Here is a 41403-nt window from a genome sequence, read left to right as displayed (position 1 = left end):
CGCGTAGTCAATGAGCAGGTCAAGGCGGAGATGAAAAAGATCCTGGGCGAGATCCAGTCTGGTGAATTCGCCAAGGAGTGGATGGACGAGGCTGCGTCCGGTGGCAAGCGTTTCCCCGAGCTGCGGGCGAAGGCTGGCGAGCATCAGATCGAGAAGGTTGGTGCCCAGCTGCGCGAAATGATGCCCTGGATTCGGGCCAATCAGATTGTCGATACCACAAAGAACTGATTGCGGGCCTGTTGGCCAGATTCAGATCGCCCAAGGTGCATCGAAATGCCGGCGCGAAGACAACCCATAATCGCCCCGGAGGGCTGGATTGATATCCTGATCCTCCTCACGGCGTCGGCGACGCTGACCTATTTCTTTGGCTGGTTGTGGGCGGCGCCCATGTGGCTGCTATTCGTGTTCGTCACCCAGTTCTTTCGCGATCCGGTCCGCGACATCCCCGCGGAGCCCAGGGCGGTGATCTGTCCCGCGGACGGCCGGGTGGTCGCCGTCGACGTGGTCCGCGATCCCTACCTTGAACGCGAGGCACGCCGTATCAGCATCTTTATGAATGTCTTCAACGTTCATTCCAATCGCAGTCCTGTGGACGGCAAGATTCGCGAGATCTGGTATCAGCGGGGGAGTTTTCTCAATGCCGCTCTCGACAAGGCATCGAAGGAGAACGAGCGCAATGCGCTGTGGATCCGGACCGACGCGGGCGACGACGTGGTCGTGGTTCAGGTCGCCGGTTTGATCGCGCGCCGTATCCGCTGCTATCGCCAACCGGGGGACCGGGTCGGACATGGAGAGCGCTTCGGCTTCATTCGCTATGGATCGCGCGTCGACGTCTACCTTCCTGATACGGCGACGCCGCGGGTGGCGTTGGGCGACCGGGTGAAGTCCGGACGCGATATCATTGCGGTCCTTGCGCGAGCGGAAACTCCGGGAGTGGACCATGGCGAAGACTGAAGAAGAGAAGAACGAGCAAAGCGGAGAGAAGCGACGCCGGCCGGGGCGCAAGGATATCTTCTTTCTGCCGAGTTTGTTCACGACCGCGGGACTCTTTGCGGGGTTCTTCGCCATCGTTCAGGCCATGAGCGGCAACTTCCAGCTCGCATCCATGGCGATTTTCATTGCCATGATTGCCGACGGCCTCGACGGGCGGGTGGCTCGCTGGACCAATACGCAGAGTGAGTTCGGCGCCGAATACGACAGTATCGTCGATATGGTTGCCTTCGGTGTCGCGCCGTCCCTGGTTATGTACGAATGGGCATTGTCCGGCATGGGCAAGCTCGGTTGGCTGGCGGCCTTTATCTATACCGCGGGCGCCGGTTTGCGTCTGGCCCGCTTCAATGTGCGCGTGGACACTACCGACAAGGCCTATTTTTACGGTCTGCCCAGTCCCACCGCGGCGGCGCTGCTGGCCGGTTTTGTCTGGGTACTCTACAGCTACGGGGTTCCCGGCCGGGCCATCTCCATCCTCGCGTTGGTCGTCACCGTGGCGGCGGGCGTGCTCATGGTCAGTAATATCCGCTATCGGAGCTTCAAGGACCTGGATCTCAAGGGCAAGATCCCCTTTGTCGCCCTGCTGGCGCTGCCCCTGCTGTACGTTCTGATCACCCTGGACCCGCCCCGGGTGCTGTTCGGTGCGGCGGTCCTGTATACCCTGCTGGGCCCGGTCACCGCCGTACGCAGGCTCTTCCGCCGCGGGCGGCGTTCGGGGCGGTCCCGGGAAGGGAAGAAGGAAAAGGGCTGACAGGTTTTGAAATTTGCGGAAGGAGCCGCTATATTGACAATATGAACACGGCGAACACAAACCGGATTATGACCCGCGGGGCCAATCGATCCATGATTTCGGCCGGCGATGCCCATCGCCGTGCGGCTGTTCGCCAGTTCTCCCTGCTGCTGTCCCTGCGACTGCTGCGCCGCCAGGCGCACTAATCGAACCCCACATGTCCCGTAAGGGGACAAACCTGAACCCAGATTTTGACACGGCGATGCCTTAGCGCCGCCGTTTGCCTGCATCGCAGATGAGGACATCATGACGGACCAATTGATCATATTCGATACGACCTTGCGTGACGGGGAGCAGAGCCCCGGCGCGTCCATGACCCGCGACGAAAAGGTTCGGATCGCCAAGCTGCTGGAGAAGATGCGGGTCGATATCATCGAGGCCGGCTTTCCCATTGCCAGCCATGGGGACTTTGAATCCGTGCGCGCAGTGGCCGAAGTCGTACGCGACAGCGTCGTGTGTGGTTTGGCGCGTGCCGTCCCCGGCGATATTGAGCGGGCCGCAGAGGCCATCAAACCGGCCAATGCGGGTCGAATTCACACGTTTATTGCCACCTCACCCATCCACATGAGAGAGAAGCTCCGCATGGAGCCGGACCAGGTCGTGGAGCAGGCGGTCAAGGCGGTGAAGCAGGCCCGCAATCATACGGACGACGTGGAGTTTTCCGCCGAGGATGCCGGCCGATCCGAGCCGGATTTCCTGTGCCGCGTGGTGGAGGCCGCAATCGATGCCGGGGCCGGTACCATCAACATACCGGACACGGTGGGCTACAGCATCCCCGGGTATTTCGGGGCCCTGATCAAGGACCTGATCGAACGAGTTCCCAACTCCGACAAGGCCGTGTTTTCCGTCCACTGCCACAACGATCTCGGGTTGGCCGTCGCTAACTCGCTCGCCGCCGTCATAAACGGCGCACGACAAGTCGAGTGCACGATCAATGGCCTGGGCGAGCGGGCAGGCAATGCATCGCTTGAAGAGATCGTCATGGCGGTTCGCACCCGCCAGGACGTATTCTCTTGCGATACGCGTCTCGACACGACGCAGATCGTTCCTGCCAGCCGCCTCGTGGCGAACATTACAGGCTTTGCCGTGCAGCCCAACAAGGCGATTGTCGGTGCCAATGCCTTCGCCCATGAGTCCGGGATTCATCAGGACGGCGTCATCAAGGCGCGCGAGACCTACGAAATCATGCGCGCCGAGGATGTGGGCTGGTCGGCCAACCGGATTGTGCTCGGGAAGCACTCCGGTCGCAATGCGTTCCGCACCCGCCTCAACGAGCTCGGTTTCGAGTTCAAGTCCGAAGACGAGTTGAACTCCGCGTTTGCACGCTTCAAGGAGCTCGCCGACAAGAAGCACGAAATTTTCGATGAGGATCTCCAGGCCCTGGTCACGGAAGAGGGAACCGAAGCAGAGAATGAACACTACCGTCTCGTTTCACTCAAGGTCTGTTCACAAACGGGTGAAACCCCGGAGGCCGAGATGGTGTTGTCCATTGATGGCCAGGAAGCGCCGGCGACCGCGAGTGGCAGTGGCCCGGTGGATGCCGCCTTCAAGGCGATTGAATCCGTGGTGAACAGTGGTTCCGAGCTTCTGCTCTATTCCGTCAATAACATCACCAGCGGAACGGATTCCCAGGGCGAGGTAACGGTAAGACTGGAAAAAGGTGGTCGCATCGTCAACGGCCAGGGAGCTGACACCGATATCGTGATCGCTTCAGCCAAGGCGTACACGAATGCCCTGAATAAACTGATCAGCCCGGCCGAGCGGGCACACCCGCAGGCCGACCAGGCGATCTAGATCCGGGAACGGCGGAGAAGGAGTCTGTTTATTGCTCCAGCTTCTTCTTCGCCGGCTCCGTGGCCTCATGGATGGTCTCGCGCGCGCCTTCCAGGGCCTTCTCTGCTTTTTCCTTGACCTGTGATTTGACCGCACGCTTGGCAAAGGGGTTGCTGAACAGGTTTTGACACGGCCGTCTGTCAGGTGGAAACCGGATGAAAATAATAGCGATTCCCGGGCCGGTCGGCCAGTGTTCCGGTGAAGACTCTGGTACAGCTTTGTAAATGGACCGAAAGCGGCATGCAATCCCTGCAAGCGCCTGGTCTGTCGGTGCCGGTTCCAGGCCGGGGATCAGGTATCTCCCCGCGAATCCTGATTTTGTTTTCCGCGGTTCCGTCGTTATGCTTGCATCATGACACAGGATCTTACCCGTCATCAGTATCTTCAGGCCATGGGCATCCAGACCTGGGTCGCTCGTGGGGAGAATTTCGCTGCTGTATCCGGCCCCCCCGCCGTTCCGGTTCCTGATCCTGGCGGCGTCGTTTCGGATATGGGCTGGGAGGAGTTGCAGCAGACCGTAAGTCGCTGCACTCGCTGCAGTCTGCATGAGACCCGGACCCAGACCGTGTTCGGGGTGGGAGATCGCAAGGCCAAATGGGTGTTTGTCGGCGAGGCACCAGGGGCGGACGAGGACCGCCAGGGGGAACCCTTTGTCGGTAGAGCGGGGCAACTGCTGAATGCAATGTTGAAGGCGATCGGATTGGAACGGGAGCAGGTCTATATCGCAAATGTGCTCAAGTGCCGACCACCCAATAACCGCGATCCCCGACCGGAAGAAGTGGAGCAGTGCGAACCCTACCTGCTGCGACAGATTGAATTGCTTCAGCCGGCGATCCTGGTAGCGCTTGGACGTCACGCCGCCCACAGTTTGCTCAAGACGGATCAGGCCCTGGGCCGTCTTCGCGGAACAAGACACGATTATCACGGAATTCCGCTCGTGACCACCTATCATCCTGCCTATCTGTTGCGTAGTCCGGCGGACAAGCGCAAGGCCTGGGATGATCTGAAGCTGGCGCGCGAGATCGTGGAGGGTGCATGAGTGCCGTAATCAAACCGGCCAGGCCCCACATACGCCCCATGGAGATTGCCGATCTTCGGGCCGTGATCGAGGTCGAAAACGCTGCGTACGATTACCCGTGGAGCGAGAACATTTTCCGCGATTGTCTGCGCGTCGGATACTATTGCTGCGTGCTGGAGACTGCCGACGGTGTGGTCGGACACGGCATCATGTCGTACGCCATCGGCGAGTGCCATTTGCTGAATGTCTGCATACATCCCGATTTCCAGAAACGGGGGCTCGGACGCAAGATGGTGCTCCATCTCCTGCAAGTGGCGCGTCGAAACCGCTCGCGCGTCGCGTTTCTGGAAGTGCGCATGTCGAATGACGCGGCCTATCGGCTGTATCAGGATCTGGGGTTCAGCGAGGTGGGTATCCGCAAGGACTACTATCCTGCGACCCATGGCCGTGAAGACGCCATGATTCTCGCACTCGACCTTGACGAGGCTTCGTAGGGTTTCGGCCGTCCGGCACAGCTAGCGGACAAAGATAATGCCGATACCAAACCGGGTATTGCGCCGGTTGTAGTCGATCAGGCTCTCGTCATATCCCGAAAAGACATGGAATAGATAGTAGTAGCTGTTCGGTGGCCCGGGCATGCTGAAGTTCATGCTAAAGGCCCCTTTTTCCGTGGCCGGATTGATGCGCAACATCATGTGAACGAACTGCCCACCGGCGAATCGATATCTATAGTGCAACTCTCCCCAGCCGGTGTAGTCAGTGATGTCCGGATTGTCATCGCTGCTGGCACGCTCGGGAATCCGGGCCCAGAGTTTCCAGTACAGCAGAGACCTCTTCCTTGGCAGGTAGGGAGCGAAGTACACGCGATTCCAGCTCCGCGACGACGCGCCTGACTGGCCGTTGGACTCGTGTTCGGCACCCACGTCGAGACCCCACGTGCCAAACAGCTTGCCGGGCTCAGTACGATAGAACAGTTCAGGGTTGTAGTTTGTCTCCCGGAATGGGGAAGAGTTGGGTGTGTTGTAGGCCTGCCAGAAGGACTTCTGGGTATACGCGAAATAGAACGGCAGGTGGGTGATCTGCTGCTTGAAACTGATCTGGAACTCGATCTCCGATTCGCCACCGTAGTACAGATCGCTCCACGTGATTGGCAGGATATAGGTCTCCTTGTGTACCGAGAGACCATTGGTGACCTGCACCCGCGCAAATTCCGGTTCATTGGAAGCGGGATTCGTCCTGGACAGATTCGCCCCGTTGTCATCGGATGCCGCCTTTGCCGCGAGGCTATGCGGGCCAGTTCCCAGCGCCAGGATTGCGAGAACCGGCATCACTGCGCGACCTGGTCTTCTATTGGGTTTTGAACTGCGGCGTCGAGTCCCGGACATGGTCGATTTCCCTGTATTTTTCTCCACGCGGCAACCACTTTGGCAACGCCACGAGTGTAACGAGTCCCGCGACGAACACAAAACCATCCGCGACTTCGGCGACAGGGTTTCCTTTGCCGGGGTCCTGGATCATGACTATGATGCTTTTGCATTGGTTCCGGCGCAAAGCCGGGGAGGGCCTCGCGGATGGAGTCCGCCACAATGAAGACAAATTCTGCAATCAGGCTTTCCCGGTTTTATGGCTGGCGCGCGACCCTGGCCATGATGGTCGTCCTGATGCTGAGCGCATGTGCGGGACGGCCGGTGCAGGTCTCGGTCGGGGAGCTGCAGCAGAAATCCATCGTGGTGGGACGGATCGACTGGGTTGACTGGCGTGGGGCGTCGGATGACTTGCCGGCCGAGGCCGATCTGAGGATCAGCGGCCGCCTGTACCGGGGAGTTGTGCATCACGGATACATTGTCATTGCCCTGCCGCCGGGTAGCTACACGCTGGACTCAATGGTCTACACCGATGGCATCCGGACCTACACCAAGGCCCTGGGTGAGACATTCCATGTCTCCACCGGCAAGAATCTCAATCATGGGCTGCTCGTTCTCTGGTTTGGGCGCGAGGCCACCAGGAGCGGCTACCATATCGTGCCGATCGACAATACCAGGCAGATGATTCGCCATCTCCGCCATGTCGAACCCGATGTCTGGGCGGTCGTACGGGAGCGGCCGTTTGAGCGTCCGCGATACACCTTCCTCGATCCGCGCAAGCTTGAAGCTCTTCGCAAGGAAATTGCAATTCGCACCTTTGTAATGCGGCAGTTTCCGTGGAACCGCGTAGCGGGGAACCTGGGGACCGTGGCCCGGGTGGATCGGGCGAAGTCACCCTCGGCGCGGTTCACAGTCATCCCGAGTGATACGTTTTCCGATTTCCGCAGCTGTTTTCACGCACGGCGGTACATCAATTGCGTGGCGCGAGAGGCCGACAACACTTACCGCTTGCTGAATTTCGATGGCAAGCACATCGTCTATCATCCCATTCCTCCGGGATTCACCCCGGTGCGGGTATTCCGTTCCCGGAGCGACACGATCTATCTGCTTGACAGTGCGATGCGCATCCGCTCACTGGCAAAGGGCAGCACGACCTGGAAGGGGTTCGATCCCAAGGGGTTCCCGGGTCTGAAATCCAATCTGTCGGGTTACGCGCATTTCCTGGATTCGGACAACGGGCTGTTTATCAATGCCGCCATGGAAAACGGGGCAATTTTGTACCGTGACCGGGCTACGGGCGACTATTCCTATATCCCGAATCCCGATCGGGAAGCGAAGTACTGGAACCTGCTCGACAGGCCCGAAGGGCTGTATCTCGGCGGACATCGCGAATTGGGAGGGGGTACGTTCCTGTACTTCAGGCCGTCCGGATCGGGTGTGTGGCAACGACAGCGGATTCCCTTTGACGACTGCATACACCGGATCGAAATACGAAACCCGCATGATCCGAAATCCGGGATCCTGGTCCGTTGCGGCAAGCATCTGTACGTTACCACGGACAGGGGCGGGCACTGGACAGAATTGGAGCCGGGCCGGAAGCGTGGCCGCTAGAGTGACCGAGCGGTTTCCCGCGCCGGCATTGGCCGGCGCGGGGTGCGACTACCGGTAGATTGGCCTCGAATCGCTGCCGTTGTCGTCCTCTTTCTGCTTCTTCCCGTTTTTGTCTTGCTTGGTTCCTTTCTGGTACCCGCTCTTTTGTTTGCCACTCTGGACATTCTTGCCGTTCTTGCGACCGCGCTGCGGTTTGACGCTTCCGCGGGATTTCTCGCCGTTGCGTTGGTATCGCCCGGCCTTGTTGTCTCCGGAACGCGGTTGGCTGCGTTGCACCCCCGAGCCGTTTCGATGCTGTCCCTGGGAATCGGGACCGGGCATACGATCGGGCCGGCCGTTGTGGTTTCCACGCCCATCACGGCCCTGATTGCCATTTGGATACCCATCGTCGTTCCCATTTCGACCCCGGTCGCGACCCTGGTCCCGACCCGGGTACGGCCCTGGATATCCGTTGTGATTCCTCACCCGACCCCTTTCGTCGTGGGGCTGCGGGCGATAGATTCGCCTGTGCTCGCGGTGATGTTCGTAGGGCCGGCGCCTTGGCGCATGGACGCGAACCCGATACCGCGGGTTCAGATGGTAGTGGCGGGGCAGGGTGTGTACGCGCAGCCATACACCGCCCGACAGGTAGTAGTAATAACCGGTGGAAATGCTGTAGTACACATCCGCGTCGGGATAGTAGTAGTAGTCGTATTGGACAGCGACGCCAGCGGCGGGACGAGCAGGCGCGACCACGCAACCGGAAATGGCGAGCATCAGGGCCGAAAAGATGGCCACTAGGCCAATGCGGCGCAACTGGACGGGAATCATTCTCACTCTCCTCCTTGTCTCCTTTTGGGTTTGCTGTGCAGCAGGACTTCGCTTTCTTCACACATTTTCTACTCTAGCTGAAAATTGCCCGTCATGGGTAGATTGCCCCGGATTCGGATGAATGCCGGGCCCGGGCGAGTCTGACATTCTCCCGAAGATTGCAGGCCAGGTTCACCAATCCGGCTGGCTGTTGAGGGTGTTTTGAACCCCATGGTGAACACTGCGTAAAATGGGTTCGGGCTCATTCCGGAAACGAACCTCATGCGCCGAATCATGGTACTCAACGCGAAGGGTGGGTCGGGCAAGACCATGCTCGCCACCAATCTGGCGAGCTATTTCGCCACCCAGCACAAGTCCGTCGCACTGGCGGATCTGGATCCACAGCAATCCAGCCTGGGGTGGCTGGCGGCGAGGTCGGACAAGTATCGCCCCATTCACGGACTGGACGGTCTGGCGGGGTCGATTCGGCCACCGAAATACACGGATGTGCTTATTCTGGACACGCCGGCCTCGGTGTACGGCAAGGATCTGACCGCCCTGGTTCGGCGGGCCGAGACGGTACTCATCCCGGTACAACCTTCCGCCACCGATATGCGGGCGGCAGGCAAGTTCATCGACGAGTTGCTTGGCGTGGGAAAGATATCGCGCAAGGAAGTGAAGCTCGCCCTGGTGGCCAATCGTATGCGTGAGGCCAATCGGGTGGCGGGTGCGATGGAGCGGCTGCTACGCGCGGTCCGGATCCCGTTTTCCACCGTCAGCAGCGACATCAACCACACCCTCGAAGATTTCCTGAAGGGCCTGAAAATTCCCTTGTTGGCGGAAATCCATGACAGCGAGAACTATCTGCGCGCCGACGCCCAGGGAATCGGCATCTTCGAACTCGAGGATGCGGAGCACGACCGGGAAACCTGGCAGCCGCTGCTGGACTGGATCAACAGCCGGCGCAGTATCCCGCGGGTGCGCAAGAAGTCCTGACGGTCCGGCCGGGGAGCAGGCCTCTTATTTGTCTTCCGGTTTCTCTGCAGAGGCCTCCGCTTCTTTCAGGCTTTCCAGATGCCGTGCAGCGGCCTCGGCGTCGCGGGTGAGGCGGTCGATCTCTTTTTCGATCTTGTCGAGTTCCGCCCCGGACGACTCTTTTCGTTTGGCGTCCAGTTCCTCGATTTGCTTCAGCAGCTGCTCATGCTCGTAGCGCAGGGTCTCGAGTCGCTCGGCCTGTTCCGCCTTGTCGAACATGATCGCTTCCGGTGCCTCTTCGACGACGGGCGGCCCCGGTTCCGGGATTTTCTTCGGGGGAATGAATTTCCGTGCTTCCGATAGCTGACGCTGATTCATGAACGTCGGCGATACGATCTCGATACCGGCTTCGTGCAAGGCATCCAGCATTTGTTTGCGCAGGTTGGAACGGGCGGTTAGCAACTGTTTCACGTCGGAGAGGAAACCGGCGATCCGGTAGATTACGGAGAAATCACCCAGCTCCCGCACCTGGACAAAAGGGTCTTCCAGAGTCGCCTGTTCCGCGGCTTGCTTCAGCAGGGTTTCCACCTGTTCCCGCGGCACGTCGTATCCCAGCGACACCATGGCCGAGATGATGGTGCCGGAAGTGCGAACCACGGTAACGGGGTGGGTGACAATGAACAGATTCGGAATGGTGGTCAGATCCCGGTCTTCCGTCTGGATCTCGGTATGGAACAGCCCGCGTTCCGTCACCCTGCCAACCAGTTCATTGATGCGAATAAAATCGCCGGGCCGGAAGCTTTTGATGAGCCGCAGCATTAATCCGGCCATGGCATTCGATACGAAGGTCGTGGACGACAGGGCGATCACAGCCGTCAGGACAATACCAAGCAGGCTGAGGATCTGCCCCTGGGTAGTATCCGACATGGGAATGAGGAGGATCAGAACCAACAGCGCGGCGAGGAACAGAAGGAACATCAGCAGTTGCCGCGGCAGACGCTGTTCCGCGCCCATTTCTGGGTTGCGCCGCAACAACCACCAGTTCGCAGCCCACAGGACCAGGGCGATGAGGACAAGACCCACGAGTGCCGGGGCGTGCGAAAGAATTCCCGAGTACAGCTCTTTCCAGGCGTTGGATGCGTTCATGTGCTTTCGGCTCGTTGACCGGGGAAAAGCCTAGCGAATTCGGCGTGCCGTGGCCATGAAGACCTGATCTGGCCGTTGTGTCTACGCCTGCCTGGAGATCCGGTTGAAGCGGATTGGCTGGTATATATTGACTGGGTAGTCAATCAAAAGTAGAATTTAAAACTATGCCAAGAAATCAGGCGCAAAACGAGCAAGTGCGGGCCAACCGCCGGGCGCAAATCCTCGAGGCAGCACGTGGGGTGTTTGCGCAACACGGGTACCATGCGGCAAATGTCTCGGACGTGGCTGCCGCCGCCCGGGTGAGCCAGGGAACGGTTTATCACTACTTCGAAAGCAAGGAAGAGCTCCTAATGGCGGTGTACGAGGAGTGGGAGACGACCAACCTCGACCGTGAAATCGGCGCAGCCCTGGCGGCCGCGCCGACATTCGCCGGAAAGCTTGCCGCACTCGCCCGCAGCGCTGCCAAGCGAGTCGAAGGTTCGGGCGAGTTGCTCAATGCCCAGGTTGAGTTCTGGAGTCATATTCCGCGGCACGAGGCCATCCGCGAGCGATTCAGGATCCTGTTTACGAGCCTGGGCGCAGAGCTGGCACAGCTGATCCGGGCGGGCATGACAGCCGGGGAGTTTCGCAGGGTCGACCCGGACAGCCTGGCGCGTGTGCTGATCGCCGCCTACGACGGTCTCATCGTCCAGTGGCTTGCCGACCCCGCAAGCGTGGACTGGGAGACCAGTGCCGACACCCTGATCGCAGTCGTCTTGCATGGCCTGGTGCGGGCAGATGCGGCCCATCGTTAAGGAGACACGGACATGGAGAACACCGAACAACTGAAACGCAGCTTCTCTGCCGAGAAGCTGAAAAAGGAATACGCGCATGTGGCCTGGTTCTACGATACCTGGGGCCGATTGACCGAAGACAAGGCCCTGCGCCGGTTGCTGCAGCTTGCTTCCGTCCGGAACGGGAGCCGCGTCCTCGATGTGGGCGTCGGCACCGGACGCCTGCTCAGTTCCCTATTGGCGCAAAATCCTGATGGCGAAAACATCGGCCTGGATCTTTCGCCCGCCATGTTGGCCCATGCCCGCAAACGACTCGCGCGTATCGGGGAGCTAGAACACTGGCGACTGGAAGAGGGCAGCGCCTACGATCTGCCTTTCGCCGACAACGGTTTTGATTTCCTGTTCAGTACCTTCATGCTCGACCTTCTGCCGGAAGAGGACTACCCCAAACTGCTGGACGGCTTTCGGCGCGCGCTCAAACCCGGCGGTACCCTGGGGGTTGCGGCGTTTTCCTTTGGCACCCGACCGGTCCATCGGTTCTGGTACTGGCTGGCAAAGCAGTTCCCGTCCCTGCTGACCGAGTGCCGGCCCGTGCGCCTGGGGCCGGCCCTGGTCACCGCTGGCTTTGAGGTCCTGCAACGTGAGGAGATCAGCCAGTTCACCTTCCCCTCGGCGGTCATCCTGGCAAAGGCACCCGGTGCCGGGGAGGGTGGGTGATCGACCGGGATTCGGGCAGTCGCGCGGTCAGGCGTTGGCGCGATAGCCGACGGCCTTGAGAAACAGTTCGATCAGCTGATCGACCAGGGCGTCGAGCTCGAAGGACTGATATCGCTCGTTGCGATGGATGCGTTTGACATACAGCGCCTCGCGGATCATTCCCTGGAACATGAGGCTGGCCGTTCTGGGATCGACCGGATCGGCGCGCCCCTCGGCCGTCAGTTCCCGCAGACTGAATTCGATATAGTCGGCAAAGGAACGCCAGCGATTTTCGAAGAAATGTTGTGCCGCCGGCGCCTCTTCCAGGGCGCTCATGAGTTCCATGCGTAGGTAGTCAGGGTCGCGCGAAACGCTTTCCACGAACACACGCGTCATGCGATGCAGGATGTTCTTGAAATCCGAGGGCTCGGCCAGGGCCGCCTCGGCATAGCTCTCCCGTTTTTCGGAGATCGTGGTGAGCACCGATTCGTACAGGGCTTCCTTGGAAGGGAAGTGCTGATACAAAACGGCCGGGCTCACGCCCAGCCGTTTTGCAATCTCATCCACGGACACGCCGTGGTAACCCTTGTCGGCAAACAGGACCTTGGCCACGGCGAGGATGGACGCGCGTCGCTCCGCCGCCTTCAGGCGTTTGGTCATGGGCCGTGGATCAGGCCTTGCGGATGTCGAAGGTGAAATTGCCGTCCGCCTCGCCGGAAGCGAGCAACTCATTTCCGGTTTGCTTGCAGAAGGATTCGAAGTCTTTTACCGAGCCCGGGTCAGTGGCCACTATGTGCAGCACCTGACCGGAAGACATGCCGTTGATGGACTTCTTTGCACGCAGGATGGGCAGGGGGCAGTTCAGCCCGCGGGCATCCAGTTCCACATCATAATCAGCCATTTTCTCGCTCCTGTTTTGTTAGTGAACGTTTAGTTATTTACAGCAAACGGGCCTTCGCGTCAACACCGCAAGAAAACGCGGAAAATCGGCGTTCCGGCGGCACTGCAGTGAATATGGCGGCGGGGAAACCAGGCGCGGATGCGGCCATCCCTGAGGTCGTAAAGCACGCCTTTGCGAAACGGCTCGACCCAGTCCTCCACGATCTGCATGTCGGCCGTCTTTGGCACAACGTAGCTAGAACCGGAAGATTTCGTCTCCCGTGAGATTGGCTATCTCAAAGTCCGCAATTTGGGCCTGGCATTCGCCGAGGATCATATCCTCCGCGCCAGGCTTGGGATGCGTCAGATATACCCTGGGTCGATGGCGCAGCTTCGGAAGATCGGCTGCGAGAAGTTGCGGGCAATAGTGCCCTGATTTGCGGCTGATCTCGAGGTCCCTGTCGCAAAAGGCTGCTTCCACAACAAGCACATCCAGGCGATCGAACCGGTTGAGTTCATCCCAGAAGGTATCGTTGGTGCTTGTGTCGCCGCTGAAGGCAAACACGCCACCATCTGCCTCCACGCGGTAACCGACCGCCGGAACCACGTGGTTCACCGGAATCGCGTGGATTGTACGACCGCCGATAGTCAAGGAATCCCCCGGCGTGAGCTCCTCGAAGCGCATGACCGGATGGTCAAACCGTGGCAAGACGGAGAAATCGGGCCAGATTTGCCAGTTAAAAATATGGTCTTGCAGCGCCGCTAGCGTTTCGCGCCTCCCATGTATAAGGACCGGCGTTTTGATTTGACTGAAGACGCTATCGATCATCAACGGAATGCCGGTGAGATGATCGAGATGCGAATGCGTCAGAAAGATATGGCGTATGCGCAGTATCTCATCGAGTGACAGCCTGCAGACGCCCGTACCGGCATCAATCAGAATGTCGTCGTCTATCAGGAGCGACGTGGTATGACGGTCGGAACCGATACTGCCGTTAAACCCCAGGACCTTGATGTTCACGCAATCTCCTCCCGGAAATTCCGTCTGCGTACGGCGCAGTTCTCGCTGCCAGCGCCGGAAGAACGCATTGCCTCAAAATTCACACGGTCGTGGAACACGCGCACACGTGTCCTGCTCCTCGATTTCCGATTTTGCGGCGCAAACACTATTCTGCGGTACTGAATTCGGTCTCGCCCGTGAAGGACCCGTGATTAAAATCACCAAGGAGAACGTTTTCATTGACGTCGCGGGCGTGCACGCGCCAGCTGTACAAACCACCAGGTTTGAGGATCCCTGGCGGTAAATCCAAACGGGGTTTGGTCAGCAGCTTCGATTTGTATATGAGCCTATCGCCTTCCCACTCATCCTTTATATATACCTTGTAGTATTTGGCGCCCGGTACGGGGTTCCACTTCAGGACCGAAGGTACCGGGATATTCTCGACACCATTCCGCGGCGTCAGGCCGGTTGCGGGGGGGATCGGGTAGATGACGACGAAGTCCTTGGCGACATAGTGCTTCCCGTTCCGAAGAGCAATTCGGGCGGAATACCAACCGTCCGTTGCGTCGCGCGGCAGAGGAAGCTTGTTTATGAATGCCCGCTTCTCCGGTTTGTTTTTGCGCTTGATGATCCGGTAGCGGCTGAGATCCATTTTCACCAGCGGCTTGCCATTGGGTCTGATCACGTCCACGCTCTTCACTTCGGCATAGCGCTCGGTTGAAAAGACGACGAGGAAGAACAGTGGCCGATCCGTCCAGTCGCACACGTGCATATCGAAGAAGCCTGCCCGTGTATAGTGCGGATCGGCACCGATGGCGACCGATGCGTCGGCGTATGTAATTGGGGCGACAGCAAGCGCGCACAGCAGTGCACCGATTGTCGATGATGCAAAACGCGCGGCGAATCTCCCCGCGCGGCTATTTCGCTCCATACCGATCCCTCCTGTTCAGCGTCCCCTACAGTTTGCGGTTTGCCTCACGCAGTCGCAGGCTCAGGCTGCGAAGCATACCAAGTGCCATTTCCGGATAGTTAAGAACCAATGCTCGCAGTTTTGCCTTGTCCAGCACCAGCAGCGTCGAGTCCTCAAGGACGTGTGCGGTTGCGGAGCGCGGATTGTCATCGAATATGCCCATCTCTCCGAAGCATTCATTGGGCCCCAGTGTCGCGATGAACTCCTTCGCCTTCGGGTCCGGGTTGATCGAAATTCCGATCTTGCCGCTCTCGATGATATAGACCCGGTCGCTGGGCTCGCTAATGTCAAAGACCCGCTCACCGGCAAAGCATGCCTCCTCTTCAAGCTCCAATGCCAGGACTCGCAGGTCTTCCGTGTTTACGCTCGAGAACACCGGCGCCTTGCTGAGCATGAGTATGCGGGTATAGAGATCAGCCATGTTACGTTCCCGCTGCGACGGACGCCGGAGCGGTTCGCGACGCGCACTCGCGCAACCATGCGTCCGGATGGTGCATGCACCAGGCAATCACTTCGCGCGCGTTCTGGAATGTATCTTCCTGCGCAACATTCGCATCTCTCTTCTCGAAGCCGGTATTGTCTACAAGTGCAATGAGGGGCGCCGTGAGTGTATGGTCATGCAGATTGTGCAGTGCCTCGCACGCATGGGCGATGTGGCGGCGGTCGTTGGTCGCCAGCCCCGCGCGAACGGCGGTGATCGTCGCCGGATCCTCGAAATTCTCCATGGCCATGAGCGCCAGATCGAGCACCTGGCTCACCCTTTCCTGCAACACGATCGCAAGCAGCTCCAGCACCGGATCGGTACGGGTATTCGCTTCGTAGTCACTCTGGATGACACGGAGAGCGTGTGCAAGTTTGCTGGCCTCATGCACCTTCGACTCGGCGATGCGTTTGAATACCTCGCCAGGCAGCCGATAGCGCGACAGGGCGCCCAACGCCGATTGTTGGGCGCGCGGAAAGCCGCGATTCTCCAGGATCCACTGTTTTACGATATCCACAGCCCGGTCGCGGCCTTCGCTTTCCTCGATCAGCTTGAGCGCGGCATCGCGTACTGCATTGTGTTCGTCTTCAAGCGCCTCAATACAGAGCTGGTGTCGTTCTGCCGCGCTGAGTACCCGATAGCCCTCTACACACAGAGCGCGGAGCTCGGGATCCGTGGTTTTGTATAGCGCCCGCAGTACCGGCGCAAAATCAGCCAATGACCCTTGCGGAAAGCAAGCCAGAGACTTCAGGGCAGCCCGGCGGACCCGTGTTGAAGGATTCTCCATGAGCTTGCGAAGCTGTGGCACGAGCCGCTGATCGGGTATCCGGGCCATCAGCTCGAGCCCCGCGAGGTTTTCGACGTCCCGGGGACTGGAAAGCAAACGTTGCCAGGTTTCTTGCACCGACGGCTCAAGGTGGGCCCGTTCGTAGCGGTACGCCCCGAAAATGCCGGTCGCCGCCAGTCGGGGATTGTCGGAATGAAGACATTGGTCGACATATTCGCGAGCACGCGGGTCTCTTGTGTCAAACAGCGCCTCAAGAATGGTTGCCTTGAGACGAGTATCCGTGTCGGCCAGCGAGTCGTATAGAATATCCGAAACCGGTAATTTTCCGGCGATCAGTAGCCGCAAGAGACGGTCCCGCGTTGGGTAGCTGGCTGTCGGCAGTCGCTGGGCAATCGTTCGTGGCGCGTCATCGGGACAGACCGCAGTGAGCATCCTTGCATAGGCTACCGCCATATTCTCATCCGGGCCGGACACGCCACGCACCAGCTGCTTGCAGAGTTCCTCGTTCCCCGCGTTCAGCATATCCTCGCCCTGGCGCTGCGGAAGAAACAACCTGTGGGACAGTGTCGCGAGGAGAGCCGGCGTGTAGGCACGATTGGCGCGCATTCTGAAATATAGATAAATCAGGCTGGAGCACATGCCGCCGACAACAAAATAGGTCGGTTCCGACAGCCTCTGCGTCAACATTAGAAACCCGGACGTTGCCAGAAGCGCCAGCGGAAGCACCAGGCCCACGGACAGCGCATTTACGCGCCCCATCATGTAGTCGGGCAGGGCATGTAGAAAAACCATCCTCGACGGTTTGCGCACGGCGGGGAAGATCACGTCCCGGGAGAATATGCCGATCAGTGCAGCCGGCAGGCTGAAGCTGACTACGAGTGCGAGGAAACTCAGAACGGCGGACGAGGGAAATATCAATCCAACCTTTTTTACCCCGAAACGGCGCATTAGCCGGCCAGTAAGCAGCAGTTGAACCAACAGTGCGACCGTACCGGTGACTGCGCTGATCCATCCGATGAACTCAGCGAGCTTGTCCTCAGTCGGAAAGGTTTCGGTCAAGACCCGGTTCACCGAATAGCGAAGAATGAAAAAACTGATTACCATGAAAAACAGTGCATAGGATGCGGCCCGAAGCATTTCTGTCTTCTGAAAGAACTTGAGACCCTGGGCCACATGTTCCACCGATTGCTTCACAACGCCACGGCCTTTCCGTCCGGAAACGAAGAATGGCGAAATCCCCACATGTCTGTGTCGCAGGACGATGAGCAAAATTGGTATCGCTACGAGCGCCGCCCAGACAAGCAGGACGTTTGAAACCTGGATGATCGGCACAATCACACCAAGAAGTGCGCCACCCACGGACTTGCCAATATTCGCGCTGGCAAACATCGGCGCTGACAGGCGCTGCAACTGCAGGCTGTCGAAGTTCTGTTCCACGTAGAGTTTGGTGTGGACGATGACCAACTCGGATGCAAGTTCGTATACGAGGTAATACGCCGGATAGACCCACTCGGCGTTTGTGAAGGACATGGTCCCCCAGATGGCAGCTACCAGGATGCCCAGCACGCCGAGCATTTTCACGAACATCCGCTCGGAAGGAATACGATCTACGTAGGAAGCGTAAGCGAGACTCGCCACTGCCATGACCACGCTCAGCACCGCGTACATTATCGGCAGGTACTCAATACCGTAGCGTTTCAGGAATAGCGCACCCATGCTTCCCCGGCCGAGCGACAGGCCCACGCCGATGAGCACGAAGATCGTGACGTAGTACACCATCGACGAGCGCTCCTCGTCCTTAATCATCAGGAGCTTGGTCAACCACCGCATGGTGCACTGTCTCCGGATCGGTAAAGCTCACAAGAAACTTCGAGGCTCTTGTTGTCGCGCGGTACGCCACAGTTGCCTATGTTCCGGGCGGTAGATGGGCGACCGGGTATCAAAAAATTCCGCGCAGTTGGCCGTTTGAAAAAGCATACAATAGTTCAAATTCACTGACCAGCAGCGGTGCCACTTCCTCGCGGACAGCGGCGCAGGTCGCGAACCAGGCACCGGGATCGAAAGACGTGATCAAGCGGAGCAGGTTTCTTCTTTGTGGTCCCATGGCGATGCTCGCGCCGCCATCATGCTGGTCGAAGCGTTACAGCGATCCCTTGCTGTCGCAGATGTCGAGGTAGCCCACCAGTTCGTGCAAGCGCCCGGATTTGACGCGCCACCGTAGAGTCCGTTGCGAACATGATCGCTCTCTTCTTTTGTGAAGGAGCCTGCCGTGCTGATGGCTATTCGTCATTACCGAGTCGGCCGATCCGGGCACCATCTGGGTGAAGAAGGCCTTGTCAGCGAATAGAAATCGGAAAAGTCGGAAGTTGAGTTGCAAGGAGTGGGTGCGGCCCCTGGGAAGTCAATGGGGTAACTGGCGGGTTGTTAGTTGTGCTGAACTTGGAAGTTCAGAAACGTCAGTACGAATGCACGGCGCGTGGCACGATGTCACAATAAAAGCATTGTCAAAGAAATGGCGATCATGTAAAACAGCTTGCTTGTATACATGACGCCACTACTGCAACAAGTAGGCGACAAAGCTGGTGTGGCATTGATGCATTTCCGTTACAGGTGGTTGCAGCAACCTCCGCCGGTAGCAGGGACGCAAAACCAAGCCAGTGACCGATCAAAGCGATCAAGATTATTATAAGTCGAAAGACGAACAAGCCAGTACCAACAGGGGAAACGGATCCGGCAGAAACGGGGTAGTTCTTAGGCCCTTTGTTTGCGGATTATTTCAGTTACAACAAAGGGCTCCGAACTTGCGGGGTAGGGGAACATGGCTCGTTTTTCTTTTTCTGGCAAGATGTCCAAGCGATTTGGACAGCGTCTTTCCGCAGCCGCGCTGCTCGTTATCCTCTCTGTACCCACCGCATACGCCATCGAATCCTGCGATCCGGCTGCAGGGCAAGTGGTCGACGTGGAAGGACGCGTCGAACTTCAGCGCAATGGCGCTGCAGACTGGGTGCCAGCAAAACTACAGGACACCCTTTGCGAAGGGGATACGGTGCGTGCCGCGGAGCGCAGTCGCGCGGCCGTTGCTCTGGCCAACCAGGCGGTGCTGCGAATCGACCAGCGCACGACTGTCCGGCTCATCAACATCAAGAGCAAACCGAAGGAGCATTCGCTGCTGAGCCTCGTGCAAGGCGCGATCCAGTCCTTCAGTCGCAAGCCACGACAGTTTGAAGTCAGTACACCCTACCTGAACGGTTCAATCGAAGGCACGGAGTTCGTTATCCGTGTGGCCGAGAAGCAAACCATCCTCACGGTATTCGAGGGGACAGTGCGGGCGGCGAATGATCAGGGGAGCATGGCAGTTCCCTCCGGCCACTCGGTCGCGGCCGAGGCCGGCAAGGCGCCACAGCCGCGCACCATTGTAAGGCCGCGCGACGCCTCCCAGTGGGCACTCTACTATCCGCCGGTGCTGGCCCTCGGGGAAAGCGCCGGTGCGCCTGCGTCCCTGGGCAACGCCCGGGAAAGCGCGGCCCGCGGCGACTACCCCGCGGCTTTCGCTGCCCTGGATGGCGTGCCCCAGGAAGAGCGCGATGCCCAGTTCCATGTCCTGCGCGCGTCGCTACTGTTGTCTGTGGGACGGATCGATGAGGCGCGCGCGGACATAGACGGTGCCCTGGCACAGGATGCCAGTTCCGGTTTGGGTCATGCGCTCAGCGCAGTGATTGCCGTGGTGTCGAATGATCGCGATCGGGCCCTTGCCGAAGGACGCAAGGCGGTCGAGTTGTCGCCTGACAGCGCGGCCGCGTACATCGCCCTTTCTTACGCCCAGCAGGCGCGTTTTGACTTGCCGGCAGCGCGCAAATCACTGTTGACCGCGGTGAAGCGCCAGCCCAAGGATGCCCTGGCGTGGGCACGCCTTTCCGAACTCCACCTGATGTTCGGTAACCGTCGCGATGCCATCGCTGCAGCCGAGAAGTCTCTCGCCCTGGCACCAGGTTTGGGCCGGGCGCAGATGGCCCTCGGTTTTGCAGAACTCGCGGATTTCCGTATTGCCAAAGCGGCAAAATCCTTCGAGAAAGCCATCGCCGCCGACAGTGCCGATCCGCTTCCTCATTTGGGCCTCGGCCTGACGCGTATCAATCGTGGCCAGCTGCAAGCCGGACGGCGCGACCTCGAGGTGGCGGTGGCGTTGAACGGGAACAGTGCGCTGTTGCGCGCCTATCTTGGCAAGGCGTACTACGAGGAGAAGCGCTCGCCGCTGGATGCCCAGCAATTCAAGATTGCCAAGGAGTTCGATCCCAAGGATCCCACGGCATACCTCTACGACGGCATCCGCCTGCAAACCGAGAACCAGCCCGTAGCCGCCCTGAAGGAAGTGAACGACTCCATCAAGCGTAACGACAACCGCGCGGTTTATCGCTCGCGTTTGCTTCTGGATTCAGACGAGGCGGCGCGGAATGTAAGCCTGGCGCAGGTCTACAGCGATCTCGGATTCCAGCAGTTGGCTCTGGAGGAAGGCTACGAATCGGTCAATACCGACCCTAGCAATTCTTCCGCGCACCGCTTCCTCGCCGATTCCTACTCGGTACTGCCACGGCACGAAATCGCGCGCGTCAGTGAATTGCTGCAGGCCCAGTTGCTCGATCCCCTGAATCTGGCGCCCATTCAACCGCGGGCGGCAGAGAGCAATCTGTACCTGATCAGTTCTGCCGGCCCGGCTGTGGCTTCGGCGGACGAGTTCAATTCCCTGTTCAAGCGTAATCAGGTCAACGTGATACTGAGTGGAACGCTTGGTGAAATGGCAACCGGGTCAGGCGACCTCGTAATTGGCGGTATTTCCAACAATCTGTCTTACAGCCTGGGTGTGTCGAGATTCCAGACCGATGGCTTCCGTGCCAATAATGATCAGACGGACAACATCGGCAATGCGTTTATCCAGTCCGCCTTGTCGCCGGATACCAGCGTGCAATTCGAGTACCGGCACCGCGATACCAATAACGGCGATCTGAATCAGTTCATGAATGGATCGTTTTCAACGGCTCTTAGAAACGACCGGCAGTTCGATGTCTATCGTGGCGGTCTGCGCCACGCCTTTGCACCGAACTCGATCTTGCTGGCCTCCGTCATGTACAAGCGCCAGGACAGCACCTTTCACGACTCGCCGCTTCCCGGTTTTACAGTGGATGAACAACGGCCTGACAACAAGGGTCTGGGTACGGAACTGCAGTACCTTTACCGTTCCGCTAAATACGACATCACTGCCGGTACCGGGTATTTTGACCTGAACGAAGTCGTGAACAGAACGCAGGTCAACCCCATTACCTGTCCGACTGGAACAGAACCCGGTTGCAGCACTACGAGTGATCTCAGCGCCAAGCAGAAGAACGCCTACGTCTATTCCAATATTCGGATGGTGGCTGACGTCAGGCTCACCCTTGGCGCCAGTTGGGACTCGTATGACACCAGAGACCCGTTGTCGCAGGCACGAGATCAGGTCAACCCGAAACTCGGTGTTACCTGGCAGGTGCGCCCGGGTACGACAGTGCGCGCGGCGGGCTTCCGGGCACTCAAGCGCAGCCTGATTACCGATCAGACGCTTGAACCCACCCAGGTAGCCGGATTTAACCAGTTTTACGACGATCTGGCATCGACGGACGCCTGGCGCTATGGCATTGCGATGGACCAGAAGTTTTCCCAACAGGTCTTTGGTGGAGTGGAGTTGTCAAGGCGCGACTTGACCGTTCCTTTCCCGTATACGGACACCACGACCCTTCCGCCGACCACGACGCTGCAGCGCGCGGACTGGCAGGAGGACGGTGGGCGGGCCTATTTGTTCATGACGCCCAGCAAGCGGGTTGCGCTAAGCATGGCGTACCAGTATCAGCGCCTCAATCGATCCTATTCACCCGCCACGGGTCTGGAAAGCGTCAGCGAGATCAGGGCGCACAAACTCCCTCTGGGAATTCGATACTTTACTGCTTCAGGCTGGACCTATGGCTTGAAGGGGACCTACGTCCACGAGAACTATGATTCCGGAGGCACTCCTGTTCCCGGTGTTAGCAAACAAAGCAGCGACTTCTGGGTGGTGGACGCGTCGGTGAGCTATCGCCTGGCCGGAAGACGGGGATTCGTGGCCTTCGGCGGTACCAACCTGCTGGACAATAATTTCGCCTACCAGCAGATTGATGCGCTCAATCCGACCATGCAGCCGGCGCGCATGATTTACGGACGGGTGACGCTGTATTTGTAGCCTCAAGGATTTCTTGGGCACATTGACGGTATCGTCCGGTGGTGTTTTGCAAGGAGTTGATGTCAAGCAGGTGCGGGTTCAGTGAAGCTGTGCGCCTGTTGTTTCAGGAGACCGCCAGGTTCAAGTGAGCGGAAACAGGTTTTTTTGAGAAACTCTAGGAAGGGGGTGTGTCATGCGAAAGCAAATGAGTAGTTCTTTGGTTGGGTTGCTGACTTTTGGTCTTGTCGTGTTGAGCACGGCTGTGACGGCGAATGCCGTTGCGGATCCGCTGCCGTTTTCCTGCACTACAGTCGACAGCAAGGGTGGCGGCAACAATTACAAAGTCGAGGCAATTACCGGGGACAACGGCGAATTTCCGCTTACGGCCGCATGCCCTGACGACGCCAGCAAGCAGTGCGCCGATTTCGGGTACACGGTGAGTTCGCTGTCGGGGGATACCGTCTCCCATAGTTTCTTCGCAGCATCGGCAGACTATGCAGTCCAAGAAGACCCTTCTGCCAGTGAAAACGTTTATGCCCCCGGTCAGGGCGACCCCCAGTCCGGATTCCTGGAATATGCCATGCACGAAAAGGTAGTCAAATTCAATTCGAATGCGACGACGTTTGAAGGCCATATCTTCGTCGAGGGGGATGCGGTAGCGGGAGCCACCACTGCGTATATTCAGGGCGGTAAGAACAATGAGTCCTGCCTGATCGCTGGGCCGGGCAGTGTGCGCACTCTGGACAACGTATGGGTCCCGAAAACAAGCTCCAAAAACGTGAATGTGCTGCATGGCGCGTGCGACGCCACCCTGCACTACAACGGCAAAGGCGATCTGGTAAACATCACCTTGGGGGCCAACAGCGCGTGCTATACGGGCAAGATTCCACCGAATGCCAAGGCTGCGATTGGCGGGGAGCCGATCCAGGACGTCAATGCACCGGATGGCATTTCGTTCGGCAACCACAGCACGATCATGTATCTGCCCAGTGGCTGGGCGATATGTACGGCAACACCGTGCCCGGGAACGACGACCTACGTCTTCACCTATTGATGGTAACGAGCAGGCGGGGCCACGCTGCGATGATCGGGCGTGGCCACGCCCCGCCGGAACTTGTAGCGCGGCTTGACGTTCTCTTCGATTGAGACGGGCGATCATGGCGCAGCCCCGGCCTTTGCTTTCGTAGGTGGTCCGGTCCTGCGCTTGGGTCACGTATTGATCGGAAAGACATGCGATCGGTAGCGGAACGCCCCCGGAAGGGGGCGTTTTTCTTGCTTCGTGCATTCACGGGGCAGCTCGGCATTTCTGCCCATGGTGGCCAAGCGCCACTCCGCGCAAATGCCGCGTGCTTTGACTACCAACGCATGAGTTCGCGGGCCACGAAGTGGTCCGTGATTCGACGCCTTGCGCGGATATGGATCAAACAGCGAATCTCTGACAACATTCCCGTATGAAAGCCAGACAGACCGATACCAGTACCAAACGACCCAAGGCCCACAAAGGAACCGGCGTCAGCTCCCTCAAGGGTCGCTGGTGGAAGGGTCTGGTGGTCGGAGTAGTGACGGGTCTGCTTGGCGCCATTCTTGCGCTGACTCCGCTCGGTAACGACTTCGAGAAGGAAGTTGGCCTCACCTGGATGTTCCATATGCGGGGGGCTGTTCAACCGCCGCCCAAGGTCGCGGTCGTCGCCATCAACGAGCGCGCGGCGCACGGACTTGGTTTGCCCCGCCTTCCCCGCGATTGGCCCCGCTCCATCCATGGCCGTTTGATAGAGCGCCTCGCCAGTCTGGGCGCTTCTGCCATCGTATTCGACATGGACTTCCAGCGGCCGAAATCGCACAGCGATGACCTACGGTTCGCCCGGGACGTGGCGGCAGCGAAGCGGGTAGTACTGTTCGAGAGACTCAATGGCATGCGCCAGCCGGTCTTTGACGTGAACGGCCGGCAGACCGGCACCATCTGGACCGAGGAGCTCATACCGCCAATTCCCTCGCTGGCGAAATCGGCCGTGGTGCTTGCGCCATTTCCTTTGCCGAAGGTGCAGGTGAATGTCTTTCAGTTCTGGGCCTTCAAGCCCAGTGTCGGGGATGCGCCGACCATGCCCGTGGCCGCACTGCAAGTGTACGCAAGGGACGTGTACCCGCAGTGGCTGCAGATCCTCAAGCAGGCAGGGGCAACCGGGGTAGCCAACCTGCCACAACGCCTCGACGGGACAGTAAGCGCAGACGATTTCGGCCGGATGATGCGCACAGTTCGCCGCATGTTCAACACCGATCCTGCACTGGGCAAGAAAATATTGCAGATCCTGTCTGCGGAAAGGGCGCGGGGGCTGGATGCCCGCGATTTCCAGTTGATGAAGGTCCTGACCGCGCTCTACGACGGCCACAACAATCGTTATTTGAATTTCTACGGCCCACCCGGAACCATCCCGACCATTCCGTACAATACGGTCATCGCGGGCTCGAATGCCGGACAAGGTAAGGTCGACCTGAATCTTGCCGGCAAGGTCGTTTTCGTCGGTTTTTCAGACCTTTACGATCCCGGTCAGCCCGACCGCTTCTACACCGTATTCACGCGGGACGACGGGGTCGACCTCAGTGGTGTCGAGATTGCGGCGACTGCCTTTGCCAATCTGCTGACGAATCGCACACTGGTGCCCAGCAGCGCGATTACCACGTTCTCGACCCTGTTCCTGCTGGGATTCATTCTCGGCAGTGGCACGTACCTCTTGGCCGCCGTGCTTGCCGTGCCGTTGGCACTTGTTCTGACCGTTCTGTACGCGGTCGGTGTCCAGTTCGCGTTCAATAGCGCCAACGTCTGGCTGCCGCTGGCAACACCGGTCCTGGTTCAATTGCCCCTGGCCTTGTTCGTCGGTCTCCTTGGGCAATATCTACTCAAACGTCGCGGGGTCACTCGGCTCAGCAAGGCGGTCAGCTACTACCTGCCGGAGGATGTGGCACGGCAGCTTACGGACACGGAGCTCGATCCGAACACCCTCAACAAGGTTGTGTATGGAATTTGCTTCGCGACGGACATGTCGGGTTTCACTTCCATTTCGCAAACGATGGATCCGAGCCGGCTCGCCGTTTTCATGAATTCCTACTTTGACGCGCTGGCTTCTGCCCTGAAACGATACCACGTGGACGTCACGGAGTTTCATGCGGACACGATCATGTGTGCATGGACTGCCGCTTCGGCGGAAACACTTGATCGGAGCCAGGCGCCGCTCGCGGCACTGGCAATGCTGGACGCGGTAGACCAATTCAATGCCGAGACGGAAGGCGTCAATCTTTATGGTCGCGTCGGTATGGAGGAGGGGCAGTTCTACCTTGGGCATACAGGCGGCGGCGGGCGTCTCGGCTATAGCATCCTTGGTGACTGCGCCAATACCGCAGCCCGCCTGGAAAGCCTCAACAAGCACCTGGGTACCCATGTTTTGGCAAGCCACGCCGTGGTGGGTGGCGCAGACAATCTTCTGTTGCGCCCCGTCGGACAGTTTGTTCTGGTTGGCAAGGCTGAGCCGATTTACGTGCTCGAAGTGCTGGGCGAGCGCGACAAAGCGAGTGCGTCAGTGAATCAGCTGTGCACGCGTTTTGCCGAAGCATTCAATGCCTTTCAGAGCCAGCAATGGGCAAGTGCGGCAACCCTGTTCGAGGCCATCCTGAAGGACTACCCGGGGGACGGGCCCTCGCGGTTCTACCTGTCGAGATGTCGGGAGTACGAAAAGCAGGTACCGGAAGTCGAAGACCCGTCCGTGGTCTACATGAATGCGAAGTAGCGATTCAGATCGCTGATTGCCCTGCCGGCAGGGTCAAATCTCCCGCTCTCCCGGCGGTGTGATCCCCGGGATCGGGGGCGCGCTTGTGACCCAGTCTGGGGCGAGACCAAGATCCAGGAGGCCCTGGTGCGGGCGGAGCCATCGCGGTCAATTTCTGTGGCACAAAAGTCCTGCTCGTCTGGCTCTTATCGGCTGACCTACATGCCGCCCTGCGGGTGGATTGCACCGTGGGCCGCGGGACAAAAGGGGGATGGCGACGGCTAATCGCGGATTCGTCCAGCGAGGTCGGCGGCGGTGTGGCTCTCGCGGCCCCGGATCAGATCGCGCGCGGCGTCGACACGATCCCAGGTATTCCACAACAGGACCCCGCGAACCCGGCCATCCCTGAGGTAGTAAAGCACGCCTTTGTGAAACGGCTCGACCCAGTCCTCCACGATCTCCATGTCGGCGCCGAGCTCGCCGACGGCCTCATAGCCAAGGTCGAACAGGTCGGAATAGAAGTACGGCAGGTGCTCATATCGTTCCGAGCCGCCGGCCATGTTGCGTCCGGCCATGGCGCCCATGGTGTTGGCGTTGTCCTCGTGTTCCACGCGCCGGCGTACGCCCAGGGCGGCATCCTGGTAGTTGGCGACGTCACCGGCGGCAAAGATGTCCGCTGCTGCACACAGTAGTTCGTCGACCACCACACCATTGTCAATCACCAGGCCCAGCGATTGCGCGAATGTTACTTCCGGTTCGATGCCGATTCCGGCAATGACCGCATCCGCCTCGATTACGTCACCATTTTCGGTGTAGACCGAGTATCGTCCGCCACTCCTCTCCACTAGCTGGATTCGCTCCTGTTCGCGTACATCCACGCCCCGTTCGCGATAGTAGGCGTCCAGGAAATTTCCCAGGGAGGGCGGATAGATCCTCGATCCAATCCCCGTATCCGGAAATACCATGGTGACGCGACAATCAATCATGGCCAGCGCCGCGGCAATTTCCGAGCCGATGAACCCGCCACCGACAACGACGAATTCCGACTTGCGGTCAGCAAGTTCGCGGACATGTTGGTAGTCATCGAATGTACGAAAATACACGATCCCGTCCGTCACCGACGGCAGACGTCGGGGTGTTCCCCCGGTCGCGACCAGGAGCTTGTCGTACCGGTACTGATCTCCGCGTGCGTCTTCGACGGTCTTTGTTCCCGTATCGCCGCGAACCGCACGGGTATTCAGTAGAATCTCGGCGCCGGCATCCGCGGTGTTGCGCCAGATGGAGTCCGGCTCCTTGCCGGCCCACAACTTCTTCGACAGGGGCGGGCGGTCATAGGGCGGGTGCCCTTCCGCGCAAAGTACGGCGATGGTTCCGTTTACATCGCGCTCACGGATCCCGCGGACGGCCGCGTCCGCGGTCATGCCGCCACCAACGATGAGATAGTCGTAGTTTTCTACCGACACGGTGTGGCCTCGTCGCGGGTGGACTCGCCCGGTGCCTGCCGTAGCACCATCCGCTCAGTCTTCATCGTCTGGCCCGAGACAGTGCTCTGCCTCCAGCCACATGACATTCACGATGCCGAAGGCGCATGCGAGTAACACGCCAAGAATCCAGGTGAAATACCACATATCCGATTCTCCTTCCGGTTTTCAGTACGCGCTATGCGTGGTTTCCCGAATGCGCTCGACCGTGACCGGGCCGCGCAGCTTGCGATAGACCCAGCTGGTGTAGGCGAGCACGATGGGCAGAAACACGATGGTCGCCCAGAACATCCAGGTCAAGGTCCAGTGACTGGAAGTCGCGTCCCATGCCGTGAGGCTGCTGTTCGGCACCGTGCTTGACGGCATGATGAATGGAAACATGGACAATCCGGTGGTCAGGATTACGCCAGCGGCGGCGAGGCCGCTGAACACAAAGCCGGCTCCGGGCCGCTTGCGCGCCGACATCCACATCGCCAGGGTTGCACCGACGAAGCCGAGGACCGGCGCGAGAATCATCCAGGGATACGTGTGATAGTTGTCCAGCCAGGCGCCTGGGGCCTTCTGCACCACCTTGGTCAGGGGGTCGACCGCGGCGTTGACGTCCGGGATGGACACGATGCGATAACCCCTGATGCCGAAGGCCAGCCACAAGCCGGCGATGGCAAAGGCGAGGACGAAGATGCCACCGAACAACATTGCCGCCGCGCGGGCACGCCGGCGAATCTCCCCATCGGTGCGGATCTGCAGGAACAGGGCGCCGTGCAGCACCAGCATGGACAGGCTGACGACGCCGGCAAGCAGGGCAAAGGGGTTGAGCAAACCGAAAAAGTTGCCGCTGTAGTAGGAACGCAGGCTGTCGTCAAAATGGAATGGCACACCCTGCAACAGGTTGCCGAAGGCGACGCCCAGGACCAGTGCTGGCACGGCACCGGCGACGAACAGGCACCAGTCCCAGAAACTGCGCCAACGGGTGCCCGGCATCTTGCTGCGGTAGTCAAAACCGCCCGGTCGCAGGATCAGCGAGAACAGGACCAGCAGCATGGCGATATAGAATCCGGAAAACGCGGCCGCGTACACCAGGGGCCAGGCGGCAAACAGCGCGCCGCCCCCCAGGATCAGCCACACCTGGTTGCCGTCCCAGACGGGTCCGACACTGTTGATCACGACGCGGCGCTCTTCATCGGTCTTTGCAACAAAGGGCAGAAGCGCGCCGACGCCAAGATCGAAACCGTCGGTTACGGCAAACCCGATGAGCAATACCCCGACGAAGCACCACCAGATAACCTTGAGTGTTTCGTAGTCGAATATCATGGTCGTATCTCCATTGCTTCGCGATCTTCAGGATTGGGCGGTGGCCGGACTACGCTCGAAATGGTAGCGACCCTCGCCGAGACTGCTGGGTCCCAGCCGTGCGTACTTGAACATCAGGTACAGCTCCACCGCCAGCAGTGACGTGTAAAACAGACCGAAGCCGATCAGACTGAACACCAGGTCCCCGGTAGAGAGGCTCGACGTACTGAGGAACGTGGGCAGAATCTCGCCAATGGACCAGGGCTGGCGCCCGTACTCGGCTACCACCCAGCCCAGTTCGGCCGCGATCCACGGGATCGGGATGCTGTACAGCGCCGCACGCAACAGCCAGCGCTTTTCGCCGGCGGTGCGTCGGGCACAGAAGTAAAACGCGGACGCGAACACGAACAACATCCAGAATCCGGCTGCAACCCTGAGGCGGAAGGACCAGAACATGATGGGGACTCTGGGGATGGTGCCCCGTGCGGCCCGATCGATGTCGGCAGCTGTGGCATCGACGACATTCGGCACGTAGCGCTTGAGCAGCAATCCGTATCCCAGGTCACGGCGGTGTTGTTCGAAGGTCCGTTTTACCGCGGCACTCTTGTCGCCGCTGCGAAGTTTCTGCAGTGCCCCGTAGGCCAGCATGCCGCTGCGGATTCGGGTCTTGTGCTGGGCAATCAGTTCCTCGATCCCGGTGACCGGCGTATCCACCGAGCGCGTGGCGATTAGCCCCAGCGCCCACGGTACGCGCACGGCGTAGTGGGTCGTCATCTGCTTGTCATCGGGAATGCCGAACAAGGTGAATGCCGCCGGCGGTTTCTGCGTATGCCACTCCGCTTCGATGGTCGCCAGCTTGGTCTTCTGCACGTCACCCAGGGTGTAGCCGCTCTCGTCACCGAGGACGATGACCGAGAGAACCGCCGCGAGTCCGAATCCCGCCGCGACTGCGAACGAGCGGCGGGCGAACGGGAGGTCCCGCCCCTTGAGCATGTAGAACGCACTCAGCCCAAGAACGAACATGGAGCCCGTCACATATCCGGCCGCGACCGTGTGCACGAACTTGACCTGGGCCACGGGGTTGAGCAGAACCGCAGGGAAGCTGGCCAATTCCATGCGCATGGTCTCGTAGTTGAAAACCGTGCCCACCGGATTTTGCATCCATCCGTTGGCGACCAGGATCCACAGTGCCGAAAGGCTGGACCCCAGGGCGACCAGCCAGGTGACGACCAGGTGTTGCACCTTCGACAGCCGGTCCCAGCCAAAAAAGAAAAGACCGACGAAAGTCGATTCAAGAAAGAAGGCCATCAGTCCCTCGATCGCCAGCGGTGCACCAAAGATGTCGCCGACATAGTGCGAGTAGTAGGCCCAGTTGGTACCGAACTGGAACTCCAGCGTGAGGCCGGTGGCAACCCCCATGGCGAAGTTGATGCCGAACAGCTTGCCCCAGAAACGGGTCATGTCCTTGTACACCTGGCGGCCGGTCATCACATACACCGATTCCATGATCGCCAGGAGAAACGACAGACCCAGGGTCAGCGGGACGAAAAGGAAGTGATACATCGCGGTCAGGGCGAATTGCAGCCGCGACAGATCAACGACGCTTTCAGGGGTCATGGCGGTCCTCCTTGTCTGGTCCGGATGCGGCGGGGCGATTGTGTGTCAAGGACGGCGGGATTGTGTTGCCGAGCAGCAGGCGATCCATGTCGCTTGCGCCGAGCTTTCGATCAAGGGGATGGCTGAAGAAGGCGAGCCAGATTGCGAACAGCAGTATGAGCTTCAGCAGCAGGGCGACGGTGATTTCGCGCCCCAGTATGCGCGGCTGCGGTGTCGTTCCCTGGGGCTCGGTTGGCGCAAGCCGGGATTGCCGCGAGCGCGATGCCGCCAGCCTGCTTGCGTTTCCCAGGGACCGGTGGCCTGGCGGGTGCCAGGGGTCCGCATCGACCGGGTAGCCCTGGGCGTGTTTGCCCGGGTACATGGTTATGCACTGTCCTTGTAAACAGGCTCCCGACCATAGCGCCGCCGCTTGCGAACTTCAATACGGAAGACGTAAAGGAAAGATGAAACAAAAATCATGCCCGCCGGTTCCCGGCCGCGGGCGGTGAAGCGCACTAATAGGACTTGTTGATGGTTTCCACGGGCACCTCGCGCGCGGCGCGCCAGGCAGGATACAGGCTGGTGAGGATCCCCATGCCCCAGACGAACAGACCAATATAGACCGATTCGGTTACATTCAGCTGCGGGTGCAGAACCCGGCTGGCGCCGAACATGACCGCACCCTTGGCAAGCACGCCGAGATCCAGGCCATTGTGGAAGGAGAGAACCGTCAGCGCGCCGCCGGCGAGACCGACCACCACGCCAATCCCTACCAGGGCCAGGGACTCCATCAATACCTGTATCAGAATCAGCCGGGGTCGCAGGCCCAGGGCCTGGAGAATGCCGAACTCCCGGGTACGCTCGTATACCGCCATGAGCAGGGTATTGACCACGCCGAAGGCCACGAGGATGAACATGACGACCGTCCACAGCGCGACGGTGCCGTCGGAGATCTGCAGGATGGCGGCGGTGAAGGGCTCCAGCTCCGACCAGGAAGATACGTCCAGTGCCGGGGCGGCCGTACGCAGACGCTGCAGGAAGCGCGGCAGTTTGTTGATGTCATGCAGCACAAAGGCGATCTCGGAGATCTGCGTTCCGATGTCGAGCATGCCTTGCGCCTGCTCAATGGGGACGAACACCAGACGGGTTTCCAGTTGCTCGTTCTCGGCGGTAAAGATTCCAACCACGCGGAATCCCCGTTCAGCGATGTTGCCCGTCCGTCCCTGACTCATGAGAACAACGCGCCTGCCGACGCCGGTGTGCAGACGCCGGGCAAGCTTGCGTCCGAGCAGCACCGTGGGTTCGGTCGCATTGCCAAGCTGGGTACCTTCATGAACGGCATTGGCAATGAATGACAGGCCACGTTCGCGCGCGGGGTCGATGCCGACGAGGACGACCGGGGAGTTGTCCCGCGCCGGGGTCGTCGAGATAGCCTTTCGCATGGATCTGGCCATGGCCGGTCAGGTTCCGCACGGTGGCATCGAAGGTGCTCTGGCCCCAGGCATCCATGAGCGCCGCCAGAACGATCATGGACCACACGCCGATGCCCAGGGCGAGGATGGTGAGCAGGGTGCGCCGCTTGTTGCGCCAGATATTGCGCCACGCCATGGGCAGCAGCAGCGACACCGGGATCACTAGACGGTCCTCATGGCCGGGACCGGCTCCAGTCGACGGATGCGCACGACGGGATAGATGCCGGCAAGGGCGATACTCAGGGCGATGATGGCCGGGCCACCGAGCAGGGTGAGGTTGTTGATAGCCGGATACATGGCACCGCGCAGGCCGAACTGGGCAAACAGGTCCTGGGCCTCGCCGAAATAGATGCCGGCGTGGGAAAAGTATTCGGTCACCGTAAAGCCGAGGGCGATCCCCAGGCCAATGCCGATGGCGAGCATGAACAGGGTCTCGATCCACACCAGGCGGCCGATGCTGCCCGGCCGCATTCCGAGTGCCATCAACACGCCAAATTCCCGTGTACGTTCCAGAACCGACATCAGCAAGCTGTTCAGCAGACTGAAGGCGACCACCACCACCATGGCGAGGTAGATCATCGCGCCCGTGCTCAAACGGATCCGAGGGCGATCGCATGGATCTGATTGCCCATGGAGAAGGTTTCCTGGAATCGTCCCAGCGGAATCTCCGCCACCAGGCGGTCCATGTCCTGGATTCCTGTGTGGTAGATGCCCACCAGTTTGAGGGAGTCCGCCGCCAGGGAGCCGTCGCGTCCCAAGCCGAGCAGCGTTACCGAATCCCCCAGCTTGAGACGCAGATTCTTGGCCAGGGTGTCTCCCAGTACGATCTCGTCGCTGTCCAGCTTCTGCAGATACCGGCCCTCGCGCACGTTATGGGGTACCGTGGAGACTCCGGGCTCGGTGTCCGGTTGCACGCCGACGATCTGCGCGCCATAGCTGTGGTTGCCGGCGCTGAGCAGGGCGTAGCTCAGGGCGCGGGGGCTGGCGGTGCGCACGCCGGGCAGTCTTCGCAGTTCGGCCAGCAGCGGCTGCGGATCGTGAATCGTTTTCCGGATCTGCGGGTCATCGTGATATCCGGGCGCCTGCACCTCGGCGTAGCCGTCGAACAGGCGCATCGTGTTCTCGATCATGGCATTGTAAGTGCCGTTTTGCAGGGAAGGCATGAAGATGAGAAACATGCAGGCGAAGGCGATTGCTAGACTGCTCAGTATGGTTCGCCGCGGCTGCCGCCAGAGATTGCGCCAGGCGAGGGCGAAGATCACGGTGCGCTCCAGGGCCGCGGATTCGACAGATTGGACTGGGTAAAGAGGTAGGATGGAAGGGAGATGCCAAAGCTCGCGCGATGATATTCCAGCTGGGTCCAGTGCTCCGGCCGTTCCAGGTCACTCATACGCATGATTACGGCGTAGGGGCGACCTCCCAGGGGCGCGACCTTTTCCGTCTTCATGGATTTCACTGCTTTCATGCCCTGGTCAAAAAAAGTTTCTTCCAGCAGGACGTGGTCATCCCGGATGCGAAGCCGCTCCTTGCCCCACACCACGGGCGCGCCGGATTTGGGGATCGACTCGATGGTATACACAGTATGGCCATCGGCCTGTTTCGTATCGACCAGCTTGTGTGTGTACTGGCGAATGATCTGATCGGACTTGGCCAGATCGTTGTAGGAAAAATCCGAACCCATCCAGCTTTGCGCCATCATGCTTGCCGGGAGCTTGATGATCTGGCGCAACTTGGGCGTATAGATCCACATGGCGTCACCCAGCTTCAGGGTCGCGTTGCCGGCATCCTTGGCGGGCGCGGTGAAGCGAATCAGGGAATCACTCTCGCCCCGTGTCCAGCCACGCATGCTCATGCGCCGCTCCCAGTCGGGACGGTGGATGACCATGTCCACTTCACTGTAGGACGTCTGGCCACGCCAGTAGTGAATGGCGTCCCGGATCAGTTGCGCAGGGTCCGGCGCTGCCGTCGCATGGCCGCCTGCCAGTGCCGCCAGAACCAAAACACTCCACGACCATCGCCGCATTGCCCTACTCCGTGTTTATTCTGTTTTTCTTGCCGCCGGGGGATAGTCAGGATACGGGAATCAGTCGCCTTCGTGTAGCGCTGGCCGACGGGGGAATGCCTGAAACGCGGTTTTTATCGAGCCGCTGGCCCGGCATAATCCGAAGTTGCCGACCGGCGGCCGGTCTGTGGGGCCGCCGAAACACAAGCAGAGGAGAGACCCGTGCCCAGCCCGCGTGCCAATTTCGATAACTATCAGAAGGTATTCGTCCTGACGCTGGTCCTCATCGTGGCCAGCGCATTCGTGGCGATGATTCGGCATTTTCTCGTTGCCGTGCTGCTCGCGGCCATCTTCACGGCCATGCTCTATCCGGTCTACACGCGCGTGGTGCTGGCTTTTCGCGGTCGCCGCTACCTGGCGTCGGTAACAGTCCTGGTGGCCTCGGTGCTCGTCGTCGGTTTGCCGTTGCTGGCGCTGCTGGGCGTGGTGGCGGCGGAGGCCCTGCATATCAGCAAGGCGGTCCAGCCCTGGGTGCATCAGCAACTGACCGAAAACGGTGGAGCGGGGATCAGGCTGCCGGACTGGATCCCCTTTGCCGAAGAACTGGAACCCTACAAGACCGGTATTCTCGCCAAGCTGGGCGAGATCGCCGGCTCCACCGGTCAGTTCCTGGTGCGCAGCGTTTCCACGGTGACCCGTGGAACCGTCGGCTTCATTCTGAACGCGTTTGTGCTGCTCTACGCCATGTTCTTCTTTCTGGTGGACGGTCCGGCGATCCTGCAGCGAGTCGCATCGTATATTCCCTTGTCCGATGACGACCGGGAGACGATTCTGGAGCGTGGGGTCGGTATCACGCGCGCTTCGCTCAAAGGTATCTTTGTCATCGGCGTTTTGCAGGGCGTGCTCGTGGGAATTGCATTTCGCGTGACCGGCGTGGATGGCGCCGCCTTCTGGGGCACGGTAGTAATGGTCTTGTCCGCGATCCCCGGCCTGGGTGCGCCGCTGATCTGGGTTCCGGCGGTGGTGTACCTGTGGGTGACAGGTCAGCAGGGCAGTGCCATTGGCCTGCTTGTCTGGTGTGTAGTCGTGGTGAGCACGGTAGACAACATCATACGGCCGACCATCGTCGGCAGCGAGGCCCGCATGTCCGACCTGCTGGTTCTGCTCAGCACCCTCGGCGGCATTGCTTTGTTCGGTGCCGTCGGCATCATCATCGGTCCCATACTGGCCGGTGTGATGTTAACGACACTGGAGATCTATCGCCGGGTTTTCTTCGAATTGGAGCCCGAGCCAGTCCTTGGCAGAAGCGGAAGAAAAAAGGCGTCGATCCGACGTCGACGTTGAGTCATGGGACAGTCATGGGTAGGCGACTCTTCGCGGATCCGGGTACAGGTTTCCTGTCCGGCCATGGCCGGCCGGGCGGCTGGCAGTATCGAGCGCGGGCACGCCGCCTGATTTTCGGGCAGGTTCATGCAACGCCAGCTTCCCATCGGTAGACTAGATCCGTACCGCGACGCCGAAACGGGGTTGTCCGCTGGGGAAATCGCCCGGCGACGCGCTCGCTACGGAATGAATGACATTCTTGAAGCACCGGCGGGCGGATGGCGCGATGTGGTGCGCGATACACTGCGCGATCCAATGCTGTGGTTTCTTATCGCGACCAGTATCCTGTTCGCCGCCGTTGGCGAATTGAAGGAATCCCTGACGCTCGCCGTGGCCCTGGTACCTCTCGCCGGAATGGATCTGTGGCTGCACCGCCGCACCCAGGCATCGACGGCTACCCTGGGTGGTCGTCTCACGACCCGCGCCCATGTTCTACGTGATGGCGAAGTCATCGACCTTGCGGCCACCGATCTCGTGCCTGGCGATCTCGTCATGCTTGCGGCAGGGGAGACGTTTCCCGCCGACGGAATCATTGTTCGCAGCGAGGCGGCGCAGGTTGATGAATCGGCCCTGACCGGCGAGGCCTTTCCCGTGCGGAAACAGTACTGCGAACCTGGTGCGTTTGCCGGAGAACTGGTTCCGGTCGATGCCAGCCATTGGGGTTATGCCGGAACACGCCTGCTTGCCGGAAGTGCGCGTCTTCGCGTGGTGTTTACCGGCGCGGAGACTTTCTACGGAGAAATCGTCCGTTCCGCTGTGCAGGGTAGTCATGCACGTACGCCACTACAGAGAGCAATCGCCGATCTCGTGCGCGTCCTGCTGGTGGCCGCGGTCATCCTTTGTCTGGTCGTTGCATGGGTACGCTGGGTGCAGGGCTATGGCCTCCTCGACGCCATCATCAGCGCCGTCACCCTGGCGGTCGCCGCGTTGCCAGAGGAGTTTCCGGTGGTGTTCACTTTTTTCCTCGGGGTCGGTGTCTACCGGCTGGCTCGCCAACAGGCGCTTGTCCGTCGCGCGGTGGCCGTGGAAAATATTGGACGAGTTACCGCGATCTGCTCGGACAAGACCGGTACCATTACGCTCGGTCGTCTGGTCCTGACGCACGTACATCCGGCAGGCGATACGACGCCCGAAGAGCTGCTGCAGGTCGCAGCAGCAGCCTCACGCGCAGACAGCGGCGATCCACTCGACATGGCGATTCTCGAACATGAAGACACGCCTCGCACGCGTCTGCACCGCCTGTTTACGTTTCCCTTCACCGAAGATCGAAAACGCGAGTCAGCCATTCTCAGGCTGGAGGATGGGCGCCTGCTCGCAGTCACGAAGGGCGCACATGAGACTGTGATCCCGCAATGCCGGCTCGAGGCCACGGAGCGCCGACGCTGGATCTCAATGGCGGAGCAACTGGCGTCGGGCGGACACAAGGTAATCGCCTGCGGGCAGCGAGTTCTCGATGAGTCCGATGAAGAACAGGCAGAGCCCGACAGCGGCCTGGTCTTTGCCGGATTGCTCGCCCTGGAAGACCCCGTGCGCGAAGGAGTAAAGGAATCAGTGAGTGTGTGCAGGGATGCCGGGATACACGTGATTATGATCACCGGCGACCATCCCCTGACGGCGCGCGCGGTAGCGAAAGAAGTGGGCCTGGGCGGCGGTGATCCGCGCGTGGTTACTGCAGACGAGATCGCGGGCTATGATGAACCCCATGTCGATCTGCGCGAGGTCGACGTCATTGCGCGTTCCATGCCGTCGCAGAAGTTGCAGTTTGTGCGCCAGATGCAGGCTGCTGGCGAAATCGTCGCCGTGACCGGTGACGGAGTGAATGACGTCCCCGCACTGCAAGCGGCGGATATCGGAGTGGCGATGGGGGAGCGCGGTACACAGGCCGCACGCGAAGTGGCGGCGGTGGTGTTGATCGATGACAACTTCCGCACCATCGTTCGCGCCATCACCGAAGGGAACCAGCTGTTCGCCAATCTGCACATGAGTTTTGCCTATCTGCTCATGATTCATTTTCCATTGGTTCTGAGCGCCGCGGTGATCCCTCTGGCCGGATATCCGCTGCTCTATCTTCCGGTACACATCGTATGGATGGAGCTGATCATTCATCCAACCGCCCTGCTGGTCTACCAACAGCTTCCGCGTCGCGGAATGGCACATCGGCGGACCTTGCGCGGATCGACGCGATTTTTCGACCGAGGCGAATGGATGCTGATCGGACTGGTGGGTGTCGTATTTACCGTCGTGCTGGTTGGCGGATATGTCTACAGTCTTGGGGCCGGTCGAGAGGTGGAGCACGGGCGTGCCATGGCGTTGGCAGTTCTCAGTTTTGGCAGTGCGGGAATCACGGTGTCGCTGAGTCGCATGAAAACGTGGACCGCCCGCATCGTCGCCGCGCTGACGGCCGTATCGGCAGTGGTGTTGATTCAGCAGCCTTTTCTGGCGGAGGCCCTGCATCTCATGCCCCTGCACTGGGACGACTGGGGACTGGTGGCTGCAGGTGCAGGACTGGTGGCAGCGATTGCGATGGCGTTGCGGATGCACCGCTAGGATCAGGGGCGGCGGGACCGGCTGCCGTGGGTAGGTCTTTCCGGGGCGGATGCGTATGATGGCGGCTCTCGCCTGCCGGGAAGGCGCCCGGCACATCTTTTCGGAGACTCAATGGACGCGGTAATTTCCATCAAGAATCTCACCAAGACGTATGCCACGGGGCTGCGTGCCCTGGACGAGGTCAGTCTGGACATTCACCGGGGAGAGATCTTTGGACTGCTCGGGCCTAACGGGGCAGGGAAGACCACCCTCATCAGCGCCGTGTGCGGCATCGTCACACCGACCTCGGGCAGTGTCACGGTGGACGGGTTCGATATCGCCCGCGATTATCGCGCTGCGCGTTCGCGCATTGGACTGGTGCCCCAGGAGCTTTCCACCGCCGCTTTTGAAAACGTGATCGACACCATGCGGTTCAGCCGCGGCCTGTTCGGCAAGGCCCCGGATCCGGCGCACATCGAAAAGGTGCTGCGCGCCCTGTCTCTCTGGGACAAGCGCAGGGAAAAGATCATGGCCCTGTCGGGCGGGATGAAACGCCGTGTCCTGATTGCCAAGGCCCTGGCCCACGAACCCTCGGTCCTGTTCCTGGACGAGCCCACCGCGGGTGTGGACGTGGAATTGCGTCACGACATGTGGAATATGGTGCGCGAGTTGCGCGAGACCGGGGTAACCATCATTCTTACCACTCATTACATCGACGAGGCCGAGGAGATGGCCGACCGGATCGGGGTCATCAACGGCGGGCGCATCGGCGTGGTGGACGAGAAGACGGCCCTCATGAACAAGTTGGGAAAACGCCAGCTTACACTCACCTTGCAGCAGGCCCTGGAACAGATTCCCGAGGACCTCGCGCAGTACCCCCTGACCCTGTCCGAGGACGGCACCGTGCTGACCTTCACCTTCGACATCCAGCAGGAACATACCGGGGTACCGGAATTGCTGCGCAAGCTTGCGCGCGACGGCATCGATTTCAAGGATCTGCATTCCAGCCAGAGCTCGCTGGAGGAAATCTTCGTCAACCTGGTGAGGGAGAAGGCATGAACTACTACGGTGTGCGTGCAATCTACATCCAGGAGATGGCCAGGGCGGGGCGCACGCTCATGCAGACCATTGCCTCGCCCATCCTGACCACGGCCCTGTACTTTATCGTCTTCGGCGCCGCCATCGGTTCGCGTATCGGCCAGATCGACGGTGTGCAGTACGCAGCCTTCATCATTCCGGGCCTGTTGATGCTGTCGTTGCTGGGCGAGAGCATCTCCAACGCGGCGTTCGGAATCTATTTTCCGAAATTCACCGGGACCATCTACGAGGTCCTGTCGGCGCCCGTGTCTTCCTTTGAGGTGGTGCTGGGTTTCGTCGGCGCCGCCGCGTCCAAGTCACTGATCATCGGTGCCCTGATCCTCGGAACGGCAAGAATTTTCGTGGACTATGGCGTCGCCCATCCGGTCTGGATGCTGGCCTTTCTTGTGCTGACGGCGCTTTCCTTCAGCCTGTTCGGATTCATTATCGGACTGTGGGCAGACGATTTTCAGAAGCTGCAGATCATTCCCATGATGGTTATCACGCCGCTCACCTTCCTCGGCGGCGCGTTTTATTCCATCAACATGCTTCCGCCGCTGTGGCAGAAGGTGGCCCTGTTCAACCCGGTGGTATACCTCATCAGCGGTTTTCGCTGGAGTTTCTACGGAATCTCCGACGTCAATGTCGAGGTCAGCCTCGCCATGATTTTGTTGTTCCTGCTTGTGTGCCTGTTCTTCGTCTGGTGGATCTTCCGCACCGGCTATCGACTGAAGAATTGAGCTTCATAGGCGCAGCGTGATCCATGCCGGATCATGATCGCTGCCGTCCCCCTTGTGATTTTTGCGCCGGCCGATCATGGCGCCTGTCTGCTTGTCCCTCAGGGACGGACTCAACCAGATCTGATCGTACAGCTCGAACTTCGGTGGCTGCCCGCTGGGCTTGAAACGATGGGTCCAGGCGGTCGTCTGCGGGCCCGGTCCCGTGGATTCCGGTTTCGGCGGACGCGTCTCCGCAGGATTCGTGAGGGCGTTGTGCAAGGCGATCTCGCTGTCGTTCACGAACGGGGCAAGAAAGGGTGAATCCGGGCCGTCGTTCATGTCGCCGGTGAGAACATAGCTGCTCCGCGGGCGCATGCGTTCGGCAATGATCTGGGCAATGGCCGCGGCCTGGCGTCGACGGCGCTCGTTGGCGGCCGCGTGTCCGGTATCCTGATCCTCGTTGAACGGGACGAAGTTGCTCTTCAGGTGGGTGTTGAACAGTGTAAACAGTTTGCGGCTGCGGCTGGCATTCAGGATCTCCACCTCCAACAAGTCGCGGCTGAAAACACGCTCTGCCGGATCCGATGGATCCACCCGTGTCTGGTAGGAACTGATCGCACCCACCGGCAGGTTGGACAGAATGCCGACGTCGATAAAGCGCGGATCGTTCCCCTCGATCAGCACCTGCGTCGCGTACATCCCGTCGAGATGCTCGCGGTTGAACTTACGCAGGATGTCGATATTTTCAACTTCCTGTACCGCCAGTACGTCGACGTCCATCTCCTTGATCCGTTCCGCGATGGTGCGGGTGTCCGCCTCATCCTTGGCCTTCACCAGGCGACCATGGAAGGTGCGGATCCTTACGTCTGCGGGATCGGTGAACTCGTAGTGGAAGCTGACGTCCTCCGCAGGCGCACCGTGCAAGGCATCGATGACGCCCTGAAAATCGAAACGCGAGAACAGGTTATTGAGATTGAAGGTTCCGATCTTGACGTCCATATCACCAGTCCTCCCTGAGGTGGTTCCTTGGGATCAGGCCATATTACAAACCGGGTTCGCGTTCCTGACCAGAACTTTCTTTGCCGGAGTGGCCAATCTTCACGGCAGTGTCATGGTTCCGGTGCGGCCTGCACGAGGAGGTACGTAGCTGTCCTGGCCCTACAGCAACTTGCGGGTACCGGCCAGGGCCGCGAACACGGTCGCCTGCCACACCGGCATGAGCACATAGAGCCAGCGATCGTGGCTGGAAAGCTGCACATGAAAAGGTGCCCGGATCGCGATCGCCAGGGCCACGCCCAGGATTCCGGCGGCCACCGCCGCTGCCAGCAGGATTCCCGACCGGCGGCTTGAGGACCACATCCAGGGCAAAGGCAGGGCCAGTAACAATGCGCCCACGGCGCCGGCCATGTATTCGGCCGTGAACCCACCGTGAAGTTGTATGTAGACGCGTTGCGCAAGGTACCAACTGGCAACGGCGGCAAGGGCGATGGATACCATGCCCAGGCTGCGCGAACCGCGGCGTATCAGGCCCTCCCGCCGGCTCAGCCACCACAACGCAAAGGCGACGCTCAGAGGCGGAATCAGATTGAACACCAGATGCGGGGTACGGGGTGCAAAGCGATCCGCGACTTCGGCCAGAATGATTGTCGGCACGGCAGCGAATCCGCCGGCAAGTGCGAAGCGACCGGAAAGCACCGGGATGGAGGAGGACATTGCTTTTCCTTATTCTTGACGAAGCCGCGATTGCGCCGCGCAGGCGTGATCTCGTTTATGG

General features: G+C 59.9%; 41 protein-coding genes. 18 read left to right on the top strand and 23 right to left on the bottom strand.

The annotated features are described in order from the left end of the window. From P8X48_03415 to P8X48_03395, 5 genes are all read left to right on the top strand, one after another. Positions 1 to 228: ketol-acid reductoisomerase (locus P8X48_03415; GenBank protein MEJ2106367.1), on the top strand; the 228-nt coding region annotated here is incomplete at its 5' end. Positions 229 to 273: 45 nt separating this feature from the next. Beyond that, on the top strand, positions 274 to 954 hold the full coding sequence (locus tag P8X48_03410; GenBank protein MEJ2106366.1) for a phosphatidylserine decarboxylase: 681 nt from the start codon (positions 274 to 276) through the stop codon (positions 952 to 954). Continuing rightward, complete coding sequence (gene pssA, locus P8X48_03405; protein MEJ2106365.1) at positions 941 to 1741, top strand: CDP-diacylglycerol--serine O-phosphatidyltransferase; 801 nt, start codon at positions 941 to 943, stop codon at positions 1739 to 1741. Before P8X48_03410 ends, pssA begins: the two co-directional genes overlap by 14 nt. A gap of 41 nt (positions 1742 to 1782) precedes the next feature. Further along, positions 1783 to 1926: a hypothetical protein gene (locus P8X48_03400; protein ID MEJ2106364.1), complete on the top strand. Its 144-nt coding sequence runs from the start codon at positions 1783 to 1785 to the stop codon at positions 1924 to 1926. A gap of 100 nt (positions 1927 to 2026) precedes the next feature. Further along, complete coding sequence (locus P8X48_03395; GenBank protein ID MEJ2106363.1) at positions 2027 to 3574, top strand: 2-isopropylmalate synthase; 1548 nt, start codon at positions 2027 to 2029, stop codon at positions 3572 to 3574. 28 nt (positions 3575 to 3602) lie between these two features. Here the strand turns inward: P8X48_03395 and P8X48_03390 are convergent, their stop codons facing one another. After that, a complete protein-coding gene (locus P8X48_03390) occupies positions 3603 to 3989 on the bottom strand; it encodes a hypothetical protein (protein ID MEJ2106362.1) in 387 nt (128 codons plus the stop codon). Between P8X48_03390 and P8X48_03385 the strand changes: the two genes are divergently transcribed. Continuing rightward, positions 3966 to 4652 (top strand): uracil-DNA glycosylase, encoded by a 687-nt coding sequence (locus P8X48_03385; GenBank protein ID MEJ2106361.1) that lies wholly within the window; start codon positions 3966 to 3968, stop codon positions 4650 to 4652. The two genes, P8X48_03390 and P8X48_03385, sit on opposite strands and share 24 nt — an antisense overlap. Then, positions 4649 to 5125: a ribosomal protein S18-alanine N-acetyltransferase gene (gene rimI / locus P8X48_03380; GenBank protein ID MEJ2106360.1), complete on the top strand. Its 477-nt coding sequence runs from the start codon at positions 4649 to 4651 to the stop codon at positions 5123 to 5125. The genes P8X48_03385 and rimI overlap by 4 nt, the downstream gene beginning before the upstream one ends. Positions 5126 to 5146: 21 nt before the next feature. On the opposite strand, the gene P8X48_03375 is transcribed toward rimI, so the two are convergent. Further along, positions 5147 to 5959 (bottom strand): phospholipase A, encoded by an 813-nt coding sequence (locus tag P8X48_03375; GenBank protein MEJ2106359.1) that lies wholly within the window; start codon positions 5957 to 5959, stop codon positions 5147 to 5149. A gap of 19 nt (positions 5960 to 5978) precedes the next feature. Continuing rightward, positions 5979 to 6149 (bottom strand): hypothetical protein, encoded by a 171-nt coding sequence (locus P8X48_03370; GenBank protein ID MEJ2106358.1) that lies wholly within the window; start codon positions 6147 to 6149, stop codon positions 5979 to 5981. Between the two features lie 68 nt (positions 6150 to 6217). On the opposite strand from P8X48_03370, the gene P8X48_03365 reads away from it, so the two are divergent. Continuing rightward, on the top strand, positions 6218 to 7606 hold the full coding sequence (locus P8X48_03365) for a hypothetical protein (protein MEJ2106357.1): 1389 nt from the start codon (positions 6218 to 6220) through the stop codon (positions 7604 to 7606). 48 nt (positions 7607 to 7654) lie between these two features. Here the strand turns inward: P8X48_03365 and P8X48_03360 are convergent, their stop codons facing one another. Continuing rightward, positions 7655 to 8416 carry a hypothetical protein gene (locus P8X48_03360; GenBank protein ID MEJ2106356.1) on the bottom strand — a complete coding sequence of 254 codons (762 nt, stop codon included), beginning with the start codon at positions 8414 to 8416 and terminating at the stop codon, positions 7655 to 7657. Between the two features lie 261 nt (positions 8417 to 8677). On the opposite strand from P8X48_03360, the gene P8X48_03355 reads away from it, so the two are divergent. After that, a complete protein-coding gene (locus tag P8X48_03355; GenBank protein MEJ2106355.1) occupies positions 8678 to 9391 on the top strand; it encodes a ParA family protein in 714 nt (237 codons plus the stop codon). 24 nt (positions 9392 to 9415) lie between these two features. On the opposite strand, the gene P8X48_03350 is transcribed toward P8X48_03355, so the two are convergent. Continuing rightward, positions 9416 to 10516, bottom strand: coding sequence for a mechanosensitive ion channel (locus P8X48_03350; protein MEJ2106354.1), 1101 nt, complete (start codon positions 10514 to 10516; stop codon positions 9416 to 9418). 164 nt (positions 10517 to 10680) lie between these two features. On the opposite strand from P8X48_03350, the gene P8X48_03345 reads away from it, so the two are divergent. Then, the gene (locus P8X48_03345) at positions 10681 to 11310 is read left to right on the top strand and encodes a TetR/AcrR family transcriptional regulator (protein ID MEJ2106353.1); all 630 of its coding nucleotides are present in this window, start codon (positions 10681 to 10683) and stop codon (positions 11308 to 11310) included. 12 nt (positions 11311 to 11322) lie between these two features. Beyond that, positions 11323 to 12006: a methyltransferase domain-containing protein gene (locus P8X48_03340; GenBank protein MEJ2106352.1), complete on the top strand. Its 684-nt coding sequence runs from the start codon at positions 11323 to 11325 to the stop codon at positions 12004 to 12006. A gap of 27 nt (positions 12007 to 12033) precedes the next feature. Here the strand turns inward: P8X48_03340 and P8X48_03335 are convergent, their stop codons facing one another. The 6 genes from P8X48_03335 to P8X48_03310 form a co-directional block, all read right to left on the bottom strand. Next, a complete protein-coding gene (locus tag P8X48_03335; protein ID MEJ2106351.1) occupies positions 12034 to 12645 on the bottom strand; it encodes a helix-turn-helix domain containing protein in 612 nt (203 codons plus the stop codon). A 10-nt stretch (positions 12646 to 12655) separates the two neighbouring features. Beyond that, entirely contained in the window at positions 12656 to 12886 is a 231-nt protein-coding gene (locus P8X48_03330; protein MEJ2106350.1) for a sulfurtransferase TusA family protein, read from the bottom strand. A 234-nt stretch (positions 12887 to 13120) separates the two neighbouring features. Continuing rightward, entirely contained in the window at positions 13121 to 13885 is a 765-nt protein-coding gene (locus P8X48_03325; GenBank protein MEJ2106349.1) for a 3',5'-cyclic-nucleotide phosphodiesterase, read from the bottom strand. A gap of 145 nt (positions 13886 to 14030) precedes the next feature. After that, positions 14031 to 14795, bottom strand: a complete 765-nt coding sequence (locus P8X48_03320; GenBank protein ID MEJ2106348.1) for a hypothetical protein — start codon at positions 14793 to 14795, stop codon at positions 14031 to 14033. 25 nt (positions 14796 to 14820) lie between these two features. After that, positions 14821 to 15255 carry a cyclic nucleotide-binding domain-containing protein gene (locus P8X48_03315; GenBank protein MEJ2106347.1) on the bottom strand — a complete coding sequence of 145 codons (435 nt, stop codon included), beginning with the start codon at positions 15253 to 15255 and terminating at the stop codon, positions 14821 to 14823. A gap of 1 nt (position 15256) precedes the next feature. Next, positions 15257 to 17932, bottom strand: a complete 2676-nt coding sequence (locus P8X48_03310) for an MFS transporter (GenBank protein ID MEJ2106346.1) — start codon at positions 17930 to 17932, stop codon at positions 15257 to 15259. Between the two features lie 988 nt (positions 17933 to 18920). Between P8X48_03310 and P8X48_03305 the strand changes: the two genes are divergently transcribed. From P8X48_03305 to P8X48_03295, 3 genes are all read left to right on the top strand, one after another. Further along, positions 18921 to 22346: a FecR domain-containing protein gene (locus tag P8X48_03305; GenBank protein MEJ2106345.1), complete on the top strand. Its 3426-nt coding sequence runs from the start codon at positions 18921 to 18923 to the stop codon at positions 22344 to 22346. A 172-nt stretch (positions 22347 to 22518) separates the two neighbouring features. Then, positions 22519 to 23379: a hypothetical protein gene (locus tag P8X48_03300; protein MEJ2106344.1), complete on the top strand. Its 861-nt coding sequence runs from the start codon at positions 22519 to 22521 to the stop codon at positions 23377 to 23379. A gap of 397 nt (positions 23380 to 23776) precedes the next feature. Beyond that, positions 23777 to 26104, top strand: a complete 2328-nt coding sequence (locus P8X48_03295; GenBank protein ID MEJ2106343.1) for an adenylate/guanylate cyclase domain-containing protein — start codon at positions 23777 to 23779, stop codon at positions 26102 to 26104. 260 nt (positions 26105 to 26364) lie between these two features. Here P8X48_03295 and P8X48_03290 read toward each other — a convergent pair whose 3' ends face one another. The 10 genes from P8X48_03290 to P8X48_03245 form a co-directional block, all read right to left on the bottom strand. Beyond that, positions 26365 to 27546 carry an FAD/NAD(P)-binding oxidoreductase gene (locus P8X48_03290; GenBank protein MEJ2106342.1) on the bottom strand — a complete coding sequence of 394 codons (1182 nt, stop codon included), beginning with the start codon at positions 27544 to 27546 and terminating at the stop codon, positions 26365 to 26367. A gap of 54 nt (positions 27547 to 27600) precedes the next feature. Continuing rightward, entirely contained in the window at positions 27601 to 27711 is a 111-nt protein-coding gene (gene cydX / locus P8X48_03285; protein MEJ2106341.1) for a cytochrome bd-I oxidase subunit CydX, read from the bottom strand. Between the two features lie 21 nt (positions 27712 to 27732). After that, positions 27733 to 28872: a cytochrome d ubiquinol oxidase subunit II gene (gene cydB / locus P8X48_03280; GenBank protein ID MEJ2106340.1), complete on the bottom strand. Its 1140-nt coding sequence runs from the start codon at positions 28870 to 28872 to the stop codon at positions 27733 to 27735. A 30-nt stretch (positions 28873 to 28902) separates the two neighbouring features. After that, on the bottom strand, positions 28903 to 30471 hold the full coding sequence (locus P8X48_03275; GenBank protein ID MEJ2106339.1) for a cytochrome ubiquinol oxidase subunit I: 1569 nt from the start codon (positions 30469 to 30471) through the stop codon (positions 28903 to 28905). Then, positions 30461 to 30832, bottom strand: a complete 372-nt coding sequence (locus P8X48_03270) for a hypothetical protein (GenBank protein MEJ2106338.1) — start codon at positions 30830 to 30832, stop codon at positions 30461 to 30463. Before P8X48_03270 ends, P8X48_03275 begins: the two co-directional genes overlap by 11 nt. Positions 30833 to 30965: 133 nt before the next feature. Next, positions 30966 to 31892, bottom strand: coding sequence for an FtsX-like permease family protein (locus tag P8X48_03265; protein ID MEJ2106337.1), 927 nt, complete (start codon positions 31890 to 31892; stop codon positions 30966 to 30968). Then, positions 31780 to 32085, bottom strand: a complete 306-nt coding sequence (locus tag P8X48_03260; GenBank protein MEJ2106336.1) for a hypothetical protein — start codon at positions 32083 to 32085, stop codon at positions 31780 to 31782. The genes P8X48_03265 and P8X48_03260 overlap by 113 nt, the downstream gene beginning before the upstream one ends. After that, positions 32085 to 32516 (bottom strand): FtsX-like permease family protein, encoded by a 432-nt coding sequence (locus P8X48_03255; GenBank protein ID MEJ2106335.1) that lies wholly within the window; start codon positions 32514 to 32516, stop codon positions 32085 to 32087. The genes P8X48_03260 and P8X48_03255 overlap by 1 nt, the downstream gene beginning before the upstream one ends. Then, positions 32513 to 33184, bottom strand: a complete 672-nt coding sequence (locus tag P8X48_03250) for an ABC transporter permease (protein MEJ2106334.1) — start codon at positions 33182 to 33184, stop codon at positions 32513 to 32515. Before P8X48_03250 ends, P8X48_03255 begins: the two co-directional genes overlap by 4 nt. Further along, a complete protein-coding gene (locus P8X48_03245; GenBank protein MEJ2106333.1) occupies positions 33181 to 33945 on the bottom strand; it encodes an outer membrane lipoprotein-sorting protein in 765 nt (254 codons plus the stop codon). Before P8X48_03245 ends, P8X48_03250 begins: the two co-directional genes overlap by 4 nt. A gap of 201 nt (positions 33946 to 34146) precedes the next feature. On the opposite strand from P8X48_03245, the gene P8X48_03240 reads away from it, so the two are divergent. The 4 genes from P8X48_03240 to P8X48_03225 all read left to right on the top strand — a co-directional run bounded on the left by P8X48_03240 (position 34147) and on the right by P8X48_03225 (position 39650). After that, positions 34147 to 35268 (top strand): AI-2E family transporter, encoded by a 1122-nt coding sequence (locus P8X48_03240; protein MEJ2106332.1) that lies wholly within the window; start codon positions 34147 to 34149, stop codon positions 35266 to 35268. A gap of 126 nt (positions 35269 to 35394) precedes the next feature. Further along, positions 35395 to 37854, top strand: coding sequence for a cation-transporting P-type ATPase (locus tag P8X48_03235; GenBank protein ID MEJ2106331.1), 2460 nt, complete (start codon positions 35395 to 35397; stop codon positions 37852 to 37854). Between the two features lie 111 nt (positions 37855 to 37965). Continuing rightward, a complete protein-coding gene (locus tag P8X48_03230; protein MEJ2106330.1) occupies positions 37966 to 38892 on the top strand; it encodes an ABC transporter ATP-binding protein in 927 nt (308 codons plus the stop codon). Then, positions 38889 to 39650, top strand: coding sequence for an ABC transporter permease (locus tag P8X48_03225; GenBank protein ID MEJ2106329.1), 762 nt, complete (start codon positions 38889 to 38891; stop codon positions 39648 to 39650). The genes P8X48_03230 and P8X48_03225 overlap by 4 nt, the downstream gene beginning before the upstream one ends. Before the next feature lie 3 nt (positions 39651 to 39653). Here the strand turns inward: P8X48_03225 and P8X48_03220 are convergent, their stop codons facing one another. Next, positions 39654 to 40628, bottom strand: coding sequence for an endonuclease/exonuclease/phosphatase family protein (locus P8X48_03220; protein MEJ2106328.1), 975 nt, complete (start codon positions 40626 to 40628; stop codon positions 39654 to 39656). Between the two features lie 159 nt (positions 40629 to 40787). Then, on the bottom strand, positions 40788 to 41342 hold the full coding sequence (locus P8X48_03215; protein ID MEJ2106327.1) for a hypothetical protein: 555 nt from the start codon (positions 41340 to 41342) through the stop codon (positions 40788 to 40790). Positions 41343 to 41403: the final 61 nt, after the last annotated feature.

This window comes from Acidiferrobacteraceae bacterium (assembly GCA_037388825.1).
GTDB lineage: Bacteria > Pseudomonadota > Gammaproteobacteria > Acidiferrobacterales > JAJDNE01 > JARRJV01.
This window is presented reverse-complemented; position numbering and strand designations above follow the sequence as displayed.

Coding starts and splice junctions, on each gene's coding strand:
- P8X48_03410 (MEJ2106366.1), top strand. CDS start 274: ATGCCGGCGCGAAGACAACCCATAATCGCCCCGGAGGGCTGGATTGAT.
- pssA (MEJ2106365.1), top strand. CDS start 941: ATGGCGAAGACTGAAGAAGAGAAGAACGAGCAAAGCGGAGAGAAGCGA.
- P8X48_03400 (MEJ2106364.1), top strand. CDS start 1,783: ATGAACACGGCGAACACAAACCGGATTATGACCCGCGGGGCCAATCGA.
- P8X48_03395 (MEJ2106363.1), top strand. CDS start 2,027: ATGACGGACCAATTGATCATATTCGATACGACCTTGCGTGACGGGGAG.
- P8X48_03385 (MEJ2106361.1), top strand. CDS start 3,966: ATGACACAGGATCTTACCCGTCATCAGTATCTTCAGGCCATGGGCATC.
- P8X48_03390 (MEJ2106362.1), bottom strand. CDS start 3,989: ATGACGGGTAAGATCCTGTGTCATGATGCAAGCATAACGACGGAACCG.
- rimI (MEJ2106360.1), top strand. CDS start 4,649: ATGAGTGCCGTAATCAAACCGGCCAGGCCCCACATACGCCCCATGGAG.
- P8X48_03375 (MEJ2106359.1), bottom strand. CDS start 5,959: ATGCCGGTTCTCGCAATCCTGGCGCTGGGAACTGGCCCGCATAGCCTC.
- P8X48_03370 (MEJ2106358.1), bottom strand. CDS start 6,149: ATGATCCAGGACCCCGGCAAAGGAAACCCTGTCGCCGAAGTCGCGGAT.
- P8X48_03365 (MEJ2106357.1), top strand. CDS start 6,218: ATGAAGACAAATTCTGCAATCAGGCTTTCCCGGTTTTATGGCTGGCGC.
- P8X48_03360 (MEJ2106356.1), bottom strand. CDS start 8,416: ATGATTCCCGTCCAGTTGCGCCGCATTGGCCTAGTGGCCATCTTTTCG.
- P8X48_03355 (MEJ2106355.1), top strand. CDS start 8,678: ATGCGCCGAATCATGGTACTCAACGCGAAGGGTGGGTCGGGCAAGACC.
- P8X48_03350 (MEJ2106354.1), bottom strand. CDS start 10,516: ATGAACGCATCCAACGCCTGGAAAGAGCTGTACTCGGGAATTCTTTCG.
- P8X48_03345 (MEJ2106353.1), top strand. CDS start 10,681: ATGCCAAGAAATCAGGCGCAAAACGAGCAAGTGCGGGCCAACCGCCGG.
- P8X48_03340 (MEJ2106352.1), top strand. CDS start 11,323: ATGGAGAACACCGAACAACTGAAACGCAGCTTCTCTGCCGAGAAGCTG.
- P8X48_03335 (MEJ2106351.1), bottom strand. CDS start 12,645: ATGACCAAACGCCTGAAGGCGGCGGAGCGACGCGCGTCCATCCTCGCC.
- P8X48_03330 (MEJ2106350.1), bottom strand. CDS start 12,886: ATGGCTGATTATGATGTGGAACTGGATGCCCGCGGGCTGAACTGCCCC.
- P8X48_03320 (MEJ2106348.1), bottom strand. CDS start 14,795: ATGGAGCGAAATAGCCGCGCGGGGAGATTCGCCGCGCGTTTTGCATCA.
- P8X48_03315 (MEJ2106347.1), bottom strand. CDS start 15,255: ATGGCTGATCTCTATACCCGCATACTCATGCTCAGCAAGGCGCCGGTG.
- P8X48_03310 (MEJ2106346.1), bottom strand. CDS start 17,932: ATGCGGTGGTTGACCAAGCTCCTGATGATTAAGGACGAGGAGCGCTCG.
- P8X48_03305 (MEJ2106345.1), top strand. CDS start 18,921: ATGGCTCGTTTTTCTTTTTCTGGCAAGATGTCCAAGCGATTTGGACAG.
- P8X48_03300 (MEJ2106344.1), top strand. CDS start 22,519: ATGCGAAAGCAAATGAGTAGTTCTTTGGTTGGGTTGCTGACTTTTGGT.
- P8X48_03295 (MEJ2106343.1), top strand. CDS start 23,777: ATGAAAGCCAGACAGACCGATACCAGTACCAAACGACCCAAGGCCCAC.
- cydX (MEJ2106341.1), bottom strand. CDS start 27,711: ATGTGGTATTTCACCTGGATTCTTGGCGTGTTACTCGCATGCGCCTTC.
- P8X48_03275 (MEJ2106339.1), bottom strand. CDS start 30,471: ATGACCCCTGAAAGCGTCGTTGATCTGTCGCGGCTGCAATTCGCCCTG.
- P8X48_03270 (MEJ2106338.1), bottom strand. CDS start 30,832: ATGTACCCGGGCAAACACGCCCAGGGCTACCCGGTCGATGCGGACCCC.
- P8X48_03265 (MEJ2106337.1), bottom strand. CDS start 31,892: ATGCGAAAGGCTATCTCGACGACCCCGGCGCGGGACAACTCCCCGGTC.
- P8X48_03245 (MEJ2106333.1), bottom strand. CDS start 33,945: ATGCGGCGATGGTCGTGGAGTGTTTTGGTTCTGGCGGCACTGGCAGGC.
- P8X48_03235 (MEJ2106331.1), top strand. CDS start 35,395: ATGCAACGCCAGCTTCCCATCGGTAGACTAGATCCGTACCGCGACGCC.
- P8X48_03230 (MEJ2106330.1), top strand. CDS start 37,966: ATGGACGCGGTAATTTCCATCAAGAATCTCACCAAGACGTATGCCACG.
- P8X48_03225 (MEJ2106329.1), top strand. CDS start 38,889: ATGAACTACTACGGTGTGCGTGCAATCTACATCCAGGAGATGGCCAGG.
- P8X48_03220 (MEJ2106328.1), bottom strand. CDS start 40,628: ATGGACGTCAAGATCGGAACCTTCAATCTCAATAACCTGTTCTCGCGT.
- P8X48_03215 (MEJ2106327.1), bottom strand. CDS start 41,342: ATGTCCTCCTCCATCCCGGTGCTTTCCGGTCGCTTCGCACTTGCCGGC.